The sequence below is a fragment of the Vreelandella salicampi genome (genome assembly GCF_013415105.1).
Taxonomy (GTDB): domain Bacteria; phylum Pseudomonadota; class Gammaproteobacteria; order Pseudomonadales; family Halomonadaceae; genus Vreelandella; species Vreelandella salicampi.
In genome coordinates this window covers 282067-339737 of record NZ_JACCDF010000001.1, presented here as the reverse complement: position 1 = coordinate 339737, position 57671 = coordinate 282067, and the positions used below count along the sequence as shown (strand labels likewise).

Below are 57671 nucleotides of genomic sequence, written 5' to 3'. Positions count from 1 at the left end.
ATCGTGTTGAGCACTGGTAAGCGCTTATGAACATGCGACAATGTATGTATATTGTGCCTGATGACAGATCATAATGAGGATGATGACATGCTGCGACTTCCTTCTGCTTTCTTGTTGACGCCCAACGGGGCTTGGATGCGACGGGCACTTCTGCCAACGCTGGTGGCGGCAACCTGGACAAGCCCCGCATGGTCGGCGGATTTGCTTAAAATTACCCAGGATGCCCTCAATAATAACGCAGCGCTTGCCTCGTCGCGTTTGGTGGCCAGGAGTACGGAATCGGCCCGCGAAGCGGCGGAAGGGGCGCTATTGCCGCAGATTAATACCACCGGCAATGTTGCCCATAGCCGCACGTATGAAAGCCAAAGCAGGGATCAACCTGGCGCAACTCCCGCGTTAACCAGTAGCGGTGATGACAACATCAATAGTGTGAACTTAACGCTTGAGGCCACGCAAGCGTTGTTTGATGCCATCGCCCGCCGCCAGGTTGTACAGGCAGAGCGCCAGATCGATCAGCAACTTTATCAGCTGGCCGCCACAGAGCAGCAGTTGTTAATTGATGTCGCCACGGCCTATTTTGAAATTTTACGGGCCCACGAGCTACTTGAAGCGCGTCGGGCGCAGGAGCGTGCCATTGGGCGTCAGCTCGAACAAGCTCGCGAACAATTTGAAGTCGGGCTTATCGCCATTACCGAAGTGGAAGAAGCCAAAGCGGCGTTTGATCAGTCGCGCGCGATTCGTATTGCCGCAGAAAGCGATCTGCAAGTGCGTTTTGAAGCGCTGGAGCGTTTAACCGGCCAGCGCTACGACAACATTGAAGCGTTGGGCGAGGCGATGCCCGTCGACCTCCCGACGCCGAGCAATCGCAACTATTGGGTAGAAACGGCTATTGAGAACAACCCTGTTGTGCTCGCAAGCCAAGCCGGCGTTAACCTCGCGCGTAGCGGATTAGCAGTGGCTGAGGCGCAGCGCCTTCCTTCGGTGAATGCGTTTGCCAACTATAATTACGGCGACAACGATACCGATGGCGTATCGGGCTATAACTCAGATAGCCAGGTAGGCGTGCGCGTGAGCCTTCCGCTATACACCGGCGGAACCACCACCGCGACTATCCAAGAAAATACCTATTTACTCGAAGCAAGCCAATACGACTTCGAAGATCAGCGTAGAGAAACCGTGCAGCAAGTGCGCTCACGCTACACTCAGGTCAGCAATAACGTATCCACCGTTGAGGCTCGCCAACAAGCGATTGTCTCCAACCAAAGCGCGCTAGACGCCACGCGTGCGGGCTATGAAGTCGGCACTCGCAATATCGTCGATGTCTTGAATGCTGAGCAAAACTTGTACAACGCAATCGCCGATTATGCCAGTGCGCGCTACGATTATGTGATCAATTTGCTCACCCTGCGTCAGCAAGCGGGCACGCTGGATGTTGCCGCGCTGGAAGAGGTTAATACATGGCTAGACGGTGATAGCGTTGAGTTCACCCTGCCTGAAGAAGGCGACTCCTACGATGAGGTGATAGATATCGGCGAGCCGCCTCAGCCTTTGCGCTGAAGCCTGTCGACGATCCGCTTTTTTTCCTTTTGAAACTTGCATCACTTGATACGGAGTGACAGGACCTGAACTATGCGCATTGCTTCCCGCTTTCTGATCGTTATCATTTTTCTCGGCGTCGTGCTTGGTGGCATCTTCGGCTATAAATTCTACCAGTTTGGCCAGATGGAAGAGCAGATGTCCCAGGCTCAGCCGCCCACCCAGATTTCCGCAACCAAAGCCCGAACGGAGAGCTGGACGCCCGCTATCAAGGCTGTGGGCAGTATCGAGGCCGTGAATGGCATTGAGGTTGCCAACGAAGTGCCTGGCGTCATTGAGGAGGTCAACTTCGAGTCTGGAGACATCGTTGAACAGGGCCACGTACTCGTCCGTCTGGATTCGGAAATCGATGAAGCCGCCCTACGCACTCGTCGGGCCGAAGCCCAGTTGGCGGAACAGGATTTCCAGCGGATAGCCAATCTGCTTGAGAAGCGTGCCGTGTCCCAGTCCCAGTACGACGAAGCCAAAGCCAATCTTGACGCGGCCAGGGCTCGGGTAAACGAGGCGGAGGCGCAACTTAACAAGAAGATCATCCGGGCACCGTTCGACGGCACTCTGGGTATCCGCATGGTGGATCAGGGCGAATATGTTCCTACCGGCACACCGATTGTCGAAATCAACATGTTGGACCCGATTTACGCGGACTATACCCTGTCGGAACAGGATCTGCCCAAAGTGGAAACCGGCTACCCGGTGGTCGCCACGGTGGCGGCAGTTCCGGATGAGACATTCGAGGGCAAAGTTAGTGCCATTAACACGTCAGTGAGCCCCGAAACCCGTACCGTGCGCATTCGCGCCACCCTGGACAACTCAGAAAACCGCCTGCGGCCTGGCATGTTTGCGACTATTCAGACCCGGCAACCGGAAGATAACGAAGTCGTCACGGTGCCGCGCACGGCCATTTCCTACAACACCTATGGGGACTTCGTGTTCGTGGTCGAAGAAGACGACAGTGGCAACTTAGCGGTAAGCCGCCGCACCATCACCACCGGCGAAACCCGTGACACCCAAGCAGCGGTGCTCTCTGGTCTGAAGGCAGGTGAGACGGTGGTTTCCAAGGGGCTGCTTCGTCTGCGTGACGGCCAGAAGGTCGAGATCCAGAAGGACGAGCAACCGCAGGAGGCGTCTGAGTAATGCGATTCACCGACATATTTATCCGCCGGCCGGTTCTCGCAACGGTGGTCAGCCTGCTGATACTGCTGTTGGGTGCACGGGCTGCCATGGAAATGGAAATCCGTCAGTACCCGGAACTAGAAAGCACCACGGTTACCGTGACTACGGCTTACCCGGGCGCCAGCTCAGACCTTATCAAGGGCTTCATCACCACGCCTCTGCAACAGGCTATTGCCGAAGCCAGCGGGATCGATTACCTGACGTCCACCAGCTCCCAGGGCACCTCCACCATTCAGGCCAAAATGGAGCTGAACTACGACGCCAACGCGGCGCTCGCGGAAATTCAGGCCAAGGTAGCCAGTCAGCGTAACGTACTGCCCGCCGAGGCTCAGGACCCGGTGATCACCTCCACTACCGGTGACTCCACGGCACTGATGTACATCGCCTTCTACAGTGAAGAACTGGCGGTGCCGCAGATTACCGATTACCTGACCCGGGTGGTGCAACCGAAACTCCAGGCGCTGTCCGGCGTCGGTAAGGCAGACCTGCTTGGCCGGACGTTTGCTCTTCGCGTGTGGCTAAACCCGGAGCGGCTGGCAGCTGTGGATATGACGCCCCAGCAAGTGATCGCCAAACTCCGCGCCAACAACTACCAAGCGGCGGTGGGTAACACCAAGGGTACCTACACTGAAATCAGCATGACCAGCGACACTGACGTCGCCGATCCGGACAAGTTTCGCAACCTAGTCGTCAAGCAGTACGAAGGCTCCCAAATTCGCCTGCAGGATATTGCCCGCGTCGAACTGGGTTCCCAGACCTACGACCAGCTCGCCTTGTACAAAGGCCAGCCGGCCACCTACGTGGCCATCGAGCTGGCGCCAGGCGCCAACCCGCTGACCGTCGCCGGGCTGGTGAAAGCGGAGCTTCCGGAAATCCGGAGCCAACTGCCGTCAGGTCTGGATGCGCGCCTAGCTTACGATGCCTCTGATTTTATTGAAGACTCCATCAAGGAGGTCATCAAGACACTGCTGGAAGCGCTGGTCATTGTGCTGGTGGTGGTATTCCTTTGCCTGGGCTCCTTGCGGGCGGCGATTGTTCCGTCGGTGGCTGTGCCGCTGTCGCTGATCGGCGGCGCTTTCGTCATGCTGGTGTTCGGTTTCTCACTGAACCTGCTGACATTGCTGTCCATGGTGTTGGCCATTGGCCTGGTGGTGGATGATGCCATTATCGTGGTGGAGAATGTGCACCGTCACATAGAGCAGGGCGAAACCCGTTTCGAGGCCGCTATCAATGGCGCCCGTGAAATGGCTGTACCGATCATTGCGATGACCACCACGCTGGTGGCGGTATACGCGCCGATTGGCTTCATGGGCGGCCTAGTCGGCTCCCTGTTCACCGAATTCGCCTTCACCCTCGCGGGTGCGGTGGTGATATCGGGCATCGTCGCCCTGACGCTGTCCCCCATGCTATCTGGCATGGTACTCAAGCCACATGGTAATCCTGGCCGGTTTGAGCAGCTGGTTGAGCGTACCTTCAATGGACTGTCAGGGGCCTATAAGGCTGCTCTTACATCGCTGATGAAGACTAAATCCGTGGTGGTGTTCTTTGCGGTGGTCGTCCTTGGGTCGATCTATTTCATGGTAACCATGAGCCAGAGTGAGTTGGCCCCCACAGAAGACCAAGGCATCCTGTTCTATCAGGGGCTCGGGCCGCAAACGGCGACGCTGGATTATCTTCAGGAGCATGGCGACGAAATCCAGAATCGCATAGCGACGGTGCCGGGCTACCAAGAAGATTTCATGATCATCGGCATTACCGGCCCTAACGCCGTATTCGGCGGTTTCAAGATGGCTCCCTGGAGCGAGCGCGAGATTTCCCAATTCGAAGCCCAGCCCAAGCTGGATGCCGAGCTGAGTAAGGTCACCGGTCTGCAAACGGCCGTATTCCCGCCGCCGTCTCTGCCCGGCTCTGGCGGCGGCCTGCCGTTCCAGTTTGTGATCACCACTGGCAACAGCTACGAGCAGCTGAACCAGGTGGCTGATGAGTTGCTGGGCAAGGCCATGGGCAGCGGTAACTTCATGTTTCTGCAGAAATCCATCAACTTCGACCGGCCCATCACCCGCATCAAGGTGGACCGGGATCGGGTGGCAGACCTCGGCCTGTCCATGCAGGACATTGGCCAGACCCTATCGAGCATGCTCGGTGGCGGTTACATCAACCGGTTCAATATGGAAGGTCGGTCCTATCAGGTCATTCCCCAGGTGGACCAGCAATTCCGTCTGGATGAACAGAAGTTGAATGACTACCAGGTCCGTGCCGACAACGGTGAGCTGGTTCCGCTAGGTAGCGTGGTAAGCTTCACCCACGACGTCGAGCCTTCCAACCGGACCCAGTTCAACCAGCAGAACTCCCTTACCGTGCAGGGGGTTATCAAACCAGGCGTGGCAGCGGGTACCGCCATGGATTACATGGAACAAGCCGCAGCTGAGACCTTCCCACAGGGCTTCGGTTACGATTACACTGGCCAGAGTCGGCAGCTGGCGAATCAGGGTAACGCCCTGGCAGTAACCTTCTTCCTGTCGCTACTGGTCATCTATCTGGTACTGGCGGCGCAGTTTGAAAGCTGGCGTGATCCGTTCATCATCCTGATCTCAGTACCCATGTCGGTGGCCGGTGCCATGGCGTTCATCGTGCTCGGCTTCGCCACCATGAATATCTACACCCAGGTGGGACTGATTACGTTGATTGGCGTGGTTTCCAAGAATGGTATCCTGATTGTCGAGTTCGCCAACCAGTTGCAGAAAGAGCGTGGACTGAACAAGATTGATGCTGTGATTGAAGCCTCTGCCATCCGGCTACGTCCGATCATCATGACTTCTGTGGCGCTAATCTTCGCTATGGTGCCGCTGCTGATTGCCGTTGGTCCGGGTGCAGAAAGCCGCTTTGCCATCGGTCTGACGATCAGTGCCGGACTGGGTATTGGTACCTTGTTTACCATTTTCGTGTTGCCAGCGTTTTATATCTTGCTGGGGCGCGAACACCAAGAATCAAAGGACGAGGGGTAGGGTATTAGGGAGAGATCACTACCATAGCAAAATCGCGGCCTCACTCTGAGGGTGAGGCTCGCATCAACGATAGCTGGGCCTTCACGAGACGGGTGCCTTCTTCATAAATGGAGAAGCGCTCGTAATTGCGCAGCCAGTCGTGAAATAGGCCGCCGAGCAAAGACTGTAACAGTTGTGCGGCGAGTTCCGGTGGAATGTCATCGCGCAGGTGGCCAAGGCGTGCGGCGCAGTGAAAATAATCGCGTAAGGCGCCGCACGACTCTTCGACCATTTCGTTTTGCATGGCCAGCGGGTCGATATCGCTAAAGACTTCGCAATGATGGATTAGAATGGCATGCACTCGACGATAGCGGGGGCGTTCTAGGTGCTCAAAGCCACTGATACACGCTAGGCGAATGGCTTCCAGGGGTTTTTTGGCCAGCTCAGGGTCGTCGAGCGCTTCGACCAAATCTTGAAAGGGTAAACGTACGCGCTGGAGCATGGCGTGAAACAAGTCGGCTTTGTTCTTGAAGTGCCAATAGACCGCGCCACGGGTCATGCCGGCATGGCGGGCGATTTGCTCTAAAGACGTGCGCGCGACTCCGTGCTGAATAAACATCTCTTCGGCCGCATCAAGAAGCGCCTCGCGTGTAGCGGCCGCTTCTGCCTTCGTTTTTCTTGCCATGAATCCCGCTGCCTCTGGATAAAACGCGCTTATATCTTAACCAACTCGACGGCGTTTTACATGCAAAAGCGTATGGATACCTCGTTTCGGCAAAATACCGCAGGAAAGTGAGGTGCATCGGCGGATTTTACTCGTCACTGGCGCCTCAAGGGCGTATAACGGCGATAAGAAAACAGTGTTTGATACCAAGGCAGGTCTTCATATGGCACGAGCGCCATTTACATTAGCCGGGTGCGACGTTAAGCCCGGGCAACGGCAAGAAATTGATTTCCCGGTCGCTAAACTTTATACCCATACCCAGCTGCACATGCCGGTTGAAGTGGTGCATGGCCGTAAAGATGGTCCCGTGTTACTGGTGTGCGGCGGCATTCATGGCGACGAGATTAACGGTGTCGAAATCGTACGCCGCCTTATGCGTTCAAAAGCCATTAATAGCATACGCGGTACGCTTATCGCGGTGCCGGTGGTCAATGTCTTTGGTTTTTTGCAGCAGACGCGCTATTTGCCTGATCGGCGCGATTTAAATCGCTGCTTTCCCGGCAGTGAATCTGGCTCGCTGGGTGGACGCATCGCGGCGCTGCTGCGAGAAGAAATGGTGGATCGCGCCACGCATATTATCGATTTGCATACGGGCGCCATTCACCGCACGAACCTACCGCAAATCCGCGCGCAGTTAAGTCCCGGCAGTGAAACGGAGCAGATGGCCGACGCGTTTGGCGCCCCCGTTGTGCTTAACGCCGAGTTGCGTGAGGGGAGCTTGCGTCATTACGCCCAAAACCGTGGTATTCCCGTGCTGACTTACGAAGCCGGAGAGGCGCTGCGTTTTGACGAATGGGCCATTGCCCCCGGTGTGCGTGGCGTGCTGCGCGTGATGCGTCGGTTGGGCATGCTAGCAGGTGAGCAGCGTCGCCGCCGGCCGGCTCCGGCAGAGATTGCCAATGGCTCTAGTTGGGCACGGGCGCCAATAGATGGCATTCTGCGCCCCAAGGTGCGTTTGGGTGCTCGCGTGGCAAAGGGCGAGCTCCTGGGCAAGGTCGCGGACCCCTTCGGTAACGATGAAGGCGAAGTACGCGCCGTAGCAGACGGCATTGTGATTGGCATGAGCCGCTTGCCGCTTGCCAATGAAGGCGAAGCGCTTTTTCACATTGCTCGCTTTGATGCGATTGAAGAGGCGGAAACCGCCATTGAGTCATTTCATTCGTCGTTGGAACCGCTGCCGGATTCGCCCTACTAATTCGCCCGAGTTAGGCTGCTTGTGGCTCACGCACCAGGCTCAACGCATCATCAAAAATACGTAAGTCAGCGCCTTCTTTGTGGGCGTGTTCGGAAAGGTGGCGCCGGAAACGGCGCCCACCGGGGCAGCCTTGGAACAGGCCCAATAAATGCCGCGTGATATGGTTAAGTTTGGCACCTTCGTTAAGCCGCTGGGCGATATAAGGCCGAAATGCGATGGCGGCCGCCATACGGCTTTGTGCGGGGCTTTTTACGCCATAAAGTTGCTCATCGACGCCAGCGAGCATCCACGGGTTTTGATAAGCCTCGCGACCCACCATCACACTGTCCACACTGCTTAGATGAGTTGCGCACTCATCCAGCGTCTTGATACCGCCATTAATGCCAATATGCAGCTCAGGGTAGCGTTGCTTTAGGCGATGAACGCGGGGGTAGTTAAGCGGCGGCACATCGCGGTTCTGCTTAGGCGACAAACCTTTTAGCCATGCCTTACGTGCATGGACGGTGAACACCTTACAGCCTGCGTCAGCGACGATAGCGATAAACCGCTCAAGATCGGCATCTTCGTCCTGGTCATCAATACCAATTCGGCATTTCACTGTGACCGGAATAGACACCGCTGCCTGCATCGTCCGCACTGCCTCGGCCACCTTCTCTGGGTAAGCCATTAAACACGCGCCAATAAGGTTGTTCTGCACCCGGTCACTCGGGCAGCCGACGTTCAGATTCACTTCGTCGTAGCCCCAATCCTCGGCAATTGTGGCACATTCGGCTAACTCACCCGCATGGCTACCCCCAAGTTGCAGCGCGAGGGGGTGTTCAACGTCACTGTGACCCAGAAAGCGCTCACGCGGCGAGCCATGCAAAATAGCGCCGGTGGTCACCATTTCGGTATACAGCAGCGCACGCGTAGTTAAGGTGCGCGCGAAAGCTCTGTAATCGCGCGTCGTCCAATCCATCATAGGCGCGACGGAGAAAGTCCTATCCAGCTCTGGGCGGGCGGTGCCAGACTTCATGCGGGTTTGCGGTGTTGTGGTATCATTCATAACTGTTCAAGTTTACAGTACTTAGGCGGCGTTTTGCGTGATGCATTGCTACGAAGTTGCTACGCGCTCAATGTGCAATTCGCTACGCGAAGGTTATGCGCAATGACTACGATTAAAAAGCGAAAAAGAAAGGACGGCAGTTTCGCATATACGGCCCAGGTTCGCATTATGCGTGATGGGAAAAGACTCACACCGAGGCTATAACTTTCCCTAGAAAGGTCATGGCCGATGAATGGGCTAAGCGTCGTGAATTAGAACTTTCCGTTTCCGCGCCAAGCTGACTGCGAAATGGAAAGGTGTGACCTTTTGGAAAGATGCGGGTTCTTTACACAGTTATGAAGCCGATTGGCGGATGGCAGCAACATTTGGCGGAAAACAAAAGGCAGAACGAATTTTTTCATATAGTTGTGCATCAACGGCGTGACAGTAGCGTAGAGTCGCAAGGTAAGTGCCCAGAACCTAAAGGAGGCGGCAGTGAGACAAAAGCGAATAAGGCGATGGGGAGTTGCTTTGTTGATCGTACTGCTGACGGCCTGCAGCGGTTCAAAGGAAGAGCAACAAGACGCAGAAAATTCGTCAGACCCAGCGGAATCCACGGGCAACCAAGCCGCGAATGCGTCAGGTGAGCCAGAAGCCGAGGAACCAGAACCAAGCCCGCTTACGGTCACGATGGAGACGACGATAGGGTTGCGTACAGACCGCCGCGTCACGGTCAGTGGCGAAACGAATTTGCCTGATGACACGCAGGTCAACGTTATGGTGGAACGCGAGCAGAGCGGCGTTCGTTGGCGCGAACGGACGCAAGTGGAAGATGGACGCTTTCACGTAGGGCCGCTAGGGCCGGGGAGTGGTCTGCCAGATGGGGTCTACCGCCTAAGCGTGGCATCGATGGAAGCGAGCGTTCAGTCCTCGCAAGTGCGCCAACGCATTGGCCCGGAAGGCGAATATTTGGCGGGAGAGTGGGTTACACAATCCCGCCATGGTCTAGGTCAGGTAGTGGAGTACTCACGCCGCATAGTGATTGGCAGTGAGTCACGACGCACCCGCGATGATGTGGATGTTTTAACCTACCCGAGTGATGCGTCTTAAATCGGACGCCAATGAGCCAGTAAGGCTGCCTGAACCGTGACGTCGTCACCAGGCGCTTGAGTCAAGTGTACAATTTCTGTTTGCTGGTCTCGGCTAACGACATAATAGCCGGCCTGCTTGAACGTATCGGTAGGACCCAGCAGCGCTAGATCGCCGGTTTTGATGGGCGCAAAATGCGAGTTTGGCCCCGGTGTGGCAATAAATGCCGGTTGTTGCCAAGACATATTGAGCGGGAGGTGGCTTCCCGCCGGGTCAATCGGCTTGGCTTGGCGTTGCTGCCAAGGGAGTGGTCCCGTATGGTCGAGCGTAGGTAAGGTCGGTGCGTTGTCACCCTCAAGCAGGGTGGCCAACGAACACCCTAGAGCGTCAGCAAGTGCAACGAGGCGTTCATGACCAATCTGTTTGATGGCGCCAGATTCCCAATAAGAGACCGTCACGTCCGACACGCCGATTTCACGTGCCAGCGCCGCTTTGTTGAGCTTGGCCCGTAGCCTAAGGTGTTTAATACGTGAGCCTAGCGATTCCATTATTTTTTCCTGTCGATGAGCCCTGCACGACTCGTGAATAAATTGGCGACCCTAATTAAGGTGATGCCAATTCTGGTGTGTTAAAGCCTCTATTTATTGCCGCAAAGCGTCGTTTCGTGACGCCATTTGTCAGTCAGTATAGCTGCTCCCTGTAACGTCGACGTATGGTAAGCGATTGTGCAGTAACGCGCATCCCAATGGCGATAACGCTTAATTATCTTTTAAGACGCTTTTTTTGTGTTCTCGTTCCTTAGTCGCAGTGCTGTTGGTGTTGCGTTGGGTGCGTATAATGGCGCAACGCTTAATAGGAAGACTCTAAGGAACGCATTCATGACGACCGTACGCACTCGCATTGCCCCGTCTCCCACGGGCGACCCTCATGTTGGCACAGCCTATATTGCGCTGTTTAACCTTTGTTTTGCGCGCCAGCATGGCGGCCAATTCATTCTGCGTATTGAAGATACCGACCGCGTTCGCTCCACCGCGGAGTCAGAACAGATGATTTTAGATTCGCTGCGCTGGCTGGGCATCGAATGGGATGAAGGCCCCGATGTGGGTGGTCCTCACGGCCCTTATCGTCAGAGCGAGCGCGGTGAGATTTATGCGCAATACGCGCAGCAGTTAATTGATGCCGGCTATGCGTTTAAGTGCTACCGCACAACAGAAGAGCTCAACGCGTTGCGCGAGGCGCGCAAAGCAGCAGGCATGCAGTTGGCACTTAAGCCCGCTGATCTAGCGTTGGATGCCGAAGAGAAGGGTCGCCGTGAGCAGGAAGGTTGGCCGTATGTCGTGCGTATGCAAGTGCCGACTGACGGCGTATGCGTGGTGCAAGACATGCTGCGTGGCCGTATTGAGGTGGAGTGGGCGCAGGTAGACGCCCAGATTTTGCTTAAGTCGGACGGTATGCCGACGTATCACCTGGCCAACGTTGTCGACGACCACTTAATGGGGATCACCCACGTACTGCGTGGCGAAGAGTGGATTAACTCAGCGCCTAAGCATCAACTGTTGTATGAGTACTTCGGCTGGGAAATGCCGACACTTTGCCATATGCCGCTGCTACGCAATCCGGATAAGTCAAAACTTTCCAAGCGTAAAAACCCGACATCAATTAACTATTATCGCCGGATGGGATTTTTGCCCCAGGCGGTCACGAATTATCTCGGGCGTATGGGCTGGTCCATGCCCGATGAGCGAGAGAAGTTTTCTCTCGATGAGATGATGGCAGCGTTCGATGTCCAGCGGGTGTCATTGGGCGGCCCGGTATTTGATCTGGAAAAATTGACGTGGCTGAACGGTCTCTACATTCGCGAAGATCTCGATGACGAGGCGTTTTTGCAAGCGTTGCGCGACTGGGCGTTCAATGAAGCATACGTACGCCAAATTCTGCCGCAAGTAAGACCCCGCGTTGAGACACTGTCACAAGTGGCTCCGTTAGCTGGGCACTTCTTTTCCGGACTACCGGCCATCAACGAAGCCGCTTTTGATTCGGTAAAGCTGGAGAAGGAGACGCTCGTCAAGTTGCTCCAGTTCTTGACGTGGCGCTTTGAAGCGGTTCCTGCGTGGCAAAAAGACGTCTTACTCGAAGAAGTCAAAGCGCTTGCCGAGTACTTTGATTTAAAAATGAAAGCATTTTTAGCGCCGGTGTTTATCGCCATTACCGGCAGTGCAACCAGTACGTCGGTAATGGATGCCATGGCCATTCTCGGCTCGGACATGACGCGCGCGCGCTTGCGTCATGCCATTGAGGAGCTGGGGGGCGTGTCGAAAAAGCAAGCCAAACGCTTTGAGAAGGAGTTTCAGGAACTGTAGCAGAAACGATGTTTACGGAAGTAGTTGACGAAGCGGAGCGTAATCAGTAATATACGCTCCGTCTTCACGACATGTGGGGCCTTAGCTCAGCTGGGAGAGCGCAACACTGGCAGTGTTGAGGTCAGCGGTTCGATCCCGCTAGGCTCCACCAATCATATCGATAATGCTTTCTGCATTGTGTACTGCGTCCCATTCGTCTAGTGGTCTAGGACACCGCCCTTTCACGGCGGTAACAGGGGTTCGAACCCCCTATGGGACGCCATTCTTTATCTTGCCTTACGGAATTTAAGCTCATTCCGTTTGCGCATGACGCATAGCTAATTTTCTGTATTTTCAGCGTTACTCGCGAATGTGGGTATCGTGGTTTTTTGTTGCTATAGATCGCGTAAAAATACATTTTTAGCGCCATTTTAGGCTTGACTTGTCCACTTTTGCTGTTCATGCGGGAGGGTTGTGCACAACAGCCTGAATTTCGGTATAAAAATGGCTGCTCTTATTAAAACCCTTTAAAAACAATAATTTAGAGTAGGTTAAAAAATGACCAATTTAAGGCCAGCCCGCTGATAATGGTGCTTTTGAGACGTTTTCTAGTGGTTATGAACAGGGTTATCCACAGAAGGTGTGGAAAACCCTGTTCAAGACGGTGAGGCTAAAAAGTCAAGTATTAATCGATCTTGCGTAGGCGCTTTAATAGCGACGAAGTGTCCCAGCGACCCCCGCCTATTCGTTGAACATCCGCGTAAAACTGATCGACCAGTGCGGTCACCGGAAGGGTTGCGTCTAAGCGGCGCGCTTGTGTCAGGCAAATATCCAAATCTTTGCGCATCCAGTTAACCGCAAAGCCATGCTCGTACTCATCGGCAATCATGGTTTTATGGCGATTTTCCATCTGCCAAGAGCCAGCCGCGCCTTTGGCGATGACGTCAATGACTTGCTGTTGGTCGAGTCCTGCTTGCTCAGCAAAGTGCAAACCTTCAGCGAGCCCTTGTACCAAACCGGCGATACAAATTTGGTTGACCATCTTGGTGAGTTGGCCGCTGCTGGCTGCGCCCATTAGCGTCACAGCGCGCGCGTATAAATCCAGCACGGGATAGACGTGTTCAAAATGGGCTTTTTCGCCACCGCACATAATGGTGAGCGCGCCGTTTTCTGCGCCTTGCTGGCCGCCAGAAACCGGCGCATCGATAAATCCAATCCCTTGCTCACGGCAGGCAGCATCAAGCTCTAAAGCAAGGTCGGCAGACGCGGTGGTATGGTCAATCAAGACACTGCCGCTTTCCATGCTTTGCAGCACGCCTTCACTGCCAGTGGTAACCTCGCGAACGTCGTCGTCGTTACCCACGCAAACGAGCACCAGATCAGCGCCCTTGGCCGCCTCTTGCGGCGTTGGGTGAGCGCTACCGCCGTACTCATTAACCCAAGTTTCCGCTTTGCTGGCGGTGCGATTATAAACGCGAGTAGTCAGGCCTTGGCGAACGAGGTGGCCTGCCATCGAATAGCCCATAACGCCTAAGCCGATAAAGGCGACGGTGGAGATAGTGCGCATTGCTCGATCCTTTTATTGAGGGTGACGTTATCTTTGTAGCATACGCAAAAGGCCACCCGAAGGTGGCCTTTGTCATTAAGTCGGCCAAAGGCCGCTGCTTTAGGCTTACTTTTGCGGATAGTCACGCTGCTCGTGGCCGATGTAAAGCTGGCGCGGGCGACCAATTTTGTAACTATCGCTGAGCATTTCATTCCAGTGGGAGATCCAGCCAATCGTGCGTGATACCGCAAAAATCACGGTAAACATGTTGGTCGGGATACCCATCGCTTTAAGAATGATGCCGGAGTAAAAGTCGACGTTCGGGTAGAGCTTACGTTCGATAAAGTATTCGTCTTCCAGGGCGATTTGCTCAAGACGCTTGGCGATTTTGAGCTGCGGGTCATCCGCCATGCCGAGTTCGGCCAAGACTTCGTCGCAGGTCTCTTTCATCACCTTGGCGCGCGGGTCAAAGTTGCGATAAACGCGGTGACCAAAGCCCATCAGTTTGAACGGATCGTCCTTGTCTTTCGCCTTATCGACAAAGCGCTGGATGTTCTCTTCCGAATCATCGCCAATTTCGTCGAGCATCCTCAGTACGGCTTCGTTAGCGCCGCCGTGAGCCGGACCCCAAAGGGCGGCAATACCAGCACTGATACAGGCAAACGGGTTAGCACCGGTTGAGCCGGCAAGGCGCACGGTAGAAGTTGATGCGTTCTGCTCGTGGTCGGCGTGGAGCATAAAGATGCGGTCCATTGCCTTGGCGTATACCGGGTTGACCTTGTACTCCTCGCAAGGCGTGCTGAACATCATGTAGAGGAAGTTCTCTGCATAATTCAGGTTGTTACGCGGGTAGTTAAAGGGTTGGCCGACGTTGTACTTGTAAGACATTGCCGCGATAGTTGGCATTTTGGCAATCAGTCGAACCGCACTAATAACGCGATCTTCTTCTTTCGTGATGTCCATGTGGTCGTGGTAGAACGCGGCTAAGCCACCGACAACGCCGCATAGAATCGACATGGGATGAGCGTCACGACGGAAGCCCTTGAAGAAGTTATTGATTTGGTCGTGGACCATCGTGTGGTTGCGAATCCGCGACTCGAAGTCAGCGTACTGCTCGTCATTGGGTAGATCGCCAAACAGTAGGGTGTAGCAAACTTCAACAAAATTAGACTCTTTCGCCAGCTGACCGATAGGGTAGCCGCGGTGCAGTAGGATACCTTCACCACCATCAATATAGGTAATGGCAGACTGGCAGGAAGAGGTGGCCATAAAGCCGGGGTCATAGGTAAACAGGCCTTTTGCACCTAGACCGCGTACGTCAATAACGTCAGGACCTTGAGTGCCGGAGTACATGGGTAGTTCAATCGGCTCATCTAGGCCGTCTACCGTTAATGTTGCTTTCCTGTCAGCCATAGTGGCCTCCTTTCGAGTTCGGGTTGGGACGTCACGTCGATATTTCGCATACCGCGCCGGCGAAAAGGCTCGCCCACTATAGAAGGGTGCGACAAATTGTCAATTAGCCTAAACGCTAGTTTGGTTTTGACAAAACTGTTTTGTTGAATAGTATTTGTATAAGATTGCCGTGCCGTGACTACATCGTTGTATATGAGATATTTGGTGTATTGTTTACACTACGTATCCACTATAGCGATGCTGCAGTGCAAAATCGACCGACTAAGACGTAAATTCATTGCACCATGGTCGAGTAAGGTCTTAGTTCGGTTTGTCAGCGGGGGCTAAGGTTCTTATAATCCTTGGCGCGCGACACCGGCAGGAAAGTGGTCGTGCCCGACTTGGCAACGGCCGAGCCCCTTCCAGCAACCACTGCCCGCTCGGGCCATTCCCGACCTGTCGCAGAGCGGGCCAAAAGAGTGTGTATAAAGCCGTGAATAGCAAACGACCCGTAAACCTAGACCTTTCGACGATACATTTTCCACTTCCAGCATTAACATCGATCGCCCACCGCATCACGGGTGTCATCTTGTTCGTTGGCCTGATCTTCGCTTTTTGGGCGCTGAGTAAATCTCTCTCTTCGCCCGCTGGCTTTAACGCTGTTAGCAGCGCTCTAGCCGATAACTTTCTAGCGAAATTGATCGCGTGGGGACTGCTATCGGCTCTCGCCTTTCACTTTGTGGCGGGTATCAAGCACCTGCTCATGGATGCCGATATCGGTGTCACCCTTGAAGGCGGCGTGAAAAAAGCGCAGATCACCGTCGTGGTCAGTGCCGTTCTGATTATTTTGGCAGGAGTTTGGGTATGGTAACTAACATCACAAGTTTCGGCCGCAGCGGGCTGTCTGACTGGTTGATTCAGCGCGTCTCTGCGGTGGTTCTGGCGCTCTATACGATTTTTATCGTTGCCTATCTCCTGTTTAATCCGGACTTGGATTATTACGCCTGGAGCGGCCTGTTCGCCCAAACGTGGATGCGGATATTCTCTCTGCTGGCCTTTATCTCACTGGCAGCGCACGCCTGGGTCGGCCTTTGGACCGTGACGACCGACTATCTCAAATCCACCAATGTGCGTGTAGGTGCTCAGATGCTAATTATTCTGGCCATCTTCATTTACTTGGTGTGGAGCATTCAAATTCTGTGGGGAGCTTGATACATGTCTAACCTTCGTAGCCTGACATTTGACGCCATTATCATCGGTGGCGGTGGCTCTGGCCTGCGTGCTGCACTCGAGCTTGCCAAGTCCGGGAAAAAGACAGCTGTACTGTCAAAAGTGTTCCCGACTCGCTCTCACACCGTTTCTGCTCAGGGCGGTATCACGTGTGCCATTGCGTCTGCAGACCCAGATGATGACTGGCGCTGGCACATGTATGACACCGTCAAGGGCGGCGACTATATCGCCGACCAGGATGCATCGGAATATATGTGTTCTGAAGGCCCGAAGGCGGTCTTTGAGCTTGAGCATATGGGGCTGCCGTTCTCACGCTTCGATAACGGCCGTATTTATCAGCGTCCGTTTGGTGGGCAGTCGAAGAACTTTGGTGAAGGCGGCCAGGCGGCACGTACTTGTGCAGCCGCTGACCGTACCGGTCATGCGCTGTTGCACACGCTGTACCAGAACAATCTTAAGAACAATACGACGTTCTTGAATGAATGGTACGCGGTGGATTTGGTCAAAAACGCCGAGGGCGATGTAGTGGGTTGTATCGCCATGTGCATCGAAACGGGCGAAGTGGTTCACGTTAAGTCGAAAGCCACTGTGCTGGCGACCGGCGGAGCGGGGCGTATTTACGCTTCAACCACCAATGCCCTGATCAATACCGGTGATGGTATCGGCATGGCGCTGCGTGCCGGCTTCCCGATGCAGGATATGGAAATGTGGCAGTTCCATCCGACCGGTATTTACGGTGCGGGCACGCTGGTCACCGAAGGGTGTCGCGGTGAAGGTGGTTACCTGATCAATAAAGATGGCGAACGCTTTATGGAGCGTTACGCGCCGAATGCCAAAGACCTGGCGGGTCGCGACGTTGTCGCGCGCTCGATGGTCATGGAAATTCTGGAAGGTCGCGGCTGCGGCGAGAAAGGCGACCACGTCTTCTTGAAGCTTGATCACCTGGGCGAAGAAGTCCTTGGTAAACGTCTACCTGGTATCGTTGAGCTTTCCAAAACATTTGCTCACGTAGATCCGGCAAAAGATCCTATTCCGGTCGTGCCGACGTGTCACTATATGATGGGCGGTATTCCGACCAATATTCATGGTCAGGCGATTACTCAGGACGATAGCGGTAACGATCATATCGTTAACGGCTTGTATGCCTGCGGTGAAGCGGCGTGTGTATCCGTTCACGGGGCTAACCGCTTGGGCGGTAACTCTCTGCTAGACTTAGTCGTATTCGGTCGCGCGGCGGGTATGTTCATCGAGAGTGCGCTGAACGAAGGTATCGAATATCTGGATGCCTCCGAGTCTGATATCGAATCTGCCATGAAGCGTATTACTCGCTGGAACGAGTCAGACGGCGGCGAGAGCATTCCTGCGCTGAAAGCTGAGCTACAAGACATCATGCAGACCTCTTTCGGTGTTTTCCGCGAAGAGAAAAACATGCAGGAAGGTGTCAAAAAGCTGGATGAGCTGCGCAGCCGTATTGCCAATGCCCACCTGCCTGACAAGTCCAATGCCTTTAATACCGCGCGTGTTGAAGCGTTAGAACTCGATAACCTGATGGAAGTGGCAGAAGCAACGGCGATTGCTGCCCTTGAGCGTAATGAAAGCCGTGGTGCTCACTCACGCTACGACTATCCTGACCGTGATGATGTCAACTGGCTGAAACACTCGCTCTACTTCCCCGCGACAAAAGAGCTGAAGAAGCGCGATGTGAACTTTAAGCCGAAAACCGTTGATACGTTCGAGCCAAAGGTTCGTACCTACTAATCTCCGTAATGAGAGGGAGTCACCATGTCCAATCTTCAGGTATCCGTGTACCGCTACAACCCGGAAACCGACTCCGCACCTTATATGCAGGAGTTTCAGGTCGATACCAAAGGCCGCGATGTGATGGTGCTGGATGTTCTTCATATGATGAAAGAACAAGACAGCGGGCTGGCATTTCGTCGTAGCTGCCGCGAAGGCGTTTGCGGTTCCGACGGCATGAACATGAACGGTAAAAACGGCCTAGCGTGTATTACGCCGCTGTCAGATGTTGTGAAAGGCAATAAATTAACATTACGCCCGCTACCGGGCTTGCCGGTTATCCGCGACATGGTTGTGGATATGGCGTTGTTCTATAAGCAGTACGAGCGCATTCAGCCGTACCTGCAAAATGACGAACCAGCGCCAGCCATTGAGCGCCTGCAGTCGCCGGAAGAACGCGATAAGCTAGACGGCTTGTACGAGTGTATTCTGTGTGCGTGCTGCTCGACCTCTTGCCCGTCGTTCTGGTGGAACCCAGATAAGTTTGTCGGGCCAGCGGGTCTTTTGCAGTCTTATCGTTTCTTGGCGGATTCGCGCGACAATGCGACCAGTGAGCGCCTGACAGATTTAGAAGATCCGTTCTCTGTGTTTCGCTGCCGGGGCATCATGAACTGCGTGGCGGTTTGCCCGAAAGGTCTCAACCCCACGCGTGCGATTGGTAAGATCCGTGAGATGCTGTTAGCCGATGCGACCTAAGAAAAAGCGAGTGCCACTTAAGTTGCGCATCAATGCCACTTAAATCCAAGCGCTTCGCTTGTTATCATAGGGAACGTTAGGTGGTGCGACGGTGAGTCGCACCACCTAACCAGCCAAGTTTAAAAGCCGGTGCCGCGAGTACCGGCTTTTGAGCATGGACTGATTAGCAAAGAGCTACGCATATAAAGAACTACTTATGTAAAGAACGACGTAAGTAAGTAAAGAAAGAGTTAGCAAAAGCAGTAAAAACAAACTGCTGTCGTACAAGTGGTAAGGGCTTCCGACCATGGGTCGGCGCCGCCGGCAAACGTCCCGCCCCGCCGGCAGGGCAATAGCGTTGTCGTCGCTTTGCGTGGCGATACCGATACCACCCCATCAGTGCAGGGTGACCGAGAGATGCAACAAGGCATAATGGAGTTGATGTGGCGTTCCTCTCACGTTAGTGGTGGCAATGCCCACTACGTGGAAGCGCTTTACGAGCAGTACCTCGATGATCCCAATGCTGTCCCGGACGAGTGGCGTAATTATTTTGATTCGCTACCGCGTCCCGAAGGCAGTGCCTCTCACGATGTTCCACTTAGCCCGATTCGTGATCAGTTCTACCAGCTGGGGCGTGAAGCACGCCCAGGCCGTGTAGCGGCCGCTGTCGACAGCGGCGAAAACAAAAAGCAGGTGAAAGTCCTGCAGCTGATTAACGCTTATCGTTTCCGTGGGCATCAGAAGGCCAATATCGACCCGCTAGGACTGCGAAATCCCACCCCCGTTCCGGATCTAGACCTCTCCTTCCATCAGCTTTCTAAAGCAGACTTGGACGTTGAGTTCCAGACCGGTTCTTTCTTTTTAGGTGCCGATAAAGCACCGCTGCGTGACATCGTCGACGCCCTGGAGCGCACCTATTGCCGCTCTATCGGCTGCGAAATCATGCACATTGTCGATACCGAAGAGAAACGTTGGCTGCAGCGTCGTTTTGAAACGGTGCGCAGTATGCCCAAGTTCAGCGACGATGTACGCAAGCATGTACTTGAGCGCTTGACGGCAGCTGAAGGGTTGGAAAACTACCTCGCGTCCAAGTACCCAGGGACGAAGCGTTTCGGCCTTGAAGGGGGTGAAACCTTTATTCCGATGATGGACGAGTTGATCCAGCGTGCCGGTGGTTACGGTACCAAGGAAGTCGTTATCGGCATGGCGCACCGCGGCCGTCTCAACCTTTTGGTCAATATTCTGGGCAAAAACCCGACGGATCTGATTGACGAGTTCGATGGCAAAAAAGTCATTGAACGGGGTTCCGGTGATGTCAAATATCACCAGGGCTTCAGTTCCAACGTCATGTCGCCGGGCGGTGAGGTGCATCTAGCGCTATCGTTTAACCCGTCGCACTTGGAAATTGTCGCGCCTGTGGTAGAAGGCTCGGTACGCGCTCGCCAAGATCGTCGCGATGACTCGGCAGGCGATAAAGTCCTGCCCATCAATGTGCATGGTGATGCGGCCTTTGCCGGCCAGGGCGTGGTGATGGAGACATTCCAGATGTCTCAAACTCGCGCGTACAAGACCGGCGGCACCGTCCATATCGTGATCAATAACCAGGTGGGCTTTACCACGTCCCATCCGCTAGATGCTCGCTCGACCGAGTATTGCACCGATATCGCTAAAATGGTTCAAGCGCCGATTTTCCATGTTAATGGCGATGATCCTGATGCGGTGCTGCATGCCACCCAAGTGGCGCTGGATTACCGTCAGCAATTTAAGAAAGATGTCGTCATCGATTTGGTGTGTTATCGCCGCCGTGGCCATAACGAAGCAGATGAGCCTTCCGGTACTCAGCCGATGATGTACACCAAAATCAAACAGCATCCTTCAGCGCGCTCGCTGTTCATTGAAAGCCTGATACAAGACGGTGTGGTCAGTGACGATGAAGCCAAGGCGATGGTCGAGAAATACCGTGAAGACCTGACGGCAGGCAACCACGTAGCTAACGCGCTGGTGCAAGAGCCTAACACCTCGCTATTTGTCGACTGGCAACCCTATATCGGCCACGAGTGGACCGGCAATGCCGACACGACGGTGGATATGAAGCTGTTGCAAAAATTAGCAGCGAAGATGTGCACTATCTCCGATGGGATCGACGTGCAGCGCCAGGTCGCCAAGATATATGACGACCGTCGCAAGATGCAGGCCGGTGGCATGGGTCTCAACTGGGGCTTTGCGGAAACGCTGGCGTACGCCACGCTCATTGACCAAGGTCACCCCGTCCGGATTACCGGCCAAGACGTCGGGCGAGGCACTTTCTCACACCGCCACGCGGTAGTGCACAACCAGAAAGACGGTACCACCTATGTGCCGCTGCAAAATCTGAAGGAAGGGCAGCCGCGCTTTACGATCCATGACTCTTACTTATCAGAAGAAGCCGTGCTGGCATTTGAGTACGGCTATTCCACCACTGCACCGAATGATTTGGTGGTCTGGGAAGCGCAGTTTGGTGACTTCTTCAACGGCGCCCAAGTCGTCGTGGATCAGTTCATCTCCTCGGGTGAAACCAAATGGGGGCGGCTATGTGGTTTGACCATGTTGCTACCGCACGGGTACGAAGGCCAGGGTCCTGAGCACTCGTCAGCACGCCTTGAGCGCTTCTTGCAGATGTGTGCCGAGCACAACATGCAGGTATGCGTGCCGACTACACCGGCACAGATTTTCCATCTGCTGCGTCGTCAGGTGATTCGTCCGCTGCGTAAACCGCTAGTGGTAATGACGCCGAAGTCATTGTTGCGCCATAAAGAAGCGATTTCACATCTGGATGATCTGGCGTATGGCAAGTTCTTCATGGTGCTGCCTGACCAGGCTAAATTAGCACCAGAGAAAGTAACACGCGCTATTTTGTGTGCGGGTAAGGTCTATTACGACTTGGCGGCTTGGCGTGTTGATAATGACCGTCAGGACACTGCCATCATTCGCCTTGAGCAGCTCTATCCTTTCCCGAAAGAGGAACTTCTGGAAACGCTTCAAGCGTATTCCCAGTTGGAGGACATTGTGTGGTGTCAGGAAGAACCGCTCAATCAGGGCGCTTGGTATCCCAGCCAGCACCACATGCGTGCCGTGGCCGATATGCTCAAAGAAGGCTTAGGCGGCAAATTGAAGTTCGCTGGGCGACCGGCTTCCGCTGCACCGGCGGCAGGCTATATGTCCGTTCACACTGAACAGCAGCGCCAGCTGGTGGAAGACGCTTTTAATCTATAAGCGCCCACCGGATTTAAAGAATCTATAAGGGAAACGACATGGCTACCGAGATCAAAGCGCCAAACTTTCCAGAATCCGTTGCCGAAGGCACTGTAGCGGCTTGGCATAAAAAGCCAGGCGACAGTGTTGAGCGTGACGAGCTGATTGTTGAAATTGAAACCGACAAAGTGGTGCTTGAAGTTGTCGCACCGGAAGCGGGCACTCTGACCGATGTCATGGTCGAAGAGGGTGATACCGTAGAGTCCGAGCAGGTATTGGGCAAGATCGGTGAAGGCAGTGCTTCTGGTGACAGCGGTTCTGGCGACAGTGATGACAGTGATAAAGAAGACAAACCCTCTGACACCGCGAGCGAAGGAAAAGCAGAAGAGAAGAAAGCCAGCGGTGGTAACGGCGGCGGTGGCCAGCAGCACGAAGTGAAGGCACCGTCCTTTCCTGAGTCTGTGCAGGAAGGTACCGTGGCCACGTGGCATAAAAAAGTCGGCGAAGCGGTCAAGCGCGATGAAGTGCTGGCAGATATCGAAACCGACAAGGTTGTGCTCGAAGTGGTCGCTCCAGCGGATGGTGCGCTCGCCGAGATTAAAGCCGAAGAAGGCAGTCAAGTTGCCTCTGAGGAAGTGCTGGCTATCTTCGCTGAAGGTGCTGGCGGCGATAGCAGCAATAATAGCACTGGTGCTGATTCGACACCGCATAAAGCCGAAAGCAGTGCCGATGACGGCAGCGGTGATGAGAAGGTCGGCGACAAAATTCTTGCGCCGGCCGCGCGTAAAATGGTGGCCGAGTACGACCTGGACGTTGCCAAGATTGAGGGCACCGGCAAAGGTGGCCGCATCTTGAAAGAAGACGTTCAGAAAGCGGTTAAAGGCGGCTCTGCCAAGAAGGCGTCGGGCGGCTCTGCGGCTCCCAAAGGCACCGCTACGGCGGCGCCGGTGGTAGAAGGCGAGCGCCCCGAGAAGCGAGTACCCATGAGCCGCTTGCGCCAAACCATTGCCAAGCGCTTGGTTCAAGCCCAGCAAACTGCGGCGATGCTGACCACCTATAACGAGGTGGATATGGGCGCAGTGATGGATTTGCGTGCCCAGTACAAAGACACCTTCCTCAAGGCTCACGACACCAAGCTTGGCTTTATGGGCTTCTTCGTCAAAGCGGCTTCAGAGGCGCTTAAGCGCTTCCCGGATGTCAACGCCTCCATCGATGGGACGGATATCGTCTACCACGGCTACCAGGATATCGGCGTGGCGGTCTCCACCGACCGCGGCTTGGTGGTGCCGGTGCTACGCGATACCGACAGCATGAAGATCGCCGATGTTGAGAAAACGATCGTTGACTTCGGTAAGCGTGCGCGCGATGGCAAACTGGGCATCGACGAGATGCAGGGCGGCACCTTCACGATCACCAATGGCGGTATCTTCGGGTCGCTCATGTCGACCCCGATCATTAACCCGCCGCAAACGGCTATCCTGGGCATGCACAAAATCCAGGAACGCCCCATGGCGGTCAACGGGAAGGTCGAAATTCGCCCCATGATGTACCTGGCGGTTTCTTACGACCACCGTATGATCGACGGCAAAGACGCGGTGCAATTCCTAGTGACCATGAAAGAGTTGCTGGAAGATCCCGCGCGCCTGCTGCTAGACGTGTAAGGATCGCGACTAACCTCGTAGATACGCTTAATCGCACTTAGCCCTCTCCCCACAAGGGAGAAGGCAACCAAGCTAAAGGAGCCAACATGGCTGACAAGTTTGATGTGATCGTTATTGGTGCCGGCCCCGGCGGTTACGTATCCGCTATCCGTGCAGCACAACTCGGGTTGAAAGCGGCCTGTGTTGAAAAATGGATCGGTAAAGAAGGCAACGTTGTTCATGGCGGTACTTGCTTGAACGTCGGCTGTATCCCGTCCAAAGCGCTGCTGGAAGCCTCGCACAAGTTCGTTGAAGCGAAGCACGACTTCGATGATATGGGCATAGAGGCGGGTGACGTCACCATGGACGTCAAAAAAATGATGGCGCGCAAGGACAAGATCGTTAAGAACTTGACCGGCGGTATCTCGGGTCTGTTCAAGGCCAACGGCGTTACGGCTATCGAAGGTACCGGTAAAGTCGTTTCGAATAAGCAGGTCGAAGTGACCGATGCTGACGGTAATGCCACCACGTACGATGCCGACAATATCGTCATCGCCGCGGGTTCTGTGCCGGTGGAAATTCCCCCCACGCCACTGACGGAAGGCTTAATTGTCGATTCCACTGGCGCGCTGGAGTTCCAAGAAACGCCGAAGCGCCTGGGCGTTATCGGTGCGGGTATTATCGGCTTGGAACTGGGTAGCGTGTGGAACCGCCTGGGTTCTGAGGTCACGGTGTTGGAGGCGATGGACTCCTTCCTACCGATGGTCGATGGCGCTATTGGCAAAGAGACGCAAAAGCTACTCAAAAAGCAGGGCTTGGATATCAAGCTGGGTGCTCGCGTGACCGGTTCGGAAACCAACGGCGACGAAGTCGTTGTTAAGTACACCGACGCCAATGGCGAGCAGGAGATGACCTTCGACAAACTGATCGTTTCTGTCGGTCGTCGTCCTTACACTAAAGGCGTGATTGCCGACGGCGTCAGCGTTGAGCTTGATGAGCGCGGATTTATCTTTGTCGACGATCAGTGCCGTACCAACGTGCCGGGCGTTTACGCGATCGGTGATTGTGTACGCGGCCCGATGTTGGCGCACAAAGCCTCGGAAGAAGGCATCATGGTGGCGGATGTCATCGCTGGCCAAAAAGCCGAGATGAATTACGACACCATTCCGAACGTGATCTATACCTTCCCGGAAGTCGCTTGGGTGGGTATCACCGAGGAAGAAGCCAAAGCCAAAGGTCTTAAGGTGAAAACCGGCAGCTTCCCGTTTGCAGCGAGCGGTCGGGCAATGGCGAATAACGCCACCGAAGGTCAAGCGAAGATCATCGCGGATGCAGACACGGATCGTATCCTTGGCATGCACATCGTCGGCCAGCACGCTGGTGAGATGATTGCTCAAGGCGTTATCGCGATGGAGTTTGGCTCTAGTGCGGAAGACTTGGCCCTAACCTGCTATGCACACCCGACCATGTCGGAAGCCGTGCACGAAGCAGCCCTAGCGGTGGAAGGACACGCCATTCATATGGCAAACCGCAAAAAGCGTAAATAACGTAATGAAGTAACAAAAAAGCGCCACCAATCGGTGGCGCAACACTTTCGGCCATGTCTTTTCATTTGTGGTGAAAGACAGGAATCGAAAGTACGGGGATGGGGAGTACGTTAATGGCTTGCCATCATTCGAGTCACATGCAACCAATGGCATGAATCGATGAACCTTCACGAGTATCAAGGCAAACAGCTGTTTGCCGATTATGGTCTGCCAGTGTCCAAAAGTTTTGCAGTGGACACTCCTGAAGAAGCAGCAGAAGCATGCAAAAAGATCGGTGGCGACATGTGGGTGGTAAAAGCCCAGGTGCATGCCGGTGGTCGTGGTAAAGCAGGCGGCGTTAAGCTTATTAAAGACCCTGCCGATGCTAAAGCCTTCGCCGAGCAGTGGCTGGGTAAAAACTTGGTGACGTTCCAGACCGATGAACACGGTCAGCCGGTTTCCAAGATTCTGATCGAGACCTGCACCGATATCGCCGATGAGCTTTATCTGGGTGCCGTCGTCGACCGTACGACCCGCCGCGTGGTCTTTATGGCCTCTACCGAAGGCGGCGTAGAAATCGAGAAAGTTGCCGAAGAAACGCCGGAAAAAATTCTCAAAGCCGAGATCGACCCGCTGGTTGGCGCACAGCCGTACCAAGCGCGTGAGCTGGCCTTTGCGCTAGGCCTTTCTGGCGATCAGGTCAAGCAGTTCACCAAGGTCTTCCTGGGACTGTCTAAGCTGTTCCACGATAAAGACCTGGCGCTGTTAGAGATTAACCCGCTGGTTATCACTGACGAAGGCAATCTCCACTGTCTCGACGCCAAACTTGGGCTGGACAGCAACGCACTGTACCGTCACCCAGACCTCCAGGCGATGCGTGACCCGTCGCAGGAAGACGAGCGCGAAGCGGAAGCCGCTGCGTGGGAACTTAACTATGTCGCGCTCGATGGCAACATCGGCTGCATGGTGAATGGCGCAGGCTTGGCCATGGGCACCATGGACATCGTCAACCTGAACGGCGGTAAACCGGCCAACTTCCTCGATGTTGGCGGCGGCGCTACCAAAGAGCGCGTAGCGGAAGCCTTCAAGCTGATTCTCTCTGACGACTCCGTTAAGGCCGTATTGGTCAACATTTTCGGCGGTATCGTACGTTGCGACATGATTGCGGAAGGCATTATCGGTGCCGTTGAGCAGGTCGGTGTCAACGTGCCGGTGGTCGTACGTCTGGAAGGTAACAACGCCGAGCTAGGCACGGAAAAACTCGCGTCTAGCGGTCTGAATATCATCGCGGCTACCAGTCTGACCGACGCGGCTCAGCAGGTCGTTAAAGCGGCGGAGGGCAAGTAATGAGCATCCTGATCGATAAGAACACCAAGGTCATCTGCCAAGGTTTCACTGGTGGCCAAGGTACGTTCCACTCCGAGCAGGCGATTGCCTACGGAACGCAGATGGTCGGTGGTGTGACGCCGGGTAAAGGCGGCCAAGAGCATCTAGGCCTGCCGGTTTTCAACACCGTGAAAGAAGCGGTGGCGAAGACAGGCGCGGAAGCCAGCGTTATCTACGTACCGGCACCGTTCTGTAAAGACTCGATTCTTGAAGCGGCCAACGCCGGTATCAAGCTCATCGTGTGTATTACCGAAGGCATCGCCACACTCGACATGCTCGAAGCGAAAGTGAAATGCGACGAGCTGGGCGTACGCCTGATCGGCCCGAACTGCCCGGGTGTTATCACCCCGGGTGAGTGCAAAATCGGCATCATGCCGGGGCACATCCACCAGCCGGGCCGTGTCGGCATCGTATCGCGTTCGGGCACATTGACCTACGAAGCGGTCAAGCAGACCACCGATCACGGCTTTGGCCAGTCCACCTGTGTGGGCATCGGCGGCGATCCGATTCCGGGCTCTAACTTTATCGATATTCTCGAGCTGTTTGAGAACGATCCGAAGACCGAAGCGATCGTCATGATCGGTGAAATCGGCGGTACGGCGGAAGAAGAAGCCTCGGCTTACATCAAAGCCAACGTTTCCAAGCCCGTTGTCTCTTACATTGCCGGTGTCACCGCACCTCCCGGTAAGCGTATGGGCCACGCTGGCGCAATCATTTCAGGCGGTAAAGGTACTGCCGACGAGAAGTTTGCCGCGTTGGAAGACGCCGGTGTCAAAACCGTGCGTTCGCTGGCTGAAATCGGCGATGCATTGAAAGAAGTGACTGGCTGGTAAGCACTTGTTTTACCTGCCAATCTTAAAAGAGCACCTTCGGGTGCTCTTTTTTTGTCCGGTCGGGCAGCTTACGTGGAAACGCCAGCCCTAGGGGCTACGTTTGAACAACCGAATCCCGTAACGTAAGAAAAACGGGGCTCCGGCGGCTAAATAGAGATGATAGCTGACCAGTCGCCATATCAGCACGGCAGCGGCAGCTTGTTCGGCGGCCATTAACGGCAGTAGCAAAGAACCCACCCCGACTTCAGCCGCGCCGGCCCCTCCAGGCAAAAAGCTTAACTGGCTGGCGGCCATGGCCAGCATTTGGGTCAAGAACGTCCACTCCCAATCGACATTGCCACCTACGCCCAGCACGGCCAAATACAGCAGGCTGTAACGCATCAGCCAGTGCAAGGTGGTCAGCAAGAGCATCGCAAGCAGAGTGGTGCGCGGAAGCGACAGCGTTACCGTTAACGCTTGGCGAAAACCCAGAAAGCCACGGGCAAGCCGTCGACGACGGTTACGGCTTAGCCAAGTAAGCCTGAAGCGCCGAACCCGCAATAAGCGGGGCAGGTGATAGACCAGCAGGCAAACCAGCAAAGCGATCAGCGCCAAGCCAGCCAGTGCCGATTGCACCAGCGCCTGATGCGGCCAGTCGACCTCGTTGGTTAGCGAAAACAGTACCAGCCCGCCGAGCATGCTAAGAAAGAACAGCATGTCGCAGCCCTGGTCAATCAGGAAGACAGCGCTGCCTTTGGATGGGGGAAAACCGCGCTGTGCCAATAGCAACAGCAGCGTGGCAGGCCCCCCGCTGCCGCCAGGCGTGGCGCACAGGGCAAATTTAGACGCCAACTCAATGCCTAAGGCACCTCGCTGGCCAAGCGCTCCAGCCCGCCCCCCTAGCATTAAACGCAACCGTGCGGCGTTCAAATTCCAACACAGAAACGCGAGTAGTAGCATGAGCATCAGAACGCCTAGTGGGAACTGCTTGACGCGATGCCACGCCTCAAGGCCGCCGATCCATGCGGTTAGCAGCAATGGCAATCCCAGTGCCATCGCCATCATCACAGCGTGCAGTGGTTGCCAACGCAGCCAGCTTTTGGGCTTAGCGATGCTGAGGGAGCGCATAGGGCAAGCTGTCATCGCGTAAGGTGCCATAGTGAGCCAGTAAGGCGTGCATCACGCTATCCCAGTTGAAGTGGCGCTCCACATAACGTCGCGCATAATGGCCACTGGCTGCGACGTCGTTGCTGAATAATGCCGTACAGGCTTCGGCCATGGCCGATGGGTCGAGGGGACGGCATAAAATACCGGCGCCAAGCGGTACATTCTCGGCAAGCGCACCGGCCCTGGCACCAATCACCGGCGTACCACAGGCCATGGCCTCCTGGGCGATCAACCCAAAGGTTTCCCGTGTGCCCGCATGCAGCAAGGCATCGCTACTGGCTAAGGCGGCGGCGACTTCATGCGCGCCACAGCAGCGGTCGACCACGGTGACATTCGTGGGTACCTGATGCGGCATGCCTGGCCCCATCAACAACAAATGATAATCGCTGCCTAGCTGGCGCATTGTTGAAAGCAGCACATCGATATTTTTCTCGCGGGAGTTGCGCCCGACAAAGATCAGCAGTTTTTTATCGCTGGGCAATCCCATCGCTTGGCGGAAGGCGGGATCACGCTGCTGAGGGTTAAATAGGTTTAAATCGACGCCTAATGGCTGTACGCGAACGTTTTCTACTCCCCAGTCCTGTAGCCGATTGGCCATTGCCTGACACGGCGCCAATACGCTATCGAACCGGCGATATAGCCTTGTGACGTAACCAATCAAACGCTGACGTACGTGACGCCCAAAGCGGTCGCCCATCAGGCGCGGCAAGTCCGAGTGATAAAACCCGACCACCGGAATGCCAAGCCTTTGTCCTGCCTCAAGCGCTGCCCAGGCGGTCACATAAGGATCGCCAGCTTCAATGATATCCGGTTGGAGCCGGAGCAGCGCATCGCGCCACGGGGCGGCGCGCAATGGAAAGCGATAGCCTTGCCCTAAGGGTAAGTGCAATGCCGGTAAAGTATGTAGGTCACCTAGACTGTCTCGTTCCGCTCCCGGTACCAGCAGGCTGGTACGCAAGTCAGGGTAGTGTGAAAAGACGCGATGCTTGGCCTGCAAATAGGTACGTACGCCACCACTGGCGGGGGCGTGAAACATCGTTACATCAGCGATGTGCAAGGTAACCTCCGAGCCACATGAATGTCATAAGGATACCTTAAACAACAAATAAGTCAGTTCGACGACAGTGACCGCTTGGTCGTTAGCCTGCCTTTGTGTAAGACACTTTCGCTTGTTCTATGGCCGGGATAGATTTATTATACCATCCATTCAGATGGTAAATGGAATCTATAGGGATGCCATGGTAAGTAGGAAAGGTATCTCGCTATTAAGGTTTTCCACGATTAATGCAATGGGACATTACACATGAGCGTGCATGAATTACGCCGCAAGAGCGGCGATTCCAGCGAGAAGATCACCATCAATTTAGGCGTCGTGGACCTAGGACAGATCGATCTGCTGGTCCAGGAGGGGTTCTACTCCAATCGAACCGATCTGATTCGGACGGCCATCCGCAACCAGTTGGCGACCCATGCCGACGTCGTCAAAGAGACTGTGACTCGCAAGGCATTTGTGCTGGGGCTTGAACATTACCGTCGCGTGGATCTGGAAGCACTGCAGTCGGCGGGGGAAATGTTGCAGATTCAGGTCCTGGGGATGGCCAGCATAGCCGATGACGTATCACCGGAGCTTGCCCGCGCCACCATCGAGTCGGTGGTGGTATTGGGCGCTCTCAATGCCAGCGCGGCGGTCAAGGCCGCCCTGGCAGACCGAATCCACTGAATAGCTAAATAGGCACATTGACGATGATTGATGCCACCATGACGAAGCGAATGGAAGAGGCGACGCGACTCACGCGTGCCGGAAAGCTGCAAGAGGCCATGGCCCTTCTCCAGGGCGGTATGCCTGAAACGGAGGCTGAGGGCACGCCGAGACAACCTTCCTGGGGAGGCAACACCTTTGAGGGCACCTGCGAGGCCGTCGACGAAGACGTCACGGTCTCGAAGCCAGACCCGGCACCATCTTCTGCGTTTGGCCGGGCGCGTCAGACGAATGCGAACACGGGCAGATTTACTGCTGGGCGTTTTACCAGCCGTGTGGGCACACGCGATTACAAACTCTATATCCCCAGTGGCTATCACGGGCAGGCACTTCCGTTGGTCGTCATGCTGCATGGCTGTACGCAAAACCCCGATGACTTCGCCACCGGGACCGACATGAACCGGCTGGCCGAAGAGCAGCATTTTTGCGTGCTTTATCCGGCCCAGCCGACGACCGCTAACACGTCAAAGTGTTGGAACTGGTTCAAGGCCGAAGACCAACAGCGCGAGGGAGGTGAGCCAGCAATCTTGGCCGGCATGACCCGCCAAGTGATCGATACACATGGGCTTGATACTTCCCAAGTCTATGTCGCTGGGCTCTCGGCAGGCGCGGCGATGGCGACCACTCTGGCAATGACCTACCCAGACCTGTTTGCGGCGGTGGGTGTACACTCTGGGTTGCCACACGGTGTGGCCAAGAGCCTTCCCGATGCCTTGGGCGCCATGCAGGGAGGCGCCGGGCCTCTCGGCGGCGGCACAGCGCAAAAAACCACATGGGCGTCGGACGTGCCAGCGATCATCTTTCATGGTGACCATGACACCACCGTACACCCCAGCAATGCGGATCGCGTTGCCGCTCAGTACAGCGCGTCGCGTCAAGCAGGGGCGACAGTGGAGAAGGGGAAGGTAGCCAATGGCCACGGCTATACCTGTACCACGCACCATAATGCGAAAGGCGAAACTCATCTGGAGCAGTGGCAGGTACACGGGGCGGGCCACGCCTGGTCGGGGGGCAGCACGAAAGGAAGCTATACCGACCCGAAAGGCCCCAATGCCACCAAGGAAATGCTGCGCTTTTTCTTTCAGCACCAGCAGGTAAATGGTTTGGGGGCTAGAGAAAGGCCGGTGAAATAACGGTTGCCACCAACACAACGCCGGCGCCTTAAAGGCGCCGGCGTTGGTTTTAATGGCCTAACAAGTGCTTCTTAATGGCGTATCTTAATGGCTTAGCAACGTTTATTCAGCAGGCTTGGCCACCAGCGAGCGGGTCTCTTCGCGGGCTTCAGTGAGCACCACTCGAAGCGGATCGCCAAGTTTGTAACGCTCTTCGCCTTCGATCTGGATACGACCCTCTTTATCGTCAATGACCACTTTACTGCGGTCACTGTGCATCAACGGTGCGGGCACGAACGCCGTTGCGCCATTTTCCAGCAGACGAACGCGCATACCGCCACGGTTGATGGCCATGATTTCGGCTTCAAAGGTGTCCTGGTTCTGCGCGGCGGGGGTTAGGTAACGCACATAGAGCCAGTCTTTGACATCGCGTTCGGCCATGCGATTGAGGCGGCGGCGCTCGGTCAGCTGCTCGGTGAGCTGCTGGCTGGCTTCAGCCGGTGCCTGTTCGCCTTTTAGCACACGTTTGATCAAACGGTGGTTGACCATATCGCCGTACTTACGAATTGGCGAGGTCCAGGTCGCATAGGCGGTTAGGCCTAAGCCAAAGTGTGGCCCAGGCTGTGCGGACATGTTAGTGAAGCCTTGGAAGCGGCGAAGGCGCGCATCGAGCCAGGCGTCGTCGCGGCTTTCCAGTTCGCGCTTGAGTTCTTTATAGCGCGGAAGTTCGGTAAGAGCTTCGCGTTCCACGTTAATCTCTTGCCCGGCGAGGAACTCTTGGGCCGCTTCCGCCTTTTCTGGCTCAAACGCACGGTGAACGTTAAAGATGCCGTGACCGATATGCTGGGCCAAGAAGTCCGCGCAGCAGGCGTTGGCCGCAATCATTGACTCTTCGATCATGCGATTGGCGATGCGCCGCTCTTCGGTGCGTACATTGAGTACGTTGCCGGCCTCATCCAGATCGAATACATAGTCGGGGCGGTCTTTAAACACCAATGCATGCTCTTCGCGCCATTGGGTGCGGGCAAGGGTTAAATCGCGCAGCGCTTTAAGCTGCTCGTCTATCCCATTTTCAGGCGCCCAATCCCCTTGACCGTCAAGCCAGTCAGAGACATTGTCATAGGCCAGTTTGGCGTGGGATTTCACCGTGGCAGCAAAGAAGCGGTAGTCGCCCAGGCTGCCGTCGGCGTTGATATCGAGTGTACACGCCAGTGCCGGGCGCTCTTTGCCTTCCCACAGCGAGCAAAGATCATCGGCCAGCTGCTCAGGCAGCATCGTGACGTTTTGCCCGGGCAGGTACACGGTGAAAGCGCGCGTACGTGCTTCTAGGTCCGCCGCGTGGCCTTCTTCAACGTAAGCCGTGGGGTCGGCAATGGCAACGCACATACGCCAGCCGCCTTCTTCGCGCGGCACAACGTGCAAGGCGTCGTCCATGTCGCGGGTTTTTTCATTGTCGATGGTGAAAAACGCCTCATCGGTCAGGTCTTCACGCACCAAGCCTTCATCGTGCATCGGCCATTCGCTGCCGGCATCGGGGCACTCTTGCTCTAGCGCGTGGCGAGCCAGCGTGACGCGCCACGGCACGGCCGGGTCGTCTGATTTCGCCACCAACTCGTCGATCTGGCTAAAGAAGCCGCGATCATTCTCTTTGAGAGGATGACGGACTAAGCGTGCGACGACCCAGTCGCCGTCAGCGATGGTGTTTTCATCCAGGCTATTTTTGATGCGCGCCTTGAGCACATTGCGAATCGAGGGGTGATCGGGGACGACGGCCAAGCGGCCCTCGCGCTTTTGCACCCGCGCGATAAAACGCTCCAGCCCTTGCTCGATAAGCTTTTCAGGCTCGACGGATTTCTTATCGCCGTTTTCATGGATAACGGCTTCGACGCGGTCGCCGTGCAGCACCTGCTTCATCGCGGGGGGCGGCACGAAATAGGATTCACCGTCGTCGGTTTCAAGAAAGCCAAAGCCTTTTTCGGTAGCTTTGATCACCCCTTCGGCACGTGGGGTGGTATCACGAATCTGTTGCTTGAGTGAAGCAAGCACGGAATTGTTTTGCAGCATGAGGTCAATCAATTGGCGAAGGTAGACGGTCACTATACGGATTCATGCCCGCGGCGCCAATCGCCACGGGGGAACATTCTTAATGCACGCTGTCTGGTTGGGGTAAAACGTGACGTATGATGCCAAAACTATTCGTTTTTTGCGTCAAGACGGCGAATTTGCCGCCACAAATCTTGGCGTAGATCCGAAAGCTTGGGCTGCTCTTCCGGTATAAAGGCGAGCGGGCGGCACAGGCGCTGCGCGCGCAGCCCGAGGCGTGCACTGAGAAGCCCGGTAGCAAGCCCTTGCCCGGCGCGGGCGGAGATGCGCCCGGCAAGGTCGAGTGAGAGCATATCCGTTCCCGCCTCAGTCACCATGTCGCTGGCGCCGGCAAAGGCCATGTTGTAAAGCACGCGCCTAAACAGCCGTAAGCGGCTGGCGTAACCCAGCTCTAATCCGTAAAGGCGGCAAAGCCTGTCTACCATGGCGAGGTTGCGCCAGGCCACCAGCGCCATATCCACTAGGGTGAGGGGGCTGATCGCGGTCATGACGGCCGTTTCGCCCGACATGCGCGAAATCAGCCGCTGTGCTTCCCGGTCGCGCGGAGCAAGAAGGTGGTGGTTGAGCAGCGTAAGCGTTTCCTCGCCGCTGTGGTGGGGCTGGCTGGCGTGTTGAAAGGCTTGCCAATGTGGGTCGTCGTCACCCAGGTCGAGCTGTTGGCGTAGCGTCTCGGCCAATTGGTGTGCCTGCTGAGGCGAACGCTGGGGAAGAGCTGAGAGATCTTCGCGTAGCTGTTCGTGACGCTTTAAGCGACGTAAACGGCCGAGCTCTTTCAACAAAGAAAGGCTGCCTAAGCCGATCAGGCTCATGCCGAAAAGCTGCCATGCCATGGTAAGCCACTGCGACTGCTGCCAGGCTTCCGGTAGGCCAGTGATAAGCTCTGCCGCGCCGAGACTGGCGCTGCCAGCGAGGGTAAACAATATCCCCCAGCGCCGCTTTCGGGGGGCGCCAAGGCTCTGTGCGGGCAAGGCGTCGTCATCGTCGCCAGTGGCTTCGGGCTCGGAATGTTGGGTGGTACTGGGGTCAAAGTGGCGGCGCGGCGTTAACGTTGAGGCGTCAAAGTGGGGAGATTCCGGCTGATGACCGTTATCGCTTGGCGTTTCTTGCGCGGGGTCTTGAGACGCGAAGCGGCGGCGTGGTTTGAGCTGCGTCATACGAGTTTATCTCCCATCAGCCAGTCGATGGCGGCATCCATGCGAATATGGGGCAGCGCTTGCGATGGCGTTGGCATCGGGCGGAAATTGGAAAAATCAAAGCCTTGCTGCTGCCAGAAATCCGCCTTGGGTAAGCGGTCGGGCACTTCGCCGGGAAAGTCTAATACCTCTTCACCGCTGAGCGTCGTGCCGAGTAGTGCCGGGATGCGGGTGCCGTTCTCGTTAACCTCGCGTATCTTAGTGGCGCGAATAGAGGCAAGCGACAAGGCTTTGACCGGCACGCCGGCAAAGCGGAGCTCTTTGAGCGGCTCGGCGAGCAGCGCTTCGAGCAAATGCACCACATTACTGTGTTGGTCCGGCGTTACGTGGTCGGCTTTGGTAGCGGCAATGGCAAGTCGGTCAATTTTCGGTGCAAATAGCCGTGTGAGCAGGCTTCGCTTGCCGTAATCAAAGCTTTGCATCAGCTGGGTAAGCGCGCGCGAAAGATCCTCAAAGCGCTCAGGGCCGGCATTGAGGGCGCCGAGCACGTCAACCAGCACGATTTGGCGGTCGAAACGGCGGAAATGGTCGCGATAAAAAGGCCGCACAATATGCTGCTGATAGTAGCGAAAACGGGCGGCCAGTGTCGCGTAGACGCTGTTTTCGGGTAACGCATGGCGCTCTGTATCTGTCAGCGAAAACTTAGCCAGTAGGGTTTCCGGAAGAGGAAAAAACTGCAGTACCGGCGCGCCTTCGTGCTCGCCGGGGAGCAAAAATCGCCCTGGTTGAAGATCGGAAAACCCCGCCGCTTTAGCGCGCTTAAGTCCATCGGCGTAAGCTGCGGCGAGGTCGGCAAGCTCGGTTTCGTCCGCTTCTGCGGTAGGGTCGAGTGTGTCGATGCCGTCGAGCCATTGGCGAAATAAGGCTTGGCGCTGTTCGCCCTGGGGTTGGGTCTGCGCCGCGCACCAACTGTCAAAATCGTGCTGAAGCAGGGGCAGGTCCAAAAGCCATTCGCCAGGGTAGTCGAAAATATCCAGCGTTAAGTGGGCAATATCCGGCGTTAGCCAGCCGCGTTGCGCGGGCCGGTAGCGTAGCTGCAAACGGAGCTCACTAATGCCACGGGTGGGCGCGGGCCAACGCGGTGGATCGGCGTGTAAGGCACTCATCGCTGGGTCGTAAGGAAAGCGCGGTATGCCTAAATCGGGCTGGTTGAGGCGCTGAGCACCGAGTAAGCGGCCCTCTCTTGCCGCGGGGAGGAGATCGAGCTTGGCTTCTACGCCGGCGTGGCGCAGCTGATTCACTAGGGAAGTGAGAAAGGCGGTTTTTCCCGCTTGGGAGAGGCCGGTGACAGCCAGGCGCAGTTGGCGATCCCGGCTGCGCTCCACCAGGTTGCCAAATTCGCGGTTTAGCCGTGCGCGGCTAAAAGGTGGTTGCATAGAGCAAACTCCCTGGTCGTGTTGTCAGTGCGCCAACCACGTTACGTCCCGCTACGCAGTGATAACACGAGCTGATAAAACAACGGCATGGTCGCAACAAGAAAGCCAATCACGGCAATGACATAGCCGGGCCAGCGACGGGTCATTTTCTGTGCCATAGTCAGCCCTAAAATGCAGATCAGCATGCCGATCAGGTTGAACATAAGCGTTGCGGCTTCGAGCCAAAGCTGTGGGTTCATGCACGCCCCTTTAGTTTATTAGGCATGGTTTGTTAAGCGGATTTATTAAACGTGGTGTCTCAAACGTGATGGTTCCTGAGGAAATTATCGGAAACGTTAGCCGCGACTGATCGTGGTGCCTAGCACATGCTGAGAACCTGGCACGAGCCACACCGGGTCTAGCCGGGTGTTGGCGGCTTCCACGCAAATAAAATGGCGGGCGTCTTCCGGCGACGTATCAGCGGGCGGCTCGCTGCCTGGGTGCCACACTACCGTGGAGTCGCTGTCGTGCTTGGCAATGCGCAAGGTGCGCTCGCCATCGCTGAGTAAAACGGGCGTGTTGCTGTGGTAGATACGGTCAATGGGGCCGTGGATCGCCAGTGTGCCTTGTTGCTCCGCTTCAGCGAAGCCGCGGCGCTTGTCAAGATAGCGCGCGCCAGCGAGCCCTTCTAGACGGCAGTGCCCAATCGCATCGACTGCAAGGTAGCTATGCAGGGCTGCGCTAATTTTGACCGGTGTTTCGCCGCTGTTTTCACTCACGATTTCAACGTGAAGGCGTTTGGCATTGGCCTGAATGACCGCGCGAACATTCAGCTGGCTATGTAGCCGAGTTTCCGGTGAAAGGTGGGCTTCAATGCCTTCTTCGTGCTCGTCAACGGCATCTAAGCGCCAAGCCGCAAGGCGCGCCAATCCATGGAAAGGGCCGCTGCGATCATCGCTCTCATCGGCGTAGCGTTCGTCACCAAACCACGGCCAGCATAGCGGAATACCCCCGCGAATGGCGCCAGGCAGCGCTTGGGGAGTGGATGTCATCCATAGCCAGTCATGCTCGCCCTTGGGCGCGAAGTGCAACACCTGGGCGCCTTGCAGGGCGATAATTAGCTGGCCCCAGGGTTGGTTGAATAGCACCAACTCGCGCGCTTCCCAGGTGGTGGTTTGCTGGCCTTGGGTGGCGTGAAGTTGTTGACGAAGCGAGTCTGGGATCATGAGCCTTCCTGTGGTTGGGGCATCGACGTGAGCTTTACGCGGTATGCTATGGTAGAGCAAGCACATTAACTAGGTAAAACCCTGATCAACGAGAACACAAGGAGATCATTATGGGCTTTATTGCATGGCTAATTATTGGCGGTCTAGCGGGTTGGATCGCCGGGAATATCATGCGCGGCGGCGGCTTCGGCATATTGGGCAACATTGGCGTCGGGGTCGTGGGAGCTGTCCTCGGCGGCTTTCTTTTTGGCCTTTTAGGCTTGGAAGCCGGGGGCTTTATTGGTTCGCTAGTCACCGCGATTGTCGGCGCTGTCGTGCTCTTGTGGGTGATCAGCAAAGTCAAGCAATCGTAGTGATCAAACGGGCAGCTTACAGCAGAGTGCCCTTTTAAACGCCACCGCCGGATAAAACCGTACGGTGGCGTTTTTGGCTGGAGGCGTGGTGGGGTACACTATGGCGCTTATGCTGGCCAGCCAGGCCAGTCGTCGGTTCATAGTTGAGGTGTCTTTTGGTCGATGCGTTACGTGCTTGGTGGGCGCAGCAGCTGGTGCTATGCGATTGGGCGTTTACCCCACATCCGCTAGCAATAGATGCCGGGGCGGCAGAGCAGCAGCTTTTGCAGCAGGGAATCACCCACCGCGGTGAGCTTGCCGAGCAATTGTTAGAAGCTGCCGGTGCACCATCCGAACAGGCGGACCAGCTGCTTGGCGCGCTTGAATGGGCCGCTTTAGCCGGTGCAGCCGGGTGGCTAGAAAAGCACCAAGCCGAAGCGTGGGCGCAGTGCGTGATCGCGCGTATTGCGCATGAGTTTAGCGACTTTCGCGCTTGGCTGAGTGCGTGTCGTCAAGCGTTAAGTGCGTCTGGCTGGCAATCGGGGGCGGATGATTGGTTTGTGGACGCTTGCCAAGCCTTGGCAACGCTAGAAGCCGAAGAGGAGGGCGTAACATGGGAGCAGATGCGAATTGCCCTGGGAGACTCGCCTAACGCGCCGCTTTGGCCAGAGCAGCCTGAGGCGCAAAGTTATCGTTTATGCGCGCTCTTGCGGCCCGTTATTAGCTACCCGGCAAGTGCTGCCGACTGGCCTGATGCAGGGTCTTGGCTCGCTAAGGTCTGGCAGATCCATGATCGCGACGCGCTATTGACGGCTATGCTGTGGCTCAGCGCGCAAGGCGAGCGCCAGCGCTGGGATATCGATGCTCGCCAATTGATAGAGATGGACCGTGCTCAGCGCGATGAGTGGCAGCGTAGCGTCCTCCCCGAGGCGCCCCATGCCGTGGTGCTCGCTACCTTCGTTACTCAGGGCGAACCGTTAGAGTGGGCCGCTTGGGATTGGTTGCGTTTAGCCGAACTTGCCTGGGCAGGTGCGTGCTGTGGCTACCTTTCCCAGCAAGAGGCTGACCATTTTGCGGCGCACGCCGCGGAGCTGGTGAGTCGTCGCTACCACGACTGGCAGGCCGTAGTGGCGGGCTACGTACGCGGGCTTAGCCTGTTTGACGGCATGGATCGTCGGGCGGCAACGCCGCTTAAACACCAGCGTGTTCTTCTGCATAGCACGCACAGCCCGTGGCGAGTGGCGATTGCAGAGCTCCTTGATGACTCGACTCGCGATGCATCACACGCGGCGCTTCTTGAGTGGCGGGGATCTGCTTACCATTGGTTGCTTGCGCTCGTCGGCGTGCGCGAGCCTGAAGCGATGCTGAGACAAGGTAAAACCTTTGTCGCGCTCCCTGAAGCGCGTCGCATGGAGGCTGCGCACTTTCTCCAGGAGACGCTGGGGTTTCATGCCGATGAAGGGGCGGCTGCGATGGGGCGCTATTGGTTGCCGGCTCAGGCGCACCATCTTAATCAGCTGGCAGCGGATGCCGCCTATAATGTCTGGCCGCCGCAACAAACGCCTTTTGGCCAGCCGGCACCCGAGCTTTTGCAGGAGCGTCAGCCGCTAAAAAATGCGAGTCGCCACGCCGCGACCATCCATATGGCAGAGAAATTCGCCTTCTATTTGCATATGGCCCTCGATAGCCAGCTGTTTGAATACGATGCGTTAATGAATTATGCCAGTGCGCTGCAAAGTAGCCTGTGCCGCTTTTACCCTCATGCTAAGTCGCTCCTAAAAGCATGGCTTGCTTGGGAGCGCTGTTTGCCTGAGCCCGAGCATGAATCGCTTGCGCACGAAATTGCGTGGCACTTAGAAGATCCCGGCAGTCTTTTTCACTGGCTTGATTGGCGTCCCGGCGAGTGGCGCGAACCGGGCCCACGTCCTTCTTTGACGCACTTCACTGCCATGGCGTTGGCAGGGCCATTAAATAGCGCGGCGTGGAGCCAGCCACAGCCGGAAAGCCCACGGGAGAAAAGTGAGATTGCCGAGTGGGTCGAGAGCCACTACCAGCTGCACCAGGCTGATGAGCTTAAGGACTTCGTCAATTACATGTTGGATGCCGGGGATCGGCAGGAGTATCAGATTAATTACGCGCCCTATACCCTCAATCAGCAGCGTCTGGAAGAGGAAATCGCGATTATCGAAACGGGTGAATGTGGCGTAGAAGAGCGCCAACATCTCGCGCGGTTAGAGCGCGTTCGCCATAACGAAGATGGATGCAATACGTTGGATATGGCCGCATGGGATATAGCCCAAGCGGTAGATTTAGCTATTGCGGGGCGCCAGCTGGAGTGGCTGACGCAAGCGCAGTTTGCCCAGGTGTTGGACCGCGTTTACGCGCTGGCAGCCAAGCATTACAGCGGTTGGCAAGCCTATGCGGAAGGCATGTATGCTGGCTTCTCGTTTTTTATGGGCGAAACACCTGAGCGCGAAAGTTTTCTCGCGGGATTGCGCCAAGCGCTGGTGGCGTGGCTATGTGCTGCACCGCTACTGGCAGGGCCGTGGGCGAGCCTGGATTTCCCCGGTAACAAACCACGCCACTTTGCGCCGCTGCATATCGATACTTTGCCCGGTGATCGTCGAACACTCCACTGAGCGCTAAACAAAACGGAATGAAAAGTCGAGTGGAACTTAAGCCAAGCTCGCCAAATCCATCGTCTTTCGCTTATAGTAATGGTTCCTGTCTTACGTTGACTCATAACGAGGTTAATCGCATGGGTGCGTTGACACTCCCCACCAGACTTTCTATCGCGGCGCTGTGTTTGGCCATTTTAATGCTCACTGGCTGTGCTGGATCAGCCCAGCGCCACGCTCAACCACCGGAGGACTATTTTGCTCGGCAATTGCCGGGTGTGCCGGGTAGTGGTAAGGCCTTGATGTCGCCGGTCGATAACCCCGTGGCGCAGCTACGTAGCCTGCAGACACCGCCGCCAGCGCTGATCCGTCAAGCTCTGCTAGAACAGCACCAAAACTGGGCTGGAACGCCGTATCGGTTAGGCGGTGACTCTGCGCGCGGGATCGACTGCTCGGCGCTCGTGCAGCAGGTGTATCGGGACACCTTTGATTTAGAGCTTCCGCGTTCCACCTACGGCCAAGTCAAAGAGGGGCGCGAGATCGACCGCCAAGCGTTACAGGCAGGCGATCTGGTGTTCTTCCGTCCTCCCGGCCCGTATCAGCACGTGGGTGTTTACGTAGGTGATGGTCACTTTTTACACGCCTCCACGTCGCAGGGCGTAACTATATCGCGCTTAGATAACAGCTATTGGCAACGTTACTACTGGCAAGCCCGCCGTGCACTGGAAACCACCCATGTAGCCCAACTAAGCCGCACGCTGTAGCCACACGTTATAGCTTGGTGGCGAGATAGTTTGGTGGCGTCGTAAGGATCAACATGATTGAAGCCAAATCGCGTGCTTGGTGGCGCGCTACCTTAGCGCTTTGCTTGGGTTCTTTATTGGTTTTTATTAATCTTTACGCGCCGCAACCCCTGCTACCGGGTTTAAAAGAAGCTTACGGTGTCTCAACGCTGGGCGTGAGTTTGATCATGTCGATCTCGACGTTATCGCTGGCGTTTTCCCTTCTGGTATTTGGCCCGCTCTCCGATGCGATTGGCCGCGAAAGCATTATGCGTATCACGCTTTTGCTCTCGGGGCTTTGTTCGTTGGCGCTTGCGTTTGCACCCAACTTCGAAATGTTATTGGCGCTACGCTTATTGCAAGGGTTTATGCTCGGTGGCTTGCCTGCCGTGGCGATTGCCTGGATGGGTGACGAGTTCGATAAACCGGCGCTGTTAAGTGCGGTAGGCCTGTATATTGGGGCTAACTCGTTAGGCGGGATCGGCGGGCGGATTGTTGGCGGCAGTATGGCGGATATCGGCGGCCCAGCCGCCGCGTTTTTGACCGTAGGCGTGCTGACGCTCTTCGGGAGTCTTCTGTTTTGGCGCTTGTTGCCCAATAGTCGCGCGTTTACGCCGACGCCGTTTCAATTTTCCACCGCGCTGCGCGATTTAGTCGGTCACTTGCGCTCTCCCGTGCTGCTGGCGGCCTATGCGCTCGGCGGCATTAACTTTTTGATCTTTATCAATCAGTACAGCTACATTACCTTTCGCTTGGCGGATGCTCCGTATCAACTGGCTGCAAGCAGTTTAGGCCTGGTGTTTTTGACGTATCTGAGCGGTACGGTAGGGTCTACGCTCTCAGGGCGTTTTGCCGGTAAGCTGTCACCAGCGCGCTGTATGATGTTGGGCATCGTGATTTTGATGCTCGGAACGCTGGTAACGCTCGCTGAATCGCTGGCCCTCATCATTCTAGGGCTTACCATCAATGCGTTTGGATTTTTTCTGGCGCATTCGCTCGCGTCAAGCTGGGTAGGGCGTTACGCCCAAGGGGCGCGGGGTAGCGCGTCGGCCCTGTATTTGGTGTTTTATTATGTGGGCGCGAGCTTAGGCGGCTTTTGGCTTGAACCTTTTTGGCGCTGGGCCGGCTGGCAAGGCGTTGCTTGGGGCTCATGGATACTGTTGAGTGTCACGCTTGCCATCGCCTTTGGGCTATGGCGATTTGAGCCTCGGCGGCTTTGAACATGCATAAAAAAGAGCGGCGCCGTAAAGGGCCGCTCTTTTTGTGCTAGTAAGTTGTACTAGCAAGGCATGAGCCGTTAGTGCTCAGCGCCATCTTCGCCGTGTACGTGGCCATGCTCAACTTCTTCTTCGCTGGCTTCACGTACGTTGGCAATCTCAACATCAAAGTTGAGCTTTTGTCCGGCGAGCGGATGGTTGCCATCCACAACGACGGTATCGCCTTCGACTTTCTTAACGGTGACCATCAACGGGCCGCCTTGCGTTTGGGCTTGGAATTGCATGCCCGGCTCAACGCTTTCAACGCCTTGGAAAGCATCGCGCGGGACTTCTTGCATCAGCTGCTCTTGAACTTCACCGTAACCTTCTTCCGGTGAAACCTTCACAACCAGTTTCTCGCCCACGTCACGGCCTTCCAGCTCTTTTTCCAAGCCGGGGATGATGTTACCCGCGCCATGGAGATAGGTAAGCGGCTCGCGGCCTTCTGAACTGTCTAGCACCTCACCTTCATCGTTGGTTAGGGTGTAGTGGAACGCGACAACCGAGTTTTGCGCAATTTGCATTTAAGAACCTTTCGGTGAGTGCATGTCCGTTCCATGGTAACGCGGAAAAAGGGTGTTTGTCAGGGGGGAGGGCAGATTTTCACATGGCTTTACACGTTGGCGGTATTGCGCCGTGCTATGACCAGGGATACCCTAATGCCACCCTTTTTTGACTTCCCACTCACTATCTTGTGGAGCGTACTATGACAATCTTTGTAATTTGGGTAATTGCGTTTGTCCTGATTTTATTCTTCGCCAATAAGCGTTGGGACAACGGGGTTAGCCGTGGACTAGATAAAGTGCTACCAAACGTGCTGAAATCGCACGGTGAAAATCGTGCGCTCTGGGTGGGTGCACTAGCCGTGCTGGGGGCGACCACGTTGGTACGTCCGGTTGATGTTTTGCTGGTAGGCATCTTGCTAGCGATTATTGGCTTAGTAATAGCTAAGCTCGCGAGTTTTGCAGCGGATAAAACTGCCCATTAAAGTTGAGTTTTAAGTGCTAGAAATGGGACAAATGGGACAGAATCAAAAAAACCGGCATACACAGTATGCCGGTTTTTTATTATCAACTGAGAGTATATGCACGCAATGGCTTAGTATGGCGCGACCTGCACATTACGGCCGCTGCCGATCAAGCGTACTCGCTGACCGGCTTGGAACTGACGGTCGGCACGCTGCACGACAACTACGTCTTCGCCCGAATCGGTACGAATTTCCATTTCCCAGGCACTGATGCGGTTAGAGGCGTCTTCCGCTGCCGTGCCCGCCATGGCACCGCCTAATGCGCCGGCAACCGTGGCCAGGTCTCGGCCGCTGCCACCCCCCACTTGGCGACCTAAAAGCCCACCAATAATCGCGCCGCCACCGCCGCCGAGCAGGTTGCCTGTGCGGCTTTCGGCTTGAATTTGAACCGGGCGAATTGCCACAATTGTGCCGTAGGTGACGTTCTGGGACGTCTTGGCTTGATTGCCGCTATACACATCACCTGAGTACTGGGACGTGTTGGTGCAGCCAGCGAGGGTTAAAAGACTCAGTGCTGCAATAGGGAGAAGGTGTTTCATGGAAGCCTCCAATAGCTTGATGCCGTCATCAGTGATGCCGCTCGAGCAAATAACGGCGTGGTGTAACTTTTCCTGGGATTATAGAACACTGTTCGCAAATAATCATCTTTTATCTCATCAAGGATGATACTTGCTAGCAGCGCCTAGGCGATGCTTTTGGCGTTTAGCCTTTACTATCGCAGTTTAGATAAAAAACGTGCAAGAAATGACGAAGCTCTACCCTAGCGCACATTAAAAAAGGGACTCCGAAGAGCCCCTTTGTACGCCATTCACGCTGGATTAGCGCGCTTGGTACCAGTTAACCAAATTGGTTCATGGTGTTGTCTTTACCGCCCGCTTTAAGCGCGGCGTCGCCGTGGAAGAACTCTTTGTGGTCGTCACCGATGTTGGAACCGGCCATATCCTGGTGTCTAACGGTGGCGATACCTTGACGGATTTCCTGACGCTGTACGCCTGCCACGTAAGCCAGCATACCTTCGTCGCCGAAGTAGCCCTTGGCCAGGCTGTCGGTGGACAGTGCCGCCGTGTGGTACGTCGGCAACGTGATCAAGTGGTGGAAGATACCCGCTTCGCGAGCGCCGTCACGCTGGAAGTTGCGCGTCCACTCGTCGGCCAGCTTGCCAAGTTCGGTGTCGTCGTACTCGGGCGCCATCAGCTTTTCGCGCTCGTAGGCAGAAACGTCTTTGCCTTCTTCCTTCCAGGCGTCGAACACTTGCTGGCGGAAGTTGAGTGTCCAGTTGAACGACGGCGAGTTGTTGTAGACCAGCTTGGCATCAGGGCAGACTTCGCGGATACGGTTAACCATACCGGCAATTTGGCCAACGTGGGGCTTCTCGGTTTCGATCCACAGAAGGTCTGCGCCATTTTGTAGGCTGGTAATGCAGTCCAGCACGACGCGGTCTTCACCGGTACCAGGCTTGAACTGAAAGAGGCCAGAAGCCAAGCGCTTGACCTTGACCAGCTTGCCGTCTTGCTTAATCACCACATCGCCATTGTTAATGTCGGAGGCGCTAGCGATCTCGTCGCCATCGAGGTAGCTGTTGTACTGGTCGCCCAAATCGCCCGGCTCGTTGGTGACGGCGATTTTCTGGGTCAGGCCGGCGCCGAGTGAGTCGGTGCGAGCAACGATGACGCCATCTTCCACGCCCAGCTCTAGGAACGCGTAGCGAACCGCGTTGATCTTGGCGATGAAGTCTTCGTGCGGCACGGTCACTTTGCCGTCCTGGTGGCCACACTGCTTCTCGTCGGAGACTTGGTTTTCCAGCTGGATACAGCAAGCGCCGGCTTCAATAAACTTCTTGGCCAGCAGGTAGGTCGCTTCGGCGTTACCGAAACCAGCGTCGATGTCGGCGATGATCGGGACAATATGCGTCTCGTAGTTATCGATCTTGCTGATCAGTTCTTGCTCTTGGGCCTTATCACCGGCTTGCTGTGCGTCGTCCAGCGCACGGAACAGGTGATTAAGCTCCCACGCGTCGGCTTGCTTTAAGAAGGTGTAGAGCTCTTCGATCAAGTCAGCCACCGAGGTTTTCTCGTGCATGGACTGATCAGGAAGCGGGCCAAACTCAGAGCGCAGGGCAGCAACCATCCAGCCGGAGAGGTAGAGGTAGCTGCGCTTGGTGGTGTTAAAGTGCTTTTTGATGGAAATCAGTTTTTGCTGGCCGATAAAGCCGTGCCAGCAGCCCAATGACTGAGTGTACTTCGAAGTATCTGCGTCGTAAGCCGCCATGTCTTCGCGCATGATCTTGGCGGTGTAGCGTGCAATATCCAGACCCGTGTGGAAACGGTTCTGGCTACGCATGCGGGCAGCGTATTCCGGCGTGATGTTGTCCCACTTGCCGCCTTGTGCTTCACGCAGTTGAGCGAGTGCTTTGATTTCGTCGAGCAGTCCAGTCATGAGCTTTCCCTCAGGGTCGTGATGGTGAATCGCAGGTCAGCGATTATTTATGCTGCACCTGCGAAGTTGATACCAGCATCCCCGATTCCTACGGCACTGTCTTTAAATAAAAAGTCTAACGTGCTGCTGCCGCGTATCGAGGTTTACTGTGCAGGCCGGGTGGCGCTGCGATGGATCTACTATCCCTGATTGATTGCAGTGCAGCAATTGCCCCTTGGGGGCAGACAGCGTTGTAACCCGACTACACCAAGGGGCGCTCATGCGGTGAAACGGTAGTCATATTTCCAGGCAGTTATTCCTCGTCATCCGCTACCTGCCAGTAGAGGTTGCCCGCATTGACCAGTTTAGTGAGCAAACCGTTGGCGTCCGGCAGATCGAGGATATCACTACTAAGGGGGCTGGGATCTGCCAAGCGCTGGGCAAGCGCCTGTGTGCAGGTGTAACCGTCGCCGTCGACAAACAGCGTAGTGACATCATTATCGGTGCGCCACGCAAAGCGTGACCCCGGGGCGTGGTGCAAAGGCGCTTCTTGTAGCGCGGCAACAAGCTCGGCGTCGGTAAGCGGCGGGTCGTGGGGGATCAACTGATCCACGTATTTAGGTTGTGTCATCACACGTCCAAACCATTGGCTCAGTTGCGCCGGGTCATCCAGCGTATCAAGGATTAGCTTGCGCATGCGCTCAAGGGCGGCATCGTCAATTTTGCTAGCATCCTCGGCCGGCGCCATCCCGGCATCGCTGTAACGGCGCGAGGGCGGTAGTTGTTCGCCGAGGTAGTCAGCGTACGAAGTAACCGCTTCGTCAGCAGAGGGCGCGCGAAAGCCCAAGGAAATGGTCATGCAATCATCGGACTGACTGACGCCGTGGTGAGCCCAGCCCGGCGGCAAATAAAGCATATCACCCGCTTCTAACACCCAATCTGAACCTGGCTCGATCTCAAATTCCTGCAAAATGCGCAGATCAATACCGGGGATGATGGGGGCGTCATCCGGCACCTTATGGCCGAGTTGCCAACGCCGCTCGCCGCTGGCTTGTAGCAAAAAGACATCGTATTGATCGACGTGAGGGCCAACGCTGCCGCCCGGTGGCGCGTAGCTAATCATGATGTCGTCAAGGCGCCAGCGGGGGAGAAAATCAAACGCTTCCATCAGTGATGCGACAGACGGCACATAATGATCCACCGCTTGTACCAAAAGGCTCCAGTTTTCTTCGGGTAGGCGTTCAAAAGTGGCGTCATCGAAAGGGCCGTGTGAGACCTGCCACGGGCCATCGGGGCCTTTTTCTTCCACCAGTCGCGCTTCGATGCCTTCCTCGCAGGCGAGCCCGGCCAGTTCATCCGGGTCTAGCGGGGTTAAAAATTCCGGGAAAGCACCGCGGATCAGTAGCGGCTTCTGTTGCCAATATTCGGCCATAAATTCGGCCGGGGTTAAATCGCCCAGCAGCGTCAGCGGCGTGTCGCGATGGCTCATGGCGGTATCCTTTCAAAATAAAATAGTGGCGAATAACGAGAGCGCTTACAGCGCGTTAAGCTCAGCAATCAGCGCTTTGGCCTGGGTTTCGGCATTGCCGATATAGCGCGCGGGGCTAAGCGCTTTTAATTCGTGTTTAACATCGTCCGGGAGCGCGAGGGTGTCAATAAAGGTCGCAAAACCGACTTGATCGATGCGCTTACCGCGCGTCAGCTCTTTGAGTTTTTCGTAGGGCTTTTCAATGCTGTATCGGCGCATGACAGTTTGGATTGGCTCGGCGAGAACTTCCCAACTGTTATCTAAATCGGCCGCCAGACGCTCAGGGTTGGCTTCTAGCTTACTGATACCTTTGAGCGAGGCGTGATACGCAATGATACCGTAGGCGAGACCAACGCCTAAGTTACGCAGTACCGTAGAGTCGGTGAGATCGCGCTGCCAGCGTGAAATCGGTAGCTTTTGCGCCAAGTGGCCCAACACGGCGTTGGAAAGCCCTAAATTTCCTTCGGAATTCTCGAAGTCGATGGGGTTGACCTTGTGCGGCATGGTGGAAGAACCAATTTCGCCCTCGACAGTTCTTTGTTTGAAATATCCCAGCGAAATGTAGCCCCACACGTCGCGGTCAAAGTCGATCAAGATGGTGTTGAAGCGACATACCGCGTCGAATAGCTCAGCAATGTAGTCGTGCGGCTCGATCTGGGTTGTGTAAGGGTTAAACGTAAGCCCCAGGCCTTCGACAAAGGTTTGCGCATTGGCTTGCCAGTTGATTTCGGGATAGGTGGTTAAATGCGCATTGTAGTTGCCGACTGCGCCGTTGATTTTACCCAGAATCTCTACGCGCTCGATCTGCTTGAGCTGGCGCTTCAACCGGTAGGCGACGTTTGCCATCTCTTTGCCCAAGGTGGTGGGGCTCGCGGTTTGGCCGTGGGTGCGCGAGAGCATCGGTTGTGCGGCGTGCTCAAAGGCCAAGTGCGCGATGTCATCAGCGACCTGGTGCATGGTCGGTAGCAGCGCATTCAGGCCGTCGGTCAGCATAACGCCGTAGGAAAGATTGTTGATATCTTCGCTGGTGCAGGCGAAGTGAATGAACTCGGTAACCGCATGCAGCTCAGGCTGGCTGGCAATCTTCTCTTTGAGGAAGTACTCCACCGCCTTGACGTCGTGATTGGTGGTGCGCTCGATCTCTTTAATACGCTCGGCGTCTTCCAGCGAGAAATCCCGAATCAAGGCTTCCAAAAAAGCAGTGGCCTCAGCGGAAAGCGGCGGCACTTCGGTGATTTGGGGGTGTTCGGCGAGACGCACAAGCCAGCGCACTTCGACAATCACGCGGGCGCGGATCAGGCCGAATTCGCTGAAGTGTTCGCGCAGATTGGCGACTTTGGCGCCGTAGCGGCCGTCAACGGGAGAGAGAGCGGTAAGAGCAGAGAGTTGCATGGGCGTGGAGTTCCAATCGTAAGCGATGGTTTTAAAAGGTCGGTCGTGAACAAAAAGGCATGAAAAAGCTTAGCTTAAATCATCGAGCGCACGGCGCAGCGCTTTACGCTGAAAAATCAGCTTCCAGCGACGCCCGCCTTGCTGGTGCCACAGCAGCGCAAAACGGATGCCCGCCATAAGGCAGGCGCGCACGCGCTCGGGCATCATGCGGCTTTGCAGCATGGAAGGGTCGCCCTGCACCACAATACGGGTCTTAAACGTTGAGATGGACTCTTGGTAGGCTTCCCCCAGGCTTGCGATTACGTTCTCGTGGGTGCTACCGAAGTGCTCGGCCTGGTGCTGCACATGGCTGAGCTTGTCGCCGAGCTGATCCATCATGTTGTTGTTTTTGCGTAGTTGATTCATCAGCAGCAGCAGCGAAAAGCCGTAGCGCAGCACCACCGGGTTGGCTTCTTTGCGGCCAACCAGCGCCTCCAACATGTCGAGCCCGCGGCGTAAATTGTTGGGATGACCACCGTATATCGCCTCGAAGCTTTCGGGATTGGTGTCCACGGTGGCCTGAATCAGGGTATCCCAGGCGCGCTGGTCTACCTGCCCGGTGCGGGCTAGCTCATCCACCAGGCTTGCGGCTTGAAATACGCCAGCGAGTGCCAGCGCTTGGCGCGTGGCGGGATTATCCGGGGCGCGGTGAATCGGTGTTGTCGTTGTCATGCAGCCGCCTCCTGGGCGTTCCAAGTCGTGCGAATGACACCGCCACCAAGGCAGATATCGCCCTCGTAGATCACCAGTGACTGCCCCGGCGTGACCGCGCGCTGCGGTTCGTCAAAATGGACATCGACACTGCCGTCATCGTGGCTAATAAGTGAGCAGGCGCGGTCGCTCTGGCGGTAGCGTATTTTCGCGGTAAAGCGACCCTCGCGTGCAGGCGGGTGGCCTGCCACCCACTCCATGGGCTCGGTCGCGAGTGAATCTGAATAAAGCAGCGGGTGATGTTTGCCCTGTACGGCAATTAACACATTGCGGTCTAAATCTTTAACGGCTACGTACCAAGGCGCTTCCGAGTAGTTGGCCAGACCGCCGATACCTAAGCCCTGGCGCTGGCCCAGCGTGTAATACATCAGCCCCATGTGATCGCCGATCACATCGCCTTCGGGTGTTTCCACCTTGCCCGGCTGAGCGGGGAGGTAACGCTTGAGAAAGTCGCTAAAGCGGCGCTCACCGATAAAACAGATGCCGGTGGAGTCCTTTTTCTTCGCGGTAATTAATTGGTGTTGCTCGGCCAGGGTGCGAACGGCCGGCTTTTCCAGCTCGCCTACCGGGAACAGGGTGCGCGCGATGGCGGCCTCCGGCACAGCGTGTAGGAAGTAGCTCTGGTCTTTGTTGGGATCGAGCCCTTTGAGTAGTCTTGGACGCCCATCGCGGATGCCCTGACGAACGTAGTGTCCGGTAGCGATCATCTCAGCGCCGAGCTTTTCCGCGTAGTCGAGAAAGACCTTAAACTTAATCTCACGGTTACACAGAATATCCGGGTTGGGGGTGCGCCCCGCCTTGTATTCGGCCAAAAAGTGCGCGAAGACGTTATCCCAGTACTCGGCCGCAAAATTGGCTGTATGCAGGGGGATCCCCAGTTTTTTGCATACCACCGCAGCGTCGAGCAGGTCGTCTTTGGCCGTGCAGTATTCGCTGCCGTCGTCTTCATTCCAGTTTTTCATAAACAGGCCCTCGACCTCATACCCCTGTTGCTGGAGTAGGAGCGCGGACACGGAAGAATCGACGCCGCCGGACATGCCGACGATCACTTTGCCTTGGGTGGATGTCATGGGCATCCTCGATTGGAGTGGGCTACAAATGCGCAAGCATTATACACGATGCGGCCAATACGCTTCGAGCCTTACGGTATAAAGGCGAAACGATGTGATTCAACACTAGGGTGATTCAACACTAGGGTGACTCATGAATGACGCTGAGCGGAAAAACGGACCCCGCTTGGGCATCCTTGATACGTGCGAGCACCAAGGGGCTGCGCAGCCGGCTTTGGGCATTTAAGGCGTGAATCTCCTCCCAGGTGAGCCAGTGGGTCGCCGTGATGTCGTCATCTAATCGTGTATCGAGAAAGCGCGACGGCTCAGCGATAAAACCGTGGCTATGAAACGTTAGCCCGCTCGCTGTATGGAAAACGTAGAGTCCTAAGTAGCCGGTCAGCTGGATCTCCCAAGCGGTTTCTTCTTGAACTTCGCGGACAATCGCCGCGAGCGGGCCTTCGCCGGGTTCAACGTGACCAGCCGGCTGATTGAACACCGTTTCATAGCCGTCACGCGCCTCTTCCACCACTAAGTAGCGGTCGTGGCGTCGAATCACGCAGGCAACAGTGGTGTGCAAGCTCATGGTGAAGCACTCCGACGTTTGTGTCTTGGCTTGGGCTTTGAATGTGCTGACTTCGTGGACGTTGGCTTGGGTGCATGGAGCACTTCGCGGCGCCACTCACCTGGCGCCAGGCCGTCTAGCCGCCAGGGGCCGATAGCCACGCGAATTAAGCGTAGGGTGGGGTAGCCTACATGTGCGGTCATGCGCCGTACCTGGCGGTTGCGCCCTTCGGTGATGGTGAGAGAAAGCCAACTGGTGACCGGGTGGCGCTTAGGGTCAAGCGGCGGCTGGCGCGAGGGGATGTCAGGGGCGCTTAGCCGCTGCGCTTTCGCCGGGCGTGTGGGGCCATCTTTGAGCGTAACGCCTTGGCGCAGCGCCTGTAGTGCGGTTTCATCGATATCGCCTTCTACCTGCACCCAGTAAGTCTTGGGTTGTTTGTGTTTGGGGTGGGCAATGCGATGAATAAGCGCGCCGTCGGCGCTCAATAAGAGCAACCCTTCCGAGTCGTAGTCTAATCGTCCGGCTGGGTAAATCGCTTTAATATCAATGTGTTCGGCTAATGTGGCGCGCCCCTCGGTATCGCTGAATTGGCTTAATACGCGGTAGGGTTTGTGCAGCAGATAAAGGTGGCTCATAGGGAAGTGATCGTATCGGTCGTTAAACAGGGGGATACTCGACTTTAGAACGGTTCGTTGTGGTAAGGCTACTCCGCTAGGTCGGTAGGATGCTACACTTCGCGCTCCACTGAACCGATCAGACAGGGGAGTTCTCTATGGGTTTCCAGAAAATTGTAGTTCCTGAAGGCGGTGAAAAGATTACCGTCAACGCCGACAACACGCTGAACGTGCCGAATGAGCCGGTCATTCCGTTCATCGAAGGTGACGGCATTGGCGCTGACGTGACGCCGGCAATGAAAATTGCCATCGATAGCGCCGTGCAGAAAGCCTACAACGGCGATCGCAAAATTCACTGGATGGAAGTATTCGCCGGTGAAAAAGCAACACAGGTTTACGATCCCGACACTTGGCTGCCGGAAGAGACCCTGGAAGCCGTAAAGGATTACGTTGTCTCTATCAAAGGCCCGCTGACCACGCCGGTAGGCGGCGGTATCCGCTCGCTCAACGTAGCACTGCGTCAGAAACTGGACCTCTACGTTTGCCAGCGCCCGGTGCGTTGGTTTGAAGGCGTGCCGAGCCCGGTGAAAAAGCCGGCCGACGTCGATATGGTGATCTTCCGCGAAAACTCCGAAGACATCTATGCCGGTATCGAGTGGAAGGCGGGTACGCCGGAAGCCGATAAGGTCATCAAGTTCCTGCGCGAAGAGATGGGCGTTCAGAACATCCGCTTCCCGGAGAATTGCGGTATCGGTGTGAAGCCGGTTTCCGAAGAGGGCACTAAGCGTCTGGTTCGCCAAGCGCTGCAGTACACCATCGACAACGACCGCGAGTCGCTGACGCTGGTGCACAAAGGTAACATCATGAAGTTCACCGAAGGCGCCTTTAAAGATTGGGGCTATGAGCTGGCCAAAGAAGAGTTCGGTGCTGAACTCCTCGACGGCGGCCCGTGGATGACCATGAAGAACCCGAAAACCGGCAAAGATATTGTCGTTAAAGACGTGATCGCTGACGCGATGCTGCAGCAGATCCTCCTGCGCCCGGCCGAGTACGACGTGATCGCCACTCTGAACTTGAACGGCGATTACCTTTCTGACGCGCTGGCAGCAGAAGTCGGTGGTATCGGTATCGCACCGGGCGCCAACCTCGCCGACGCCGTTGCCATGTTCGAAGCGACGCACGGCACCGCACCGAAGTACGCTGGCCAGGACAAAGTGAATCCTGGCTCGCTCATTCTCTCTGCTGAGATGATGCTGCGCCACATGGGTTGGGTTGAAGCTGCCGACTTGGTGCTCAAGGGCGTAGAAAAAGCCATTTCCAAAGGCGAAGTCACTTATGACTTCCATCGCCTGATGGATGACGCCAAGCTCCTTAAGTGCTCTGAGTTTGGTCAGGCCGTCGCCGATAACATGTAATAGCGTTATCGAGTTTAATGCCCTCGTCCGCGCTGCGGGCGGGGGTTTTTTATGTGGGGCACTGTGCTAATTTGAGTGCTTTACTGAACCCTTTTACGCCTAACAGTGTCGATACCTACACTATGTTGAAAATGAATCAATTAAACAGCCCGCAGGCGGGCATGACACGTCCTACGTTGCCTGACGATGATCCAGACTTGGCGGTTAAGACGGCGGATCCGGAGCTTGCCAAGCCGCCGATGTTTAAAGTCGTTTTGCATAATGACGACTACACGCCGATGGAATTTGTGATTGAAGTGCTGCAGGAATTTTTCCGCATGGAGCACGAAAAAGCCGTACAGATCATGCTGGCGGTTCACACACAAGGTAAAGCGACGTGCGGGATTTTTACCCGTGACATTGCTGAGACAAAGAGTTACCAAGTCAATGAGTATGCGCGTGAGTGCGAGCATCCGCTCATGTGTGATATCGAAGCGGCGGACTGAAAGCGTTGAACTTTTTTGCGCCCGAGGCTTGCAACCACGCGTTTTGTACCCGATGTTAAAAGTGCTGGTCGATTACACCGATCCGACGCAAGCCCTAGGTGGCGATATACCCTGGGTATTTGTGACATAGCCTGGGAATTTGTTACCTAGCCCGGGTGTTTGTGACCTAGGTAGCAGCGAAAAGGGGACTGCCATGCTGAGCAAAGAACTTGAACTGACCCTGAACACGGCCTTCACCGTGGCGCGCTCAAAACGCCACGAGTTTATGACCGTTGAGCACCTGCTGCTGGCGCTACTCGATAACGCCTCGGCGGTGGATGTGCTGAAGGCCTGCGGGGCAAATGTAGACAAGCTGCGGTCCGATCTGCAGGATTTCATTAATTCTACTACGCCGCTGATTCCAGAAGGTCAAAGTGAGCGTGAAACGCAGCCGACGCTGGGATTTCAACGCGTGCTGCAACGTGCGGTGTTCCACGTGCAGTCGTCGGGTAAAAATGAAGTGACTGGCGCTAATGTGTTGGTGGCTATTTTCTCCGAGCAGGAGAGCCAGGCAGTTTATTTCCTTAAGCAGCAGAGCGTGGCGCGTGTCGACGCGGTGAATTACATTGCTCACGGTATTTCCAAAGTCTCTGGTCATAGCGCTTCCCCGTCGCCGTCATCACCAGAGTCGGAAGAAGCCGAAGAAGGCAGCAGCGAAGGGGCCTCGCACCCACTGACCGGTTTTGCTACCAATCTTAATGAACAAGCGCGCCAGGGCAAAATTGACCCGTTAATCGGCCGCGACCATGAGCTAGAGCGCGTGGTGCAGATCCTGGCGCGGCGGCGTAAGAACAATCCGCTGCTGGTGGGAGAAGCGGGTGTGGGCAAAACTGCGATTGCTGCGGGTTTGGCCAAGCGTATCGTGGAAGAAGATGTGCCCGAGGTAATTAGCGATGCTGTCGTCTATGAGCTGGATATGGGTGCACTGCTGGCGGGAACCAAGTACCGTGGGGACTTCGAAAAACGCCTTAAGGCGCTGTTGGCCGAGCTGAAAAAACAGCCGCATGCGATTTTGTTTATCGACGAGATTCATACTGTGATCGGCGCTGGCGCGGCGTCCGGCGGCGTGATGGATGCCTCCAACCTACTTAAACCGCTGCTCTCCTCGGGTGAGCTGCGCTGTATCGGTTCGACGACTTTCCAAGAGTTCCGTGGAATCTTTGAAAAAGACCGGGCGCTTGCACGTCGCTTCCAGAAGGTCGATGTCCTTGCCCCTTCCGTGGACGATACCATCAAAATTCTCAAAGGGCTGCGTTCACGCTTTGAAGAGCATCACGATCTCAAATATACCGACAGTGCCCTGGAAACCGCTGCACGCTTGGCGGATCGCTATATCAATGACCGCTTCCTGCCAGATAAAGCCATCGATGTGATTGACGAGGCCGGTGCGCATCAGCGCATGCTGCCGCCGGAAGTACGTGTCGACACGATTGACGTGGACCAGGTGGAAGCCGTGGTGGCGTCGATTGCGCGGATTCCGCCGAAGAGCGTGTCTAGCTCGGATCGCAAACTGCTGGAAAATCTTGATCGCGACCTCAAAATGCTGGTGTTCGGACAGAACGAAGCCATTGATAGCCTTGCCGCTGCGATCAAGCTTTCCCGTGCCGGGTTGAAATCACCCGACAAGCCCGTGGGAAGCTTCCTTTTCGCAGGGCCGACCGGTGTGGGTAAAACCGAGGTGGCCAAGCAGCTGTCGCACATCATGGGTATCGAACTCGTGCGCTTTGATATGTCCGAGTACATGGAGCGGCACACTGTCTCGCGGTTGATCGGCGCGCCTCCCGGCTACGTTGGTTACGATCAGGGTGGCTTGCTGACCGAGGCGATTACCAAGCAGCCGCACTGTGTACTGCTGTTGGACGAAATCGAGAAGGCACACCCGGAAGTCTTTAACTTGCTATTGCAGGTAATGGACCACGGCCGTTTAACCGATAACAACGGCCGAGAAGCGGATTTCCGTCATGTGATCGTGATCATGACGTCAAACGCCGGTGCTGAGCAGGCAGCGCGTCGCTCAATCGGCTTCCAATCGCAAGATCACTCCACCGATGCGATGGAGGTAATTCGTCGGACGTTCTCGCCCGAGTTCCGCAACCGCCTTGACGGTATTATCCAGTTTAGCTCGTTGCCCACCGAGGTGGTGCGCAATGTGGTGGATAAGTTCCTGATCGAGCTGCAAGCGCAGTTGGATGAGAAGCGTGTTCAGCTTGAGGTGGATGATTCGGCGCGTGATTGGCTGGCTGAGCAGGGTTACGACCCCGATATGGGTGCGCGGCCAATGGCGCGTTTGATTCAGGAGAAGTTGAAAAAGCCGCTTGCCGAGATGATTCTGTTTGGCGAGCTCGCCGAGCACGGTGGCATTGTGCACGTAAGCTTAGAGGAGGGCGAGCTGCGCCTGTCGACGGAGTCAGAAATGGCGGGTGCGCCAGAGTAAGCACTAAAACAGCGGCCGGAGCGGCGACGTTCCGGCCGAATAGGCATCCACAAGCGCCCTGTCATCGACGGGGCGTTGTTGTGAAAACACATTGTGTAAAACACTGAGCTCGTGTGGCGCTGAACGGTATATAGCGCTTTACGCGAATCGCGTTAAAGCGCAATCCTGGGCGTTAACTTAGCGCGAGCGGTAAACAATGCGGCCTTTGGAAAGATCGTAAGGCGTCAACTCAACTTTAACTTTATCGCCGGTCAAAATGCGGATGTAGTTTTTACGCATTTTTCCCGAGATGTGGGCAGTAACCACGTGGCCATTTTCCAGTTCAACACGGAACATGGTGTTGGGAAGGGTGTCGATGATGACGCCTTCCATTTCAATATGATCTTCGCGTGCCATATAGGCAAATCCTCACTTGATGAACGTTATGGGTGTCATATCGGTTTGCCCCTAAGGGCGAATGAACAGCGCTGTATTGTGCCGTAAGGCTGGCGTCAAGGCAAAAAAGCCGTGCTTAAAAAGCAATAAGCGGTCGCCAATGGCGCCCATCGAGGATTTCTAACGGCGAAAATGCCTGTTTGTAGCGCATTTTGCGGCACTCTTCGATCCAGTAACCCAAATAGAGATGGGGTAACCCTTTAGCGCGCGCCAGCTCTATCAACGAGAGTACGGCAAAAGTGCCTAGGGAGCGCCTATCGAAGGCGTCATCAGCGGCAAAAAACGTATAAATGGCGGATAACCCGTGTTCTAGATGGTCAAACGCTGCAACGCCGATAAGCTCTCCGTCTAGTGTCATCTCTAAAAGCTGAGCGTAAGGCTCGTCGAGCGTCAAAAAGGTGCGATACTGCTCGCGGCTTGGCGGGTACATATCACCATCGGCGTGGCGCTTTTCAATATAGTCGGCATACAGGGCATAGTGGCGCGGGTCGAAGTGAGCGCTTACCGTTCGGGTTTGAATATCGGCGTTACGTCGATAAATCTTACGTTGGGTGCGGTTAGGGGTAAATGCCTCAACGGGAATGCGAACCGAACGGCAGGCGTTGCAACCTTCGCAATGGGGGCGGTAGAGATGGCGCCCACTGCGGCGAAAACCCAAAAGTGCGAGTGAGTCGTAAACGCCGGATACAGGAGACTCTTTCGGGTCTAAAAAAAGCGTTGTAGCTTCCCGCTCTGGCAGGTAGCTGCAGTCATGTGGCACCGTTAAAAAAAAGCGCAAATCCCTGACGGGTCGGCGTGGCGTGTTGCTACTCACGGTTCGCCTCCTTGGGTGGCGTTAGCGTCCGTCGGTGTATCAAGTCGGTGTTATTGGGCTCGGCCAGCGCATTAAGCCATGGTGACGGCGGCACCCTGGGCGCCTCGTCAGAAGACGCGGGCCATGCGAACGCCTGGCTAGGCAACCATACTTTAAGATAGTTGATGAATGCTTCTCGGGCGACTGTTACCGCGCCTAAGCTGGCTAAATGGGGCGTGTGCATTTGGCAGTCGATTATTTTGCCACCGTGCTGGTGCATCGCCGCGCTGAGGTATGCCAGCGCCACTTTTGACGCATCAGGCTGGTGCGAAAACATCGATTCGCCAAAAAATACCGGGCCCATCGCCAAGCCGTATAAACCGCCAACTAATCTTTCTTGATGGGTCACCTCGATGCTGTGGGCGATGCCGCGCTCATGCAGTTGGCAGTAGGCATCCTGCATATCTG

The 57671-nt window shown here is 55.8% G+C and carries 49 protein-coding genes and 2 tRNA genes (1 of these 51 running past the window's edge); 27 read left to right on the top strand and 24 right to left on the bottom strand.

Going from position 1 to position 57671, the window contains the following annotated elements:
• Positions 1 to 87: 87 nt before the first annotated feature.
• From HZS81_RS01625 to HZS81_RS01615, 3 genes are all read left to right on the top strand, one after another.
• Positions 88 to 1557 (top strand): TolC family outer membrane protein, encoded by a 1470-nt coding sequence (locus HZS81_RS01625; protein ID WP_179928795.1) that lies wholly within the window; start codon positions 88 to 90, stop codon positions 1555 to 1557.
• Between the two features lie 72 nt (positions 1558 to 1629).
• Positions 1630 to 2730, top strand: coding sequence for an efflux RND transporter periplasmic adaptor subunit (locus HZS81_RS01620; RefSeq protein WP_179928794.1), 1101 nt, complete (start codon positions 1630 to 1632; stop codon positions 2728 to 2730).
• Positions 2730 to 5774, top strand: a complete 3045-nt coding sequence (locus HZS81_RS01615) for an efflux RND transporter permease subunit (protein WP_179928793.1) — start codon at positions 2730 to 2732, stop codon at positions 5772 to 5774. The genes HZS81_RS01620 and HZS81_RS01615 overlap by 1 nt, the downstream gene beginning before the upstream one ends.
• A gap of 40 nt (positions 5775 to 5814) precedes the next feature.
• Here HZS81_RS01615 and HZS81_RS01610 read toward each other — a convergent pair whose 3' ends face one another.
• Positions 5815 to 6438 (bottom strand): TetR family transcriptional regulator, encoded by a 624-nt coding sequence (locus HZS81_RS01610; protein ID WP_179928792.1) that lies wholly within the window; start codon positions 6436 to 6438, stop codon positions 5815 to 5817.
• Between the two features lie 202 nt (positions 6439 to 6640).
• Between HZS81_RS01610 and HZS81_RS01605 the strand changes: the two genes are divergently transcribed.
• Positions 6641 to 7672 carry a succinylglutamate desuccinylase/aspartoacylase family protein gene (locus HZS81_RS01605; RefSeq protein WP_179928791.1) on the top strand — a complete coding sequence of 344 codons (1032 nt, stop codon included), beginning with the start codon at positions 6641 to 6643 and terminating at the stop codon, positions 7670 to 7672.
• A gap of 10 nt (positions 7673 to 7682) precedes the next feature.
• Here HZS81_RS01605 and dusA read toward each other — a convergent pair whose 3' ends face one another.
• Positions 7683 to 8717 (bottom strand): tRNA dihydrouridine(20/20a) synthase DusA, encoded by a 1035-nt coding sequence (gene dusA, locus HZS81_RS01600; RefSeq protein ID WP_179928790.1) that lies wholly within the window; start codon positions 8715 to 8717, stop codon positions 7683 to 7685.
• A 513-nt stretch (positions 8718 to 9230) separates the two neighbouring features.
• On the opposite strand from dusA, the gene HZS81_RS01595 reads away from it, so the two are divergent.
• Positions 9231 to 9806 (top strand): hypothetical protein, encoded by a 576-nt coding sequence (locus HZS81_RS01595; RefSeq protein WP_241697337.1) that lies wholly within the window; start codon positions 9231 to 9233, stop codon positions 9804 to 9806.
• Here HZS81_RS01595 and HZS81_RS01590 read toward each other — a convergent pair.
• Positions 9803 to 10333 (bottom strand): helix-turn-helix domain-containing protein, encoded by a 531-nt coding sequence (locus HZS81_RS01590; RefSeq protein ID WP_179928789.1) that lies wholly within the window; start codon positions 10331 to 10333, stop codon positions 9803 to 9805. The genes HZS81_RS01595 and HZS81_RS01590 overlap by 4 nt on opposite strands.
• A 330-nt stretch (positions 10334 to 10663) precedes the next feature.
• Here HZS81_RS01590 and gltX point away from each other — a divergent pair, with 330 nt between their 5' ends.
• From gltX to HZS81_RS01575, 3 genes are all read left to right on the top strand, one after another.
• Positions 10664 to 12145: a glutamate--tRNA ligase gene (gltX, locus tag HZS81_RS01585; protein WP_179928788.1), complete on the top strand. Its 1482-nt coding sequence runs from the start codon at positions 10664 to 10666 to the stop codon at positions 12143 to 12145.
• 75 nt (positions 12146 to 12220) lie between these two features.
• Positions 12221 to 12296: transfer RNA gene (locus HZS81_RS01580), tRNA-Ala, on the top strand.
• Between the two features lie 35 nt (positions 12297 to 12331).
• A tRNA-Glu gene (locus HZS81_RS01575) sits at positions 12332 to 12407 on the top strand.
• 402 nt (positions 12408 to 12809) lie between these two features.
• Here HZS81_RS01575 and HZS81_RS01570 read toward each other — a convergent pair.
• Both HZS81_RS01570 and gltA read right to left on the bottom strand, forming a co-directional pair.
• The gene (locus HZS81_RS01570) at positions 12810 to 13691 is read right to left on the bottom strand and encodes an NAD(P)-dependent oxidoreductase (protein WP_194249244.1); all 882 of its coding nucleotides are present in this window, start codon (positions 13689 to 13691) and stop codon (positions 12810 to 12812) included.
• A gap of 105 nt (positions 13692 to 13796) precedes the next feature.
• A complete protein-coding gene (gltA, locus tag HZS81_RS01565) occupies positions 13797 to 15083 on the bottom strand; it encodes a citrate synthase (RefSeq protein ID WP_179928787.1) in 1287 nt (428 codons plus the stop codon).
• Positions 15084 to 15555: 472 nt separating this feature from the next.
• Between gltA and sdhC the strand changes: the two genes are divergently transcribed.
• The 9 genes from sdhC (at position 15556) to sucD (ending at position 27380) form a co-directional block, all read left to right on the top strand.
• Positions 15556 to 15933 carry a succinate dehydrogenase, cytochrome b556 subunit gene (gene sdhC, locus HZS81_RS01560; RefSeq protein ID WP_338401802.1) on the top strand — a complete coding sequence of 126 codons (378 nt, stop codon included), beginning with the start codon at positions 15556 to 15558 and terminating at the stop codon, positions 15931 to 15933.
• Entirely contained in the window at positions 15927 to 16274 is a 348-nt protein-coding gene (sdhD, locus tag HZS81_RS01555; RefSeq protein ID WP_179928785.1) for a succinate dehydrogenase, hydrophobic membrane anchor protein, read from the top strand. The genes sdhC and sdhD overlap by 7 nt, the downstream gene beginning before the upstream one ends.
• 3 nt (positions 16275 to 16277) lie before the next feature.
• A complete protein-coding gene (sdhA, locus tag HZS81_RS01550; RefSeq protein WP_179928784.1) occupies positions 16278 to 18050 on the top strand; it encodes a succinate dehydrogenase flavoprotein subunit in 1773 nt (590 codons plus the stop codon).
• A 24-nt stretch (positions 18051 to 18074) separates the two neighbouring features.
• The gene (locus HZS81_RS01545; protein ID WP_179928783.1) at positions 18075 to 18785 is read left to right on the top strand and encodes a succinate dehydrogenase iron-sulfur subunit; all 711 of its coding nucleotides are present in this window, start codon (positions 18075 to 18077) and stop codon (positions 18783 to 18785) included.
• A gap of 396 nt (positions 18786 to 19181) precedes the next feature.
• A complete protein-coding gene (locus HZS81_RS01540) occupies positions 19182 to 22016 on the top strand; it encodes a 2-oxoglutarate dehydrogenase E1 component (protein WP_179928782.1) in 2835 nt (944 codons plus the stop codon).
• Between the two features lie 38 nt (positions 22017 to 22054).
• Positions 22055 to 23656, top strand: coding sequence for a 2-oxoglutarate dehydrogenase complex dihydrolipoyllysine-residue succinyltransferase (gene odhB / locus HZS81_RS01535; RefSeq protein ID WP_179928781.1), 1602 nt, complete (start codon positions 22055 to 22057; stop codon positions 23654 to 23656).
• 86 nt (positions 23657 to 23742) lie between these two features.
• Complete coding sequence (gene lpdA / locus HZS81_RS01530) at positions 23743 to 25182, top strand: dihydrolipoyl dehydrogenase (RefSeq protein WP_179928780.1); 1440 nt, start codon at positions 23743 to 23745, stop codon at positions 25180 to 25182.
• A gap of 159 nt (positions 25183 to 25341) precedes the next feature.
• A complete protein-coding gene (sucC, locus tag HZS81_RS01525; RefSeq protein WP_179928779.1) occupies positions 25342 to 26508 on the top strand; it encodes an ADP-forming succinate--CoA ligase subunit beta in 1167 nt (388 codons plus the stop codon).
• Complete coding sequence (gene sucD / locus HZS81_RS01520; RefSeq protein WP_179928778.1) at positions 26508 to 27380, top strand: succinate--CoA ligase subunit alpha; 873 nt, start codon at positions 26508 to 26510, stop codon at positions 27378 to 27380. Before sucC ends, sucD begins: the two co-directional genes overlap by 1 nt.
• Before the next feature lie 87 nt (positions 27381 to 27467).
• Here the strand turns inward: sucD and HZS81_RS01515 are convergent, their stop codons facing one another.
• Positions 27468 to 28487 carry a glucosaminyl phosphatidylglycerol flippase gene (locus tag HZS81_RS01515; RefSeq protein ID WP_179928777.1) on the bottom strand — a complete coding sequence of 340 codons (1020 nt, stop codon included), beginning with the start codon at positions 28485 to 28487 and terminating at the stop codon, positions 27468 to 27470.
• Positions 28465 to 29583: an N-acetylglucosaminyl phosphatidylglycerol synthase gene (locus HZS81_RS01510; RefSeq protein WP_179928776.1), complete on the bottom strand. Its 1119-nt coding sequence runs from the start codon at positions 29581 to 29583 to the stop codon at positions 28465 to 28467. The genes HZS81_RS01515 and HZS81_RS01510 overlap by 23 nt, the downstream gene beginning before the upstream one ends.
• Before the next feature lie 246 nt (positions 29584 to 29829).
• Between HZS81_RS01510 and HZS81_RS01505 the strand changes: the two genes are divergently transcribed.
• Together HZS81_RS01505 and HZS81_RS01500 are read left to right on the top strand one after the other, a co-directional pair.
• Positions 29830 to 30246: a CopG family transcriptional regulator gene (locus HZS81_RS01505; RefSeq protein WP_179928775.1), complete on the top strand. Its 417-nt coding sequence runs from the start codon at positions 29830 to 29832 to the stop codon at positions 30244 to 30246.
• A 23-nt stretch (positions 30247 to 30269) separates the two neighbouring features.
• The gene (locus HZS81_RS01500) at positions 30270 to 31418 is read left to right on the top strand and encodes an extracellular catalytic domain type 1 short-chain-length polyhydroxyalkanoate depolymerase (protein ID WP_179928774.1); all 1149 of its coding nucleotides are present in this window, start codon (positions 30270 to 30272) and stop codon (positions 31416 to 31418) included.
• A 102-nt stretch (positions 31419 to 31520) separates the two neighbouring features.
• On the opposite strand, the gene HZS81_RS01495 is transcribed toward HZS81_RS01500, so the two are convergent.
• The 5 genes from HZS81_RS01495 to HZS81_RS01475 form a co-directional block, all read right to left on the bottom strand.
• On the bottom strand, positions 31521 to 33461 hold the full coding sequence (locus HZS81_RS01495) for an exoribonuclease II (protein ID WP_179928773.1): 1941 nt from the start codon (positions 33459 to 33461) through the stop codon (positions 31521 to 31523).
• Positions 33462 to 33589: 128 nt separating this feature from the next.
• The gene (locus HZS81_RS01490) at positions 33590 to 34654 is read right to left on the bottom strand and encodes a YcjF family protein (RefSeq protein ID WP_179928772.1); all 1065 of its coding nucleotides are present in this window, start codon (positions 34652 to 34654) and stop codon (positions 33590 to 33592) included.
• Complete coding sequence (locus tag HZS81_RS01485; RefSeq protein ID WP_179928771.1) at positions 34651 to 36069, bottom strand: YcjX family GTP-binding protein; 1419 nt, start codon at positions 36067 to 36069, stop codon at positions 34651 to 34653. Before HZS81_RS01485 ends, HZS81_RS01490 begins: the two co-directional genes overlap by 4 nt.
• A 41-nt stretch (positions 36070 to 36110) precedes the next feature.
• A complete protein-coding gene (locus HZS81_RS01480) occupies positions 36111 to 36308 on the bottom strand; it encodes a hypothetical protein (protein ID WP_179928770.1) in 198 nt (65 codons plus the stop codon).
• A gap of 96 nt (positions 36309 to 36404) precedes the next feature.
• A complete protein-coding gene (locus HZS81_RS01475) occupies positions 36405 to 37274 on the bottom strand; it encodes a D-hexose-6-phosphate mutarotase (protein WP_179928769.1) in 870 nt (289 codons plus the stop codon).
• A gap of 110 nt (positions 37275 to 37384) precedes the next feature.
• Here HZS81_RS01475 and HZS81_RS01470 point away from each other — a divergent pair, with 110 nt between their 5' ends.
• From HZS81_RS01470 to HZS81_RS01455, 4 genes are all read left to right on the top strand, one after another.
• On the top strand, positions 37385 to 37627 hold the full coding sequence (locus HZS81_RS01470) for a GlsB/YeaQ/YmgE family stress response membrane protein (RefSeq protein WP_179928768.1): 243 nt from the start codon (positions 37385 to 37387) through the stop codon (positions 37625 to 37627).
• Positions 37628 to 37782: 155 nt separating this feature from the next.
• Entirely contained in the window at positions 37783 to 40245 is a 2463-nt protein-coding gene (locus HZS81_RS01465; RefSeq protein WP_179928767.1) for a DUF1266 domain-containing protein, read from the top strand.
• Positions 40246 to 40424: 179 nt separating this feature from the next.
• Positions 40425 to 40988, top strand: a complete 564-nt coding sequence (locus HZS81_RS01460) for an NlpC/P60 family protein (protein ID WP_179929021.1) — start codon at positions 40425 to 40427, stop codon at positions 40986 to 40988.
• Positions 40989 to 41041: 53 nt separating this feature from the next.
• Positions 41042 to 42226: an MFS transporter gene (locus tag HZS81_RS01455; protein WP_179928766.1), complete on the top strand. Its 1185-nt coding sequence runs from the start codon at positions 41042 to 41044 to the stop codon at positions 42224 to 42226.
• 77 nt (positions 42227 to 42303) lie between these two features.
• On the opposite strand, the gene HZS81_RS01450 is transcribed toward HZS81_RS01455, so the two are convergent.
• Positions 42304 to 42786, bottom strand: coding sequence for an FKBP-type peptidyl-prolyl cis-trans isomerase (locus HZS81_RS01450; RefSeq protein WP_179928765.1), 483 nt, complete (start codon positions 42784 to 42786; stop codon positions 42304 to 42306).
• 182 nt (positions 42787 to 42968) lie between these two features.
• On the opposite strand from HZS81_RS01450, the gene HZS81_RS01445 reads away from it, so the two are divergent.
• Positions 42969 to 43250: a hypothetical protein gene (locus HZS81_RS01445; protein ID WP_179928764.1), complete on the top strand. Its 282-nt coding sequence runs from the start codon at positions 42969 to 42971 to the stop codon at positions 43248 to 43250.
• A 110-nt stretch (positions 43251 to 43360) separates the two neighbouring features.
• Here the strand turns inward: HZS81_RS01445 and HZS81_RS01440 are convergent, their stop codons facing one another.
• The 8 genes from HZS81_RS01440 to HZS81_RS01405 form a co-directional block, all read right to left on the bottom strand.
• On the bottom strand, positions 43361 to 43828 hold the full coding sequence (locus HZS81_RS01440) for an outer membrane lipoprotein (RefSeq protein WP_179928763.1): 468 nt from the start codon (positions 43826 to 43828) through the stop codon (positions 43361 to 43363).
• Between the two features lie 298 nt (positions 43829 to 44126).
• Complete coding sequence (locus HZS81_RS01435) at positions 44127 to 45725, bottom strand: isocitrate lyase (protein WP_179928762.1); 1599 nt, start codon at positions 45723 to 45725, stop codon at positions 44127 to 44129.
• Between the two features lie 292 nt (positions 45726 to 46017).
• Positions 46018 to 47193 (bottom strand): cupin domain-containing protein, encoded by a 1176-nt coding sequence (locus HZS81_RS01430; protein WP_179928761.1) that lies wholly within the window; start codon positions 47191 to 47193, stop codon positions 46018 to 46020.
• Positions 47194 to 47238: 45 nt separating this feature from the next.
• Positions 47239 to 48624, bottom strand: a complete 1386-nt coding sequence (gene purB, locus HZS81_RS01425) for an adenylosuccinate lyase (protein WP_179928760.1) — start codon at positions 48622 to 48624, stop codon at positions 47239 to 47241.
• A 69-nt stretch (positions 48625 to 48693) separates the two neighbouring features.
• Positions 48694 to 49335: a high frequency lysogenization protein HflD gene (gene hflD, locus HZS81_RS01420; RefSeq protein ID WP_179928759.1), complete on the bottom strand. Its 642-nt coding sequence runs from the start codon at positions 49333 to 49335 to the stop codon at positions 48694 to 48696.
• On the bottom strand, positions 49332 to 50444 hold the full coding sequence (gene mnmA, locus HZS81_RS01415) for a tRNA 2-thiouridine(34) synthase MnmA (protein ID WP_179928758.1): 1113 nt from the start codon (positions 50442 to 50444) through the stop codon (positions 49332 to 49334). Before mnmA ends, hflD begins: the two co-directional genes overlap by 4 nt.
• A 121-nt stretch (positions 50445 to 50565) precedes the next feature.
• Positions 50566 to 51009, bottom strand: coding sequence for an NUDIX domain-containing protein (locus HZS81_RS01410; RefSeq protein WP_179928757.1), 444 nt, complete (start codon positions 51007 to 51009; stop codon positions 50566 to 50568).
• Positions 51006 to 51623, bottom strand: a complete 618-nt coding sequence (locus tag HZS81_RS01405) for a pseudouridine synthase (RefSeq protein ID WP_179928756.1) — start codon at positions 51621 to 51623, stop codon at positions 51006 to 51008. Before HZS81_RS01405 ends, HZS81_RS01410 begins: the two co-directional genes overlap by 4 nt.
• 137 nt (positions 51624 to 51760) lie before the next feature.
• On the opposite strand from HZS81_RS01405, the gene icd reads away from it, so the two are divergent.
• The 3 genes from icd (at position 51761) to clpA (ending at position 55975) form a co-directional block, all read left to right on the top strand.
• On the top strand, positions 51761 to 53017 hold the full coding sequence (gene icd / locus HZS81_RS01400; RefSeq protein WP_179928755.1) for an NADP-dependent isocitrate dehydrogenase: 1257 nt from the start codon (positions 51761 to 51763) through the stop codon (positions 53015 to 53017).
• Positions 53018 to 53178: 161 nt separating this feature from the next.
• Positions 53179 to 53502, top strand: a complete 324-nt coding sequence (clpS, locus tag HZS81_RS01395; RefSeq protein WP_241697335.1) for an ATP-dependent Clp protease adapter ClpS — start codon at positions 53179 to 53181, stop codon at positions 53500 to 53502.
• A gap of 193 nt (positions 53503 to 53695) precedes the next feature.
• A complete protein-coding gene (gene clpA, locus HZS81_RS01390) occupies positions 53696 to 55975 on the top strand; it encodes an ATP-dependent Clp protease ATP-binding subunit ClpA (protein ID WP_179928754.1) in 2280 nt (759 codons plus the stop codon).
• A gap of 177 nt (positions 55976 to 56152) precedes the next feature.
• Here the strand turns inward: clpA and infA are convergent, their stop codons facing one another.
• From infA to aat, 3 genes are all read right to left on the bottom strand, one after another.
• Positions 56153 to 56371, bottom strand: a complete 219-nt coding sequence (gene infA, locus HZS81_RS01385) for a translation initiation factor IF-1 (protein ID WP_026352028.1) — start codon at positions 56369 to 56371, stop codon at positions 56153 to 56155.
• Between the two features lie 115 nt (positions 56372 to 56486).
• Complete coding sequence (locus HZS81_RS01380; RefSeq protein WP_179928753.1) at positions 56487 to 57224, bottom strand: arginyltransferase; 738 nt, start codon at positions 57222 to 57224, stop codon at positions 56487 to 56489.
• Positions 57217 to 57671: the 3' portion of a leucyl/phenylalanyl-tRNA--protein transferase gene (gene aat, locus HZS81_RS01375; RefSeq protein WP_179928752.1), read on the bottom strand. Its footprint extends 343 nt past the window's final position; only the last 455 of its 798 coding nucleotides appear in the window; its start codon lies beyond the right edge, outside the window — the gene reads right to left on this strand; it ends in the stop codon at positions 57217 to 57219. Before aat ends, HZS81_RS01380 begins: the two co-directional genes overlap by 8 nt.

Bases quoted from the DNA above. Each gene is read 5' to 3' on its own strand.
- HZS81_RS01625 (WP_179928795.1), top strand. From the start codon at position 88: ATGCTGCGACTTCCTTCTGCTTTCTTGTTGACGCCCAACGGGGCTTGG.
- HZS81_RS01620 (WP_179928794.1), top strand. From the start codon at position 1,630: ATGCGCATTGCTTCCCGCTTTCTGATCGTTATCATTTTTCTCGGCGTC.
- HZS81_RS01615 (WP_179928793.1), top strand. From the start codon at position 2,730: ATGCGATTCACCGACATATTTATCCGCCGGCCGGTTCTCGCAACGGTG.
- HZS81_RS01610 (WP_179928792.1), bottom strand. From the start codon at position 6,438: ATGGCAAGAAAAACGAAGGCAGAAGCGGCCGCTACACGCGAGGCGCTT.
- HZS81_RS01605 (WP_179928791.1), top strand. From the start codon at position 6,641: ATGGCACGAGCGCCATTTACATTAGCCGGGTGCGACGTTAAGCCCGGG.
- dusA (WP_179928790.1), bottom strand. From the start codon at position 8,717: ATGAATGATACCACAACACCGCAAACCCGCATGAAGTCTGGCACCGCC.
- HZS81_RS01590 (WP_179928789.1), bottom strand. From the start codon at position 10,333: ATGGAATCGCTAGGCTCACGTATTAAACACCTTAGGCTACGGGCCAAG.
- gltX (WP_179928788.1), top strand. From the start codon at position 10,664: ATGACGACCGTACGCACTCGCATTGCCCCGTCTCCCACGGGCGACCCT.
- HZS81_RS01570 (WP_194249244.1), bottom strand. From the start codon at position 13,691: ATGCGCACTATCTCCACCGTCGCCTTTATCGGCTTAGGCGTTATGGGC.
- gltA (WP_179928787.1), bottom strand. From the start codon at position 15,083: ATGGCTGACAGGAAAGCAACATTAACGGTAGACGGCCTAGATGAGCCG.
- sdhD (WP_179928785.1), top strand. From the start codon at position 15,927: ATGGTAACTAACATCACAAGTTTCGGCCGCAGCGGGCTGTCTGACTGG.
- sdhA (WP_179928784.1), top strand. From the start codon at position 16,278: ATGTCTAACCTTCGTAGCCTGACATTTGACGCCATTATCATCGGTGGC.
- HZS81_RS01545 (WP_179928783.1), top strand. From the start codon at position 18,075: ATGTCCAATCTTCAGGTATCCGTGTACCGCTACAACCCGGAAACCGAC.
- HZS81_RS01540 (WP_179928782.1), top strand. From the start codon at position 19,182: ATGCAACAAGGCATAATGGAGTTGATGTGGCGTTCCTCTCACGTTAGT.
- odhB (WP_179928781.1), top strand. From the start codon at position 22,055: ATGGCTACCGAGATCAAAGCGCCAAACTTTCCAGAATCCGTTGCCGAA.
- lpdA (WP_179928780.1), top strand. From the start codon at position 23,743: ATGGCTGACAAGTTTGATGTGATCGTTATTGGTGCCGGCCCCGGCGGT.
- sucC (WP_179928779.1), top strand. From the start codon at position 25,342: ATGAACCTTCACGAGTATCAAGGCAAACAGCTGTTTGCCGATTATGGT.
- sucD (WP_179928778.1), top strand. From the start codon at position 26,508: ATGAGCATCCTGATCGATAAGAACACCAAGGTCATCTGCCAAGGTTTC.
- HZS81_RS01515 (WP_179928777.1), bottom strand. From the start codon at position 28,487: ATGCGCTCCCTCAGCATCGCTAAGCCCAAAAGCTGGCTGCGTTGGCAA.
- HZS81_RS01505 (WP_179928775.1), top strand. From the start codon at position 29,830: ATGAGCGTGCATGAATTACGCCGCAAGAGCGGCGATTCCAGCGAGAAG.
- HZS81_RS01500 (WP_179928774.1), top strand. From the start codon at position 30,270: ATGATTGATGCCACCATGACGAAGCGAATGGAAGAGGCGACGCGACTC.
- HZS81_RS01495 (WP_179928773.1), bottom strand. From the start codon at position 33,461: ATGCTGCAAAACAATTCCGTGCTTGCTTCACTCAAGCAACAGATTCGT.
- HZS81_RS01490 (WP_179928772.1), bottom strand. From the start codon at position 34,654: ATGACGCAGCTCAAACCACGCCGCCGCTTCGCGTCTCAAGACCCCGCG.
- HZS81_RS01485 (WP_179928771.1), bottom strand. From the start codon at position 36,069: ATGCAACCACCTTTTAGCCGCGCACGGCTAAACCGCGAATTTGGCAAC.
- HZS81_RS01480 (WP_179928770.1), bottom strand. From the start codon at position 36,308: ATGAACCCACAGCTTTGGCTCGAAGCCGCAACGCTTATGTTCAACCTG.
- HZS81_RS01475 (WP_179928769.1), bottom strand. From the start codon at position 37,274: ATGATCCCAGACTCGCTTCGTCAACAACTTCACGCCACCCAAGGCCAG.
- HZS81_RS01470 (WP_179928768.1), top strand. From the start codon at position 37,385: ATGGGCTTTATTGCATGGCTAATTATTGGCGGTCTAGCGGGTTGGATC.
- HZS81_RS01460 (WP_179929021.1), top strand. From the start codon at position 40,425: ATGCTCACTGGCTGTGCTGGATCAGCCCAGCGCCACGCTCAACCACCG.
- HZS81_RS01455 (WP_179928766.1), top strand. From the start codon at position 41,042: ATGATTGAAGCCAAATCGCGTGCTTGGTGGCGCGCTACCTTAGCGCTT.
- HZS81_RS01450 (WP_179928765.1), bottom strand. From the start codon at position 42,786: ATGCAAATTGCGCAAAACTCGGTTGTCGCGTTCCACTACACCCTAACC.
- HZS81_RS01445 (WP_179928764.1), top strand. From the start codon at position 42,969: ATGACAATCTTTGTAATTTGGGTAATTGCGTTTGTCCTGATTTTATTC.
- HZS81_RS01440 (WP_179928763.1), bottom strand. From the start codon at position 43,828: ATGAAACACCTTCTCCCTATTGCAGCACTGAGTCTTTTAACCCTCGCT.
- HZS81_RS01435 (WP_179928762.1), bottom strand. From the start codon at position 45,725: ATGACTGGACTGCTCGACGAAATCAAAGCACTCGCTCAACTGCGTGAA.
- HZS81_RS01430 (WP_179928761.1), bottom strand. From the start codon at position 47,193: ATGAGCCATCGCGACACGCCGCTGACGCTGCTGGGCGATTTAACCCCG.
- purB (WP_179928760.1), bottom strand. From the start codon at position 48,624: ATGCAACTCTCTGCTCTTACCGCTCTCTCTCCCGTTGACGGCCGCTAC.
- hflD (WP_179928759.1), bottom strand. From the start codon at position 49,335: ATGACAACGACAACACCGATTCACCGCGCCCCGGATAATCCCGCCACG.
- mnmA (WP_179928758.1), bottom strand. From the start codon at position 50,444: ATGACATCCACCCAAGGCAAAGTGATCGTCGGCATGTCCGGCGGCGTC.
- HZS81_RS01410 (WP_179928757.1), bottom strand. From the start codon at position 51,009: ATGAGCTTGCACACCACTGTTGCCTGCGTGATTCGACGCCACGACCGC.
- HZS81_RS01405 (WP_179928756.1), bottom strand. From the start codon at position 51,623: ATGAGCCACCTTTATCTGCTGCACAAACCCTACCGCGTATTAAGCCAA.
- icd (WP_179928755.1), top strand. From the start codon at position 51,761: ATGGGTTTCCAGAAAATTGTAGTTCCTGAAGGCGGTGAAAAGATTACC.
- clpS (WP_241697335.1), top strand. From the start codon at position 53,179: ATGACACGTCCTACGTTGCCTGACGATGATCCAGACTTGGCGGTTAAG.
- clpA (WP_179928754.1), top strand. From the start codon at position 53,696: ATGCTGAGCAAAGAACTTGAACTGACCCTGAACACGGCCTTCACCGTG.
- infA (WP_026352028.1), bottom strand. From the start codon at position 56,371: ATGGCACGCGAAGATCATATTGAAATGGAAGGCGTCATCATCGACACC.